General features: G+C 43.2%; 42 protein-coding genes and 1 pseudogene (1 of these 43 running past the window's edge). 5 read left to right on the plus strand and 38 right to left on the minus strand.

The annotated features are described in order from the left end of the window. Positions 1-291 carry the 5' portion of a nucleoside deaminase gene (locus tag TY03_RS17205; RefSeq protein WP_042372195.1) on the minus strand. Its footprint begins 177 nt before the window's first position, so the window shows 291 of its 468 coding nt (coding positions 1-291); it begins with the start codon at positions 289-291; the stop codon falls past the left edge of the window. A 111-nt stretch (positions 292-402) separates the two neighbouring features. Between TY03_RS17205 and TY03_RS17210 the strand changes: the two genes are divergently transcribed. Beyond that, positions 403-1,035, plus strand: a complete 633-nt coding sequence (locus tag TY03_RS17210) for an RNA polymerase sigma factor (protein WP_042372196.1) — start codon at positions 403-405, stop codon at positions 1,033-1,035. On the opposite strand, the gene TY03_RS17215 is transcribed toward TY03_RS17210, so the two are convergent. The 24 genes from TY03_RS17215 to TY03_RS21610 all read right to left on the minus strand — a co-directional run bounded on the left by TY03_RS17215 (position 980) and on the right by TY03_RS21610 (position 26,253). Beyond that, complete coding sequence (locus TY03_RS17215; protein ID WP_042372199.1) at positions 980-3,010, minus strand: glycoside hydrolase family 65 protein; 2,031 nt, start codon at positions 3,008-3,010, stop codon at positions 980-982. The two genes, TY03_RS17210 and TY03_RS17215, sit on opposite strands and share 56 nt — an antisense overlap. Before the next feature lie 5 nt (positions 3,011-3,015). Next, positions 3,016-4,701, minus strand: coding sequence for an alpha-amylase family glycosyl hydrolase (locus TY03_RS17220; protein ID WP_052332538.1), 1,686 nt, complete (start codon positions 4,699-4,701; stop codon positions 3,016-3,018). Positions 4,702-4,803: 102 nt separating this feature from the next. After that, positions 4,804-6,369 (minus strand): RagB/SusD family nutrient uptake outer membrane protein, encoded by a 1,566-nt coding sequence (locus TY03_RS17225; protein ID WP_042372201.1) that lies wholly within the window; start codon positions 6,367-6,369, stop codon positions 4,804-4,806. Positions 6,370-6,387: 18 nt separating this feature from the next. Further along, positions 6,388-9,699: a TonB-dependent receptor gene (locus TY03_RS17230; protein ID WP_230201998.1), complete on the minus strand. Its 3,312-nt coding sequence runs from the start codon at positions 9,697-9,699 to the stop codon at positions 6,388-6,390. Between the two features lie 117 nt (positions 9,700-9,816). Next, positions 9,817-10,890: a FecR family protein gene (locus TY03_RS17235; protein ID WP_042372203.1), complete on the minus strand. Its 1,074-nt coding sequence runs from the start codon at positions 10,888-10,890 to the stop codon at positions 9,817-9,819. Positions 10,891-11,046: 156 nt separating this feature from the next. Next, on the minus strand, positions 11,047-11,628 hold the full coding sequence (locus tag TY03_RS17240; protein ID WP_052332539.1) for a hypothetical protein: 582 nt from the start codon (positions 11,626-11,628) through the stop codon (positions 11,047-11,049). Between the two features lie 207 nt (positions 11,629-11,835). Then, complete coding sequence (locus TY03_RS17245) at positions 11,836-13,119, minus strand: IS1380 family transposase (protein ID WP_042366226.1); 1,284 nt, start codon at positions 13,117-13,119, stop codon at positions 11,836-11,838. Between the two features lie 77 nt (positions 13,120-13,196). Then, complete coding sequence (locus TY03_RS17250; RefSeq protein ID WP_148335701.1) at positions 13,197-13,523, minus strand: hypothetical protein; 327 nt, start codon at positions 13,521-13,523, stop codon at positions 13,197-13,199. Positions 13,524-13,540: 17 nt separating this feature from the next. Beyond that, positions 13,541-13,990 carry a DUF6108 family protein gene (locus TY03_RS17255; protein ID WP_042372207.1) on the minus strand — a complete coding sequence of 150 codons (450 nt, stop codon included), beginning with the start codon at positions 13,988-13,990 and terminating at the stop codon, positions 13,541-13,543. Between the two features lie 34 nt (positions 13,991-14,024). Then, the gene (locus tag TY03_RS17260) at positions 14,025-14,468 is read right to left on the minus strand and encodes a hypothetical protein (RefSeq protein WP_042372209.1); all 444 of its coding nucleotides are present in this window, start codon (positions 14,466-14,468) and stop codon (positions 14,025-14,027) included. Next, positions 14,465-14,983 carry an RNA polymerase sigma factor gene (locus TY03_RS17265; RefSeq protein ID WP_042372212.1) on the minus strand — a complete coding sequence of 173 codons (519 nt, stop codon included), beginning with the start codon at positions 14,981-14,983 and terminating at the stop codon, positions 14,465-14,467. The genes TY03_RS17260 and TY03_RS17265 overlap by 4 nt, the downstream gene beginning before the upstream one ends. Before the next feature lie 97 nt (positions 14,984-15,080). Then, a complete protein-coding gene (locus tag TY03_RS17270) occupies positions 15,081-16,067 on the minus strand; it encodes a Gfo/Idh/MocA family protein (protein ID WP_042372214.1) in 987 nt (328 codons plus the stop codon). Positions 16,068-16,140: 73 nt separating this feature from the next. Continuing rightward, positions 16,141-16,962, minus strand: coding sequence for a transporter substrate-binding domain-containing protein (locus tag TY03_RS17275; RefSeq protein ID WP_042372216.1), 822 nt, complete (start codon positions 16,960-16,962; stop codon positions 16,141-16,143). Positions 16,963-16,971: 9 nt separating this feature from the next. After that, complete coding sequence (locus tag TY03_RS17280) at positions 16,972-19,029, minus strand: putative porin (protein WP_042372218.1); 2,058 nt, start codon at positions 19,027-19,029, stop codon at positions 16,972-16,974. Positions 19,030-19,145: 116 nt separating this feature from the next. Further along, entirely contained in the window at positions 19,146-19,688 is a 543-nt protein-coding gene (locus TY03_RS17285; protein ID WP_042372220.1) for a 2-oxoacid:acceptor oxidoreductase family protein, read from the minus strand. Positions 19,689-19,708: 20 nt separating this feature from the next. Continuing rightward, the gene (locus TY03_RS17290) at positions 19,709-20,473 is read right to left on the minus strand and encodes a thiamine pyrophosphate-dependent enzyme (protein WP_042372222.1); all 765 of its coding nucleotides are present in this window, start codon (positions 20,471-20,473) and stop codon (positions 19,709-19,711) included. Between the two features lie 197 nt (positions 20,474-20,670). Next, complete coding sequence (locus TY03_RS17295; RefSeq protein ID WP_042372224.1) at positions 20,671-21,750, minus strand: 3-methyl-2-oxobutanoate dehydrogenase subunit VorB; 1,080 nt, start codon at positions 21,748-21,750, stop codon at positions 20,671-20,673. Between the two features lie 12 nt (positions 21,751-21,762). Further along, positions 21,763-21,990, minus strand: a complete 228-nt coding sequence (locus TY03_RS22065) for a 4Fe-4S dicluster domain-containing protein (RefSeq protein WP_074434203.1) — start codon at positions 21,988-21,990, stop codon at positions 21,763-21,765. A gap of 29 nt (positions 21,991-22,019) precedes the next feature. After that, a complete protein-coding gene (locus TY03_RS17300) occupies positions 22,020-22,295 on the minus strand; it encodes a tetratricopeptide repeat protein (RefSeq protein WP_042372226.1) in 276 nt (91 codons plus the stop codon). Positions 22,296-23,167: 872 nt separating this feature from the next. Next, positions 23,168-23,815: an ATP-binding cassette domain-containing protein gene (locus TY03_RS17305; protein WP_042372227.1), complete on the minus strand. Its 648-nt coding sequence runs from the start codon at positions 23,813-23,815 to the stop codon at positions 23,168-23,170. A 560-nt stretch (positions 23,816-24,375) separates the two neighbouring features. Further along, on the minus strand, positions 24,376-24,777 hold the full coding sequence (locus TY03_RS17310) for a bacteriocin fulvocin C-related protein (RefSeq protein ID WP_042372229.1): 402 nt from the start codon (positions 24,775-24,777) through the stop codon (positions 24,376-24,378). Beyond that, the gene (locus tag TY03_RS22720; RefSeq protein WP_187374010.1) at positions 24,711-24,926 is read right to left on the minus strand and encodes a hypothetical protein; all 216 of its coding nucleotides are present in this window, start codon (positions 24,924-24,926) and stop codon (positions 24,711-24,713) included. The genes TY03_RS17310 and TY03_RS22720 overlap by 67 nt, the downstream gene beginning before the upstream one ends. 21 nt (positions 24,927-24,947) lie before the next feature. Continuing rightward, positions 24,948-25,283, minus strand: a complete 336-nt coding sequence (locus tag TY03_RS17315; protein ID WP_052332540.1) for a DUF1573 domain-containing protein — start codon at positions 25,281-25,283, stop codon at positions 24,948-24,950. 520 nt (positions 25,284-25,803) lie between these two features. Next, positions 25,804-26,253 carry a transposase gene (locus tag TY03_RS21610; protein ID WP_230201999.1) on the minus strand — a complete coding sequence of 150 codons (450 nt, stop codon included), beginning with the start codon at positions 26,251-26,253 and terminating at the stop codon, positions 25,804-25,806. Positions 26,254-26,599: 346 nt separating this feature from the next. Between TY03_RS21610 and TY03_RS17325 the strand changes: the two genes are divergently transcribed. Continuing rightward, positions 26,600-27,466, plus strand: a complete 867-nt coding sequence (locus tag TY03_RS17325) for a hypothetical protein (protein WP_148335704.1) — start codon at positions 26,600-26,602, stop codon at positions 27,464-27,466. A 55-nt stretch (positions 27,467-27,521) separates the two neighbouring features. Beyond that, entirely contained in the window at positions 27,522-28,130 is a 609-nt protein-coding gene (locus TY03_RS17330; RefSeq protein WP_042372233.1) for a type 1 glutamine amidotransferase family protein, read from the plus strand. Positions 28,131-28,202: 72 nt separating this feature from the next. Here the strand turns inward: TY03_RS17330 and TY03_RS17335 are convergent, their stop codons facing one another. Next, positions 28,203-28,652 carry a cupin domain-containing protein gene (locus TY03_RS17335; RefSeq protein ID WP_042372234.1) on the minus strand — a complete coding sequence of 150 codons (450 nt, stop codon included), beginning with the start codon at positions 28,650-28,652 and terminating at the stop codon, positions 28,203-28,205. A gap of 146 nt (positions 28,653-28,798) precedes the next feature. Here TY03_RS17335 and TY03_RS17340 point away from each other — a divergent pair, with 146 nt between their 5' ends. Then, positions 28,799-29,125 carry a winged helix-turn-helix transcriptional regulator gene (locus TY03_RS17340; RefSeq protein WP_042372235.1) on the plus strand — a complete coding sequence of 109 codons (327 nt, stop codon included), beginning with the start codon at positions 28,799-28,801 and terminating at the stop codon, positions 29,123-29,125. Between the two features lie 35 nt (positions 29,126-29,160). Here the strand turns inward: TY03_RS17340 and TY03_RS17345 are convergent, their stop codons facing one another. The 9 genes from TY03_RS17345 to TY03_RS17385 form a co-directional block, all read right to left on the minus strand. Beyond that, on the minus strand, positions 29,161-30,048 hold the full coding sequence (locus tag TY03_RS17345; protein ID WP_042372236.1) for an LVIVD repeat-containing protein: 888 nt from the start codon (positions 30,046-30,048) through the stop codon (positions 29,161-29,163). A 74-nt stretch (positions 30,049-30,122) separates the two neighbouring features. Beyond that, positions 30,123-30,992: an AraC family transcriptional regulator gene (locus tag TY03_RS21615; protein ID WP_052332542.1), complete on the minus strand. Its 870-nt coding sequence runs from the start codon at positions 30,990-30,992 to the stop codon at positions 30,123-30,125. A 39-nt stretch (positions 30,993-31,031) separates the two neighbouring features. Continuing rightward, positions 31,032-31,571 (minus strand): beta-class carbonic anhydrase, encoded by a 540-nt coding sequence (locus tag TY03_RS17355; RefSeq protein ID WP_042372238.1) that lies wholly within the window; start codon positions 31,569-31,571, stop codon positions 31,032-31,034. Between the two features lie 78 nt (positions 31,572-31,649). After that, a complete protein-coding gene (locus TY03_RS17360; RefSeq protein WP_042372316.1) occupies positions 31,650-31,925 on the minus strand; it encodes a putative quinol monooxygenase in 276 nt (91 codons plus the stop codon). Between the two features lie 605 nt (positions 31,926-32,530). Then, complete coding sequence (gene rpiB, locus TY03_RS17365) at positions 32,531-32,965, minus strand: ribose 5-phosphate isomerase B (protein WP_042372239.1); 435 nt, start codon at positions 32,963-32,965, stop codon at positions 32,531-32,533. A gap of 2 nt (positions 32,966-32,967) precedes the next feature. Beyond that, a complete protein-coding gene (locus TY03_RS17370) occupies positions 32,968-34,977 on the minus strand; it encodes a transketolase family protein (protein ID WP_042372240.1) in 2,010 nt (669 codons plus the stop codon). Between the two features lie 147 nt (positions 34,978-35,124). Then, positions 35,125-36,279, minus strand: coding sequence for a galactokinase (gene galK, locus TY03_RS17375; RefSeq protein WP_042372241.1), 1,155 nt, complete (start codon positions 36,277-36,279; stop codon positions 35,125-35,127). Positions 36,280-36,307: 28 nt separating this feature from the next. Further along, positions 36,308-37,606 (minus strand): MFS transporter, encoded by a 1,299-nt coding sequence (locus tag TY03_RS17380; RefSeq protein WP_042372243.1) that lies wholly within the window; start codon positions 37,604-37,606, stop codon positions 36,308-36,310. A gap of 40 nt (positions 37,607-37,646) precedes the next feature. Then, on the minus strand, positions 37,647-38,744 hold the full coding sequence (locus TY03_RS17385; RefSeq protein WP_042372245.1) for an aldose epimerase family protein: 1,098 nt from the start codon (positions 38,742-38,744) through the stop codon (positions 37,647-37,649). A 259-nt stretch (positions 38,745-39,003) separates the two neighbouring features. Here TY03_RS17385 and TY03_RS17390 point away from each other — a divergent pair, with 259 nt between their 5' ends. Further along, complete coding sequence (locus TY03_RS17390; RefSeq protein ID WP_042372247.1) at positions 39,004-39,975, plus strand: type I phosphomannose isomerase catalytic subunit; 972 nt, start codon at positions 39,004-39,006, stop codon at positions 39,973-39,975. Between the two features lie 69 nt (positions 39,976-40,044). On the opposite strand, the gene TY03_RS17395 is transcribed toward TY03_RS17390, so the two are convergent. The 3 genes and pseudogenes from TY03_RS17395 to TY03_RS17405 form a co-directional block, all read right to left on the minus strand. Next, positions 40,045-40,299 carry a hypothetical protein gene (locus TY03_RS17395; protein ID WP_042372249.1) on the minus strand — a complete coding sequence of 85 codons (255 nt, stop codon included), beginning with the start codon at positions 40,297-40,299 and terminating at the stop codon, positions 40,045-40,047. Positions 40,300-40,302: 3 nt separating this feature from the next. Next, positions 40,303-40,665, minus strand: coding sequence for a phage holin family protein (locus TY03_RS17400; protein WP_042372251.1), 363 nt, complete (start codon positions 40,663-40,665; stop codon positions 40,303-40,305). Between the two features lie 29 nt (positions 40,666-40,694). Further along, a pseudogene (locus TY03_RS17405) lies at positions 40,695-40,899 on the minus strand (YtxH domain-containing protein); the annotation flags it as partial.

Below are 40,899 nucleotides of genomic sequence, written 5' to 3' on the forward strand. Positions count from 1 at the left end.
CATTTTGTCCAAACGTGCCCAATAGATGGCGCCTAGGCACATGGGGCAGGGTTCGCACGAAGTATATATTTCGTAACCACTCAGGTCGAATGTTCCCAATTGCGAAGTCGCAGCACGGATGGCACTCACCTCGGCATGAGCCGTAGGGTCGCACAATGCAGTTACACGATTCACACCTGTAGCAATAATCTCCCCGTCTTTGGCTATCACAGCTCCAAAGGGGCCTCCGCCATTGGCTACGTTCTCTTTGGAAAGCTCAATGGCTTTCCGCATCAATTCTTCCTTAGTCATTTTTATATTTGTTTTTTATTCCGATGACAAAGATAATCATTCGTTGATATTCGGGCAACCAACTAACGTTTAAAATGCTTATCTTTGAGCACGAATGAAAGGTAAGCATTGATGAAGAAAGCAAAAGTATACGATACGGAGAAAGAGCTTTGGCTGGCATTTCGGGAAGGAGATCGAAATGCTTTCGCCCAATTGTTCGAATCTTATTCGGATGCGATGTATGCTTACGGAAGAAAAATAACTGCCGATACCGAATTGGTTAAAGATACGATTCAGGATGTATTTGTGAAACTGTATCATAACCGCAGAAATTTGGGTGAAACTCAATCGCTGAAAGGCTATCTGCTTGTAGCGTTGAAGCGTACGTTGATAAATCATTTTAATGCTTCGTCGCCCGTTCTACTCTCCATGGACGAGATGAACGCAGGAGCGTATGCAGATAACCGGCCATTTGAAATAGAACTTTCGGTTCAGGCTGTTTGCGAAAGCGAAGAGATTGATGCTGAAGAAGAAAACCGCCGGAAGTTGGCTGCTGTTTTGCAAGAACTAACCCCTCGTCAACGCGAAGCCATCTACCTTTATTATATACAAGAAATCCCGCTGATTGAAATTCCCGATATGTTGGGAATGAATTATCAATCAACGAGAAATCTATTGCATCGTGCTATGTCAAAGCTACGTCAGTGTATTACTTCTTCTTCACTGAGTATGTCTGCTTTTTTACTCCAATACCTTTCAACGTAAGGCTTTGCCAATGAGGCGGAAGGATTCCTTGCTGCTGCACAACTCCCTTTTCTGTGAGGTGCAATCCTCCAAATCCCATCATTACGGCTTGTAACACACCACCTGCTCCGGTAGCAAAATACGGATTGGTTCCTCCTTTGGTTTCGGCGATAACACGGAAGGGCGGATTGAGGTTGGGCAGATAAGCGTCTTGAAAGAAGTGCCATGCTTTATCTGCATTGCCTAAACGAGCGTATAGCAAGGAGAATATAGCTTGTGTCATGGCCGGTGTATCTTTCTCGGGCACTTTCACTTCATAATAGGCCAGATCCTTAGCTACCTGTTTAGGGTGAGTGATGAGACCAAGCGGATAGGCAAGCAGGTTAACGTCGGCTTGCTTAATGGTTTCGCCATTGTAGCTGCTGTGTTCGCGGGTTGTTCCGTCGGAGAACTGATGAATAACCAAAGAGGATGCCACCTTCTCCCAACGTTCATCTACAGGATAGTTCAATAGGCGAGCGGCTTGCGCTGCCGCCAGAAGGTTGATCTTTGCCACTCCGTTGGTGAAAGCGTCATCGTCTACATTCTCAGCCCATTCGTCGGCTGCAACTACATTGCGGATGTGACTTCTGCCAATGCTATCTGTTTCGATGCGGCTCAACCAGAACTCGGCAGTCGCTTCTATCAAGGGATAGCCTTCTTGTTGCAACCAGGTACGGTCTTGCGTCATACAGAAGTAGTTCCATGCAGCCAGTGCAACGCAACCTGATATGTGGTGTTCGAAGGTTCCTGCCAATGCCCATACAGGTGTCTCTTCGAAACCGCTGTCGGCACTTTCCCATGGAAACATGGCACCTCGGAAACCATGCTCGAAGGCATTCTTACGGGCTGCCTCCAGTCTGTCAATTCGATAACGAATAAGCGACTGCGCCAATTGAGGTTGTAGCATCAGCAAGGCGGGAAATATCCATGTATCTGCATCCCAGAAGATATGTCCGTTGTATCCCAGCCCCGATAGACCCATCGGAGAGATGGAAAGAGCCGATCCTTCGCGTACGAAGGAGTAGAGATGATAGATCATGCTATGTATGTCTTGCTGTGCCTGGGCGTCTCCTTCTATCTGGATATCGCTTTGCCATAACTCGTCCCACTGTTTGGTATGATTGGCAATGAGGCGATCGTATCCTTCGAGGCTGGCAAATACGGTAAGGCGTTCGGCTTCGTTCATCGGATCGGGGTGATGGGCTGAGGTCAGTGTAGAGCCCACAATACAAAAGCGGTACGTTTCTCCTTTCTTCAATTCGCGGTTGAACCGCATCGCATGGCTATTATTATTGGGTGTAGTATGAATGACTCGTGGCTCGTTGCCTGCTTTCTCGGGAAACAGAAAAGCCGAAGAAGCACAGATACGAAGTTTGCCTGTAGGGCTTTCGGCTTGAGTGGATAATAGCTTGATGGCAGCGTGGCGACGGTTTATTTCGTTGTAATACATCTGTCCGTCTCGAAAGGCATCGGGGGTTTCCAGTTGGTTGGCAGCCGACAGGTTGATGTCGGTGTGCGGTGTAACCTCAATGACTAGCAGTGCACAGTAGGGGAGCTGACGCAGAGCCAGATAGGAATAGCTAACCGATGCCTTCTCTGCAAAATCGAAGCGAGAGGTATGCATGGCACGCTTCATGTCGAGCGTCTGGGTAAAGTTGGAGATATTCTCTTTGTTTATACTTTTGCCATCGATATACAGTGTCGTGTTAAGCATGTTAAAACCATTGAGGAAGTTACTGACCCGTCCTCGTCCGTACTTGTCGTAGCTGCCTGCCAGTATTATGTTATTAGTTCGTAGCGGATCGGCCGAAGAGACGATGCCGAGCATACCGTTGGCTACGGTTACTCCATAATACTGTTCGGGGTTAATGTTTGTGGCATTTATTTGCCAGGCATCCTGTGCCTGCATGGTGGCAGACAAGGCAATGAGTAGAAGAATGAAATACTGTTTCATGATATTTATTGTAGTTGATAAATTCCAATGGATAGAGGCGGTGTGTTGAGATGCAGTTTTCCGCGTTTGTAACTGATACGCTGCTGGTCGCCCTGAGTGAGAATCGGAGTGAGGCGACCGATAGGCTGCCGACATTCTCGTTGCGTAGTGATGGTTCGTCCGGAGGGATTGATACAGATCAATAGACGTTGGCCATTGCCTGATTGCCGTTCGTAAACAAGTGGATAGTGGTTTGTACCCGTTTGCATGAAGGTGATTCCGCCCCGACAAGCAAGGGCAGGGTATTCGCGTCGCAAAGCAAGTAGGCGACGTACGTAATTGAGTTGCGAATCCGGATCATTGGCTTGTTGAGCTACGTTGGGGCGATTGCAAGCCGAATCGATCGGTAGGTAGTATTGATCGGGATTGGCTGTGGAAAACCCTGCACCGGGAGTAGCGTCCCATTGCATGGGGGTGCGGCTACCTGCTCGATTTCCTTTGGGGAGTAAGCTGCCTTCTTTATTCGGTAGTCCGTCAATGAAGCGCATGCCGATTTCATCTCCATAGTAAATGCATGGTACGCCCGGCTGAGTGAGGAAGAAGGTAAGGGCTGTGCGTACTTCGGCTTCACTATCACGCCTGCCGCAACGAATACGTTGAAAGTCATGGTTTCCTGTTGGGATACAGAGATGACCGTCGTTGCCTGCCACTTTCAAACAGTCGTCCAGGTTGGCGATGTACAGGTTCGGATTGCCTACTCCGCGGAGGTCGAAATAGCAGGTGTCACGACGATACGTTCCGGTTTCGTTGAATACCAGCTCACCATACCCTGTACGTCCGAAGTGAATGATAAAGTCCATCATAAAACCGACTTTCAAGGCTTTCTGCGGATTACTCCATTCGGCTAGCAGGATACCATCGGGATAGAGGCTTTGGAAGTGTGTACGCAATTCGTGCCAAAGAGCGGTTGTTCCTTGTAGATCGGGATCATTTTTAACGAGCGAACCGGCCATGTCGACACGAAAGCCGTCGCAACCCATCTGCATCCAGTAATCCATGATATGCTTTAGTTCGGTTCGGGTAGCGGTTGGACCGGGAGCGTCTATCGGTTGTTCCCAAGGACAGGCAGGATCGGGTTGACCGTATCCGTAGTTAAGAGCCGGCTGACAGTCGAAGTAGTTTTTTCGGTAGCTTCCGTTACGTTCGAAGTGTCCGGTTATGAATTTGGGAGGACAAATCGTTGAATCATTTGTCCAGATATAGCGATCGGTGTATGGGTTTTGTTCTTTCTGTTGTGAATAGCGAAACCATGGTGATTGGTCGGACGAATGTCCGGCAACGAGATCGAGCACGACGCGCATCTGGCGTTTATGAGCTTCGTCGAAGAGACGACGCAGGTCGTCGTTGTTACCATAGCGGGGAGCAACCCGGTAGAAATCGATAACATCATATCCGGCATCCATAAAAGCGGAGTGAAAACAAGGATTCAGCCACAAGGTGTTACAGCCTAGTGATTGGATATAGTCCAGACGCTCAATGATGCCTTGGATATCACCGATACCATCACCGTTGGTATCTTGATAACTTTGCGGATAAATTTGATAGAATACAGCTTCCTCGATCCACTTAGGTAAGTGAAAGGTTGGGCTTTGAGCACGGGCGTTACCGGCAGTGAGTAGCAGAAGGAGGATGTATGTGAATAGTTGTTTCATGAAGTGTTATCAATTATGATGTATGCAAAAGTAATTTCATCTTTCAATGAACGCGTCGGAGTAGCTACGTTCTTTGTGCTACTCCGACGTTTCATTGGTACGTTAATCGTATCTTGAATCGTTTTGTTTTAAATCCGGATTTGCTTCAAGCGCACTGATAGGAATAGGCAGCAGGATGCGATATGGCTCCGAAGCCGGCTTCTCATAACGGGCAGCACAATATCGATTGAAGCGTACCATGTCGTTACGTCGTGATGGACCGTCCCAGTAAAACTCGTATCCACGCTCATTGAAAATCTTCTCCAACGTGAGTTCATTTAAGGCATAAGGCTTTACACCTCGCTTGTTTCGTATGGTGTTGATGTCTGCCAATGCGCCCGGTGCATCGCTATTGCGCAATTTTGCTTCGGCGCGCATCAGGTAAACGTCGGTGAGGCGATAGTATTGAAAATCATTTTCACTTTTGTTTCCATAGGTCGAGTTCACATCGGGAGCGTATTTTATTACGCGTGCTCCTTGTGCTTCGGTCGAGTTTTGTACACTGAACTCGGGTGTATAAATGAGGTCTTTCCCGGTACGGTCTTTTAGTTTGGCTCCTTTGATATCGTATTGTTGCCCTACAAGTATACCAACATTGATTCCGGTCTCCTTCTTCACTATATCACTTTGATAGCGTGGGTCGGTAGTATCCCATGTATTTAGAAAATCGGGGGTGGTGCAACAGCCATTCCACATACCGGTAAACTTTCCAAACTTCTGATTGTAATGCAAGGTGATATTTATCCAGTCAATGCCATTCAGTCCTGCTCCCATATTATATATAATGGGAAGGATTGTTTCGGTTTCGTTGGAATACTTCTCATTGAAGGCCTGATATAGTTCCCAGAAGTTATCGGCCAGTTTGTATTTGCCCGAGTTAATAATGGTGTTGCAAAGTTCAATTGTCTCCGCCCACTTACCCTTACCGTCAGTAAAGGCCGGAGCAGTTCCGGTATAAACCTGATTATTAAGATACAGCTTGGCCAGTAACATTTGTGCGGCAGCCTTGGTGACGCGACCGTAGGGAACTAATCCTTTGTCTTTGAGCAAAGGAATAATGGCTGTCAATTCCTTTTCAATACGGTCGATGGCTTGTTGGCGGGTCAAGATTTGCGGTTTCACCGAATAATCGGTTTCGGTATATTCACGCATGGGGAAGCTTCCGAAGCAATCCATCAGGTGATACATACAAAGAGCACGGATAAAGAGAGCTTCGTTCATATAGCCTGCTACTTCTTCCGTTTGATCGAGTTTTGACAGGTATTGTAGTGCCGTATTACATTTGGTAATACCGATCATGAAACTGTTCCATGTGTTTTTGATATAGGTGTTTTTACTATCGTACTCGTGAGTAAATAGGGTGCGGTAACTGGCATTGTTCCAATCGGTTCCACGTGTTGGAAAAACCATTTCGTCGGTTACACTTTCGAGTACCAGCCACACACCGCTTCGACTTTGTAGGTCTCGCAGATAAGCGTATGCCGGAGCGATCAGCATCTGTGCATTCTTGCTGTCGGATACCATGTCCGATCCGCTTTGTTCATTCAATATCTGCTCCTTGAGGTCAGTGCATCCTGCTGCCAGAAAACTTGCCAGGATGGTATATGCTATGATTGTTATCTTTTTCATTGTCTATTGTATTAGGTGTTAAAAGTCGACAGAAACTCCGAAACTGAAGCTGCGTGCCATGGGGTAGCTGGTCCAGCCAATGCCCAACGAAGGTACTCCGTTATTGATGCGTCCGGCGTTCACTTCGGGATCGTATCCGCTGTATCCGGTGATAACGAACAGGTTATTTCCCGTCAGTGTCAGGCGCAGATTGCTAATCCATTTTTTGCTCTTCAATGGTACTGTATAACCCAATGTAGCACTGCTTAGGCGTAGGTATGATCCGTCTTCAATGTAGCGGCTTGAGTAGTCCAGTACATTATCCATTGCTTCGGGCAGATGGGTTGCACTTTCTGTGGTATTGAATCCTTTCGAGAAAAGAGTCATATTGTCGAGCACGTTGGCAAGGTTGTTATAAACGTCATTGCCTACTACACTGTTGAAGAACAAGCCCAAGTCGAACTGTTTCCAAGTGAGATTTGTATTGAAGTTAAGCGAGAAGTCGGGTTGTGCATTTCCGATACATTTCTCTACTTTCTTGCCATTTTCATCCACTTCGTATATGCTCTTTCCGGCTTCATCAAATCCTAAGAAGTTATATCCCCAGAATGTACCGATGGGATATCCGCTTTTGATGACTTGCGAGGTAAATCCGTCGATACCGGGTCCGCTCGGTTTACCGGTAGTAATGGAGGTCATGGGCAGATTCTTCACTTCGTTTTTTATAGCCGAGAAGTTGGCTCCTAAGCTCCAAGTCCAGTCTTTATTGTCAATAATCACTCCGTTTAAACCGATCTCAATACCTTTGTTTACAATCTTCATGTCGGGCACATTGGTCCATACCATGCTGGTAGGTGCGGGAGAGATGGCATATACCTCTAGCAAAACATCGCGGGTTACCTTCGAAAACAGGTCGACAGTACCACTCAATCGGTTGTTGAAGAAGGCAAAGTCAAGACCCAGATCGACTTGTTCTGTGCGCTCCCATTTCAGATCTGGATTTGGAGTACGTGTCAGCGTAATTCCTTGTACCACATTGCTGCCTCCGTCAAGGATGGCACTTCCGCCATTGGTTCCCAACATAATTTGCGAAATCTTATTCGGAATCTCCTGATTACCGGTGATACCCCAGCTAAGGCGTAATTTCAGGTTATCGAATACATTGAGCTTTTTGATAAAGGCTTCCTCGCTCATGCGCCATGCTAACGCGGCAGAGGGAAAGTAACCATATTTATTGTTGTCGCCGAACTTGGTCGAACCATCGGCACGGAAATTGGCAGTCAGTAAGTATTTGTCCATCAGGTTATAATTGATGCGACCAAAGAAAGATTGAAGCTCGTTGACGGTGATGTTCGAGTTTCCCTCAATTTGCTTGTATTTACCCAGTGCCAGATCATAAATATAATCAATATTATCTACATCGAATCCATTTTCGGAGATACCATACCGATAGTTGCGGAACTTCTGAAAGGAGTGTCCTGCCAATAAGTTGAAATGATGATTTTTCTTAATATTGAAATTGTATGTCAGATAGTTCTCAATAAGAAAACTGCTAGCTTCTACGTTATTGATATCTACTGTACCCTTATCGCTCAGGTAGATGAGCTTCTGATCTTGAGTTACTTTACGAGTGGCTTTCATTTCATCGAAAGCTACATTCATTTTATATTTCAGTTCTTTCCATATTTCAAGCGTACCGGTAAGGTTTGCCAATACACGGTCGGTCTGTGTTTTGTCATCGGTTAGCTTAATCATGGCTACCGGATTGCGTACATCTTTGCTCTTTTGAAAGTAACTGCCGTCTTCGTTGTATACAGGGTAGGTGGGGTTTACCTTCAATGCCGATAATAGAACATCACCTTCAAAACCACCTGACTCTCCAATAGGTACCCGTTGATCATTGGTGCGTGTAGCCGTAAGGCTTGCCTCGATTTGCAAACGGTTATTGAATGCTTTCTGACTTACGTAGAAGCGTCCGGTGTATTTCTCCATTCCGGTGCGATCTACAATACCCTGTTGGTTCTGATAACCGATAGAGGCACGGTAGCTACCGTTCTTAAAGCCTCCTCCGATGGATAGATTATGATTGTGCGACATGGCCGTGCGGAATATTTCATCCTGCCAATTGGTGTCTGCACCACCGTCTTCGATGGTCACTCCTTTCTCCTTCGCAAATTCGCGGTAGCGTGCAGCACTTAACATGGGGTACTGTTTAGGAAGATCCGATATACTTCCGTAGGCAGAATAAGACACTTTACTCTGTCCTTCGATTCCCTTTTTGGTTGTAACCATGATCACTCCATTGGCTCCACGTGCACCATAGATAGCTGTGGCCGAGGCATCTTTCAATACATCAATCGACTCGATATCATCGGGGTTTAGAAAGTTCAGTGGATTTTTAGAACCATTGCCACCTACACCTGCTACGTTGGCTCCCGATGGTTGTTGATCGCTCGAAACATCCAGAGGTACACCATCTACTACGTAGAGTGGGTCTTGTCCCGAGCGGATTGAGTTTGAACCACGCACACGAATGGTTACACCACCACCCGGTTCGCCACCGTTGTTTGTGATATTAACTCCCGATACCCGGCCTTGGATAAGCTGTGTGGGCGAAGTTACCAGTCCTTTATTAAAGTCTTTTGACTTGACAGCGGCAACCGATCCGGTCAGATCGCTTTTCTTCATGGTGCCATAACCTACCACTACGACTTCGTTCAGCAATTCGGCGTCACTGGCCATTTGTACTTTCATCTGCGAACCGGCTTTTTGCTCCATACGCTTGTAGCCTACGTAAGAGAATACGATTGTTTTTCCCTCGTCGGTGCGTAGCGTGTATTTACCATCCATGTCTGTAATGGTTCCATTGGATGTACCTTTGGCTTGTACACTAACCCCGATTAGGGGTTCGCCGGTTTCATCGATGACTACACCTGTGGCGGTAATCGATTTGGCCTGATTTTGTTGGCTCTCCGTTTTGGCTATAATCAAAATTTGACGGTCAGAAATCTCATAGGCAAGAGTTGTGTTTTTGAGTAACTGCCCCATGATTTCATTGATAGATGAAGAGGTAATGTTCAGCGTTACCCGTTTATCTAAATTAACGGTTGCACTGTTGTATACAAAAACAAATTTGCTTTGTTTCTCAATAAGAGTCAATACATCGTGAATGGGCTGATTGGACACTTTAATCGTAATGTCGCCATTTGCAGCAATTGAGATCGGTGATTGTTGCTCGGCATGTGCCTGTGGTGCAGCAGCAATGAGAAAAAATAAAATATAACTTGTCAATGCAAGTTTGTTCCACAAATAATTAGTATACTTGCAAAAGTGATGCTGTTTATTCATCATTAATAGATTTTGGTTTATAGTTTTTGTTATCAAAGTCTGTTGGCTGGGGGATAGTGCGAATATCTCCCGGCTTTTTTTATGATCGGTGCTTGTTTTACTTTTTTCTTTTCATAGGCATTATTTTGTTTTTTGATTACTGATTATGCTGATTCTTCTCTCTTCTTTTTTGATGTCGATGGGAGCAATTTTGGTTAAGTTTTCAAGAATCTCATTCAAGGAAACACTCATATCCAGCTTACCATTGATTCTAATTTCATTTAAGTCATTCCAGTTATAGTTGAGAACAACATTGTGGCGCTCTTCGATTTGTTTCAACACATTGCTGAGTGTCTCGTTTTCTATCGATAATACATCTTCTTTCCAACCGATAAACGACGCTGTATTTACATCGCTCTGCAACGTATGGCTGAGGGTCTGTTTATTGTAGGCATATTTCTGATTAGGTAACATAAAAACAGATTCGCCTTCGTTGGGTTGTATTTTTACCCGCCCCGATACAAGAACGACAGATTGTTCTTTATCGCCCGGATAGGCTGATATTAGAAATTCGGTACCTAGCACGCATACTTCCATGGTTTTTGTCAAGGTGCTGAAAGGACGACTTTTGTCGTGTGCTATCTGCATATAAGCTTCTCCTTCTAGACTTACCTTTCTTTGTTTTCCTTCAAATTTCAATGGAAAGATAAGCTTTGATTGTGCCTTTAATATAATGGTAGAGTGATCGGCCAGAACGACTTGTGTTCGTTGGCCGGCAGGTACAGCTACTTGCAGAAAAGTCTCCTTTTGTTGTGGGGCTGAAAGCTTGAATGAAGTTCCCGGTGTGCGTATCTCTATTTGATTAGTGGCAGCAAGGCAGTGTATTTCGGCTTGCTCGCCCAATTCTATTTCTTGGTCTTCAATGTATAGTCGAACGGTACTGAGTGTATCGACATTGACAATAGCCGACAGGCGTTCATAAGGGTTATTGGTAAAGGGTGCATATACTAATGTACCTACCGTAATGATTAATAATAGAATGGATGCTGCCGCATACCATATCGTACGGCGAGATCGTATTTGATGTGTTGTTCTTCGGTCAATGTTTGCCCACATAGCCTGCTTCTCTTGTGATGTAAGTGTAGGCTCATCTCTTTGGATGAACTTTTGCAGTTGCTCGCGGTCAAAACCAGAGGGTATGTTGTTTTCGTTCATTGTTATAGAATTAAAATCGTCTTTCTATAAGCAATACAACGAACTGTGCTGTTTGTACTCACGTACTGAGTACTTTTTTAGGAATAATTTTTATTTATACAAATAAAGCCGATCATTTATCCGACGATCAGCTTTATTTATATCAACAATTATGGTTTACCAATACCAGCAAACACCGAATGAAAATGGATATAACTCGGGGCCTTTGTTTTTCTCAAAAAGCCCATAGGTGGCATATCGCATATATACTCCGATATCGCTATATCCTCCTTGTACCAATAGATTGAGGCCTACCGGGCGTACGTTCAATCCCTTATCAATAGTCTCTTTATGTCCGTCGTATTTTACTTTTGAGTGGATGCCATGACGTATTTCTGCTTCCAGACCTGCCGATAGGAATATAGGACCACGGCCGTTGATGCGCTTTTGCCATTCGAGAGCAACCGGTACACGGAAGTAGAAATAGCGTAAGCGACTTTGGTTGTAATAAACACCGTCGGGGGCAGGATAATTGTTGGTCACTCCATCTATTTCGCGGAAGGCCGTATTATTGTCAAGCCTGAAAGAGATATAACCCCAACCTAGTCCGCCGCTAATGCCCCACTGTTTATTACGACTCAATGTAGCATCTACTTCAAACAAGGTAAATCCTATTTCCCATGATTTCAATGCGTTCAGGTCAACCGAATTGGGTGTATTGTAATTAGCGAAGCCATCATATAGTTGGGTATACCCCATGTATATACCCGCATTATGAGGTTCAAAACGATAATTACCTCAAATCCGCAGCTAATTTATAACTGATTCAAATAGCGATTTAATTCACCTAATAGTTCCTACTCGTAGCTTTTCCCCCTGCTTTTCTCCTTGATTTCAGGTTATAGGGCATAGCTTCCCCTTTCCCCAGTTAGCTGAAGGCATAAGTAATCCCACGAAAAGTTGTTTTTACGGACTCCAAAGCAACTTGTATGGTTTGTCGGAATAAATATTGAGTACCCATTGTCTGCCTGTCTTTACCCATTTCGCAGGAACTGTAATGAATCGAAAGATAAATCGTTTGACTCGGCTTACCGGTTCAATATCTTCAAACACGGCTGCAACCTTCTCAATAAGGTAAGCATAAAAGTTTTTAGCCATGGCTGTAAGTAGCAGGAATACTGTATTCTCTTTGAGGAATGAACAGGGAAGATGACTCCACCCGAAATCGTTATTCATCATGTCGAATGTTCTTTCACAGGCTCCACGAGCATTGTAGAAGAGTACAATGTCTTTTTCAGAACTTTCATGGTCATTGGTTAAGATGCACCGATAGGTGTATTCACCATCAAATAGGTCCAATTGGTTGTCCTTACGCTTTTGCCTTTGAATAACAAGTCGGTAGTTTTCTTCTTGCAAAAAGGAAGTAAAAGGTATGGAGGTCACTTCATAATTCTCGAAGTTGATTTCTTCTTTTTTCCAATCTGTGATTTTCGTCATTTCTTCATACAGAGACTGACATTTGCCGGCTCGTATGTAGAACTTGTTGCAGTAGCCATGTGTCATACGGATAATCTCTTCCGAATAAGAACCACAGTCCATCCGGCAACGGTCTATGAATATTCCCCTATCGGCCAAACGACGAAAAGTCCGTTGGAGCGTATCCGCTTGACGAAAACGGACATTTGCGTTTGCGGCCCGATTTTCCACACCAACAATGTTACCACCAATAGTTGCCGTGCCGGGGAAATAACCACGTTTTTTCTTGTAAGAATACTGAGTGTCATACTTTTCTGTGGGAATAAACTGGTGGTCGAAGTCCAAGTTATAAAGCGTGTTTGGCTTGAGTTGTTCTGTTTGAAGGAGCATATCGAGCATCAAACTATTAAGCTGTTCCGCCTTATTGAAAGCATAGCTTGCTCCTTTTTGGGAAGTATAGTGGATATCCAATTCTGCGAGTTCTTTTATGCCTCTCAATAAAGTATCCGGACTGGGGATTTCAGTATCCGGGCGTAATTCAAGATGTTTGCCAAGGTGTTTGCCGATATCTTCGATGTGGTCACCGCCGCAATAGTAGATCCAAAATAGGCTCGAAATAATTTCGCTATATTGGTAACCGGCGTAGGAAGAACGTAATCCTAAAGATTTATCGATCACGGAATTCAGTCCTAAACGAGAAAATTCATCCATTGCGTAAAATATACCCCCAAAAGGAGTGATATTATCTGATTTTATGGCTATTTTTGTTGTCATATGCACAAGTACCTTTATGGTTTGTTTGGTAGCACTAATTTAGGTGAATCTTGTGACATAACCAAACCTTGAGGATGTTATTCATCCTCAAGTGTTTGGATTCTCTGAAAATAATATGACTGCGGATTTAAGGAATTACTACGTTTCTTGGTAAAAGGAACGGTGAGTGAAATTCGTCGTTCGGTGCTCTGCCCATCCATATAAACGCCTTCGAATATCTGGTCGTTTTCAATCGTATCGCCACGCGATGATTCTTCGAAGAGTTTCACTTTTACTTTTCCATCGCGCTCTTTGATAACAATTTTCCGGCCATTGAGCAACAAGGTAGTATCTTGGCGGGCATTTTCTTGTGCATACCCTGTTAGGCTCACCAGTATGCCTAACAGTACAATCAGTTGTTTCATATTCATTATTTTATGGATTAATTCTTTTTCATAAACAACATGGTTACCAGATCGTCGGCTTCCAGTTCGCCTTCAATGTAGATCAGTGTGGCACCTCCTTTTTTGCTTGTTTTGAAGAGGATGAAGCGGTTCACATCTTCCTTGATTTGCGGTAGCTGATAGTAACCCGACTGTATTTGTCCGCCCTCGACTACCTCTTTCACCTTCTTTGCCTTCTTTTTATCGGCTTCAAGGCTGCGTAGTAAGGTGGGCATCGCTTCTTCGGCATCTTTGAACACAAGGCTTTTGTATAATTCCATTTGGTAGGTGTCGAGCATTTCATTAGATAGTTCGACCATGGTCACTCCTTTCTGCTTTCCATACTTTTGAAAGACGGAGGCTATTTGCAGTCCTTGCTGTGCTTGTGCAACTGTGGTAAATAGTGCAAATAGCAGGAGGGTTAGGGTAGTGCGAATGACTTTATTCATAGGTTTTCTTCTATTGGTAAATTTCTGTTTTGGCTTATTCGAATAAGGTGGCAAAGACCTCTTCTTCGTTGAGGCTAACCTCTTCGAAAGCGGCTGTTGCCTGTTGATGTATCAGCTTTGCATCGGTATATTGCTTCCCGTCGATGATTACATAGCTGTCCGGCTTTTCATGAAACGGATAGCCGATGCCGGCAATACCAAGTAGCAGTAGCAATCCGGCAGCAATTCCACCCAAGCTATAGAGTAGGATACGGCGTGGATGAAGTATTCGGTTATTATCAACCGAAGTGTGTGCCGTAGGTACTGCACCCTTTTTCTTATCCGTTTTATTTTCTTCTGCCAGAAAAGCAAACATCGGTCGATACATCTCCAATTGTTCGGGTACGATGCCGCTTGTGAAGAACTGACGCAACTCGCGTTCTTCTTCGCAGGTTGTTTCACCTTCGAAATACTTGGTCAGTAATGTTTCTATATTCATGCTTCGTTCCTCCTTTTTCGTTCTATAGCTTGCAAATACAGCTCTCTTACCCGTTTTCGTGCTCTCGATAAATTGCTACGGATAGACTCTGCACTGCATCCGGTTATTTCGGCTATCTCTTCAGTTTCGTACTCCTGTACATCTTTCATCTGGATGATGGTGCGTTGAAGAGTTGGCAACGAATCGATAATCTCTCTCATCAATCGAAATTCATCTTTTTCTTCGAGTAGGCGATCGGGTGTAGAAGCCGTGGAAGGGGCTTGCACCCATTCAAGTGATACGGCATCCGGTTTTTTACTTCGCCACATGTCCATGCAGTGATGATGAGTCATGGTCATGGCAAAAGCCTCAATACTGCGGTACTCTTCCAGTTTTTCACGCATATTCCATAGCTTCAGCATCACCTCCTGTATCGCATCTTCTGCGTCATCGGGGGTATCAGTCAGCCTCTTCGCATAGTTCAGTAACTTACTGCGTAGTGGAATTACGGTTAATTTGAATTGTTTGAGTTCCATTGATATGAAGAAGACGAAAGCACAACGTAAAACGTGACATCCGAAAATAAAAAAAGTGATGAATTTGTTCGTATTCATCACTCATCATCTGTGGGGATTATAATTTCTCCAGAATCTTATCCATCACCCAGTTTGTCAGGGTGGCACTTTCGCCGTCACAGGTGCAAACCGACTTGCCCAATAAATGATCGACCACAGCCTGGATCAACGGTTGCTGTACATGATCGGGGTTTTCGATATAGAACTCTTCACGTCCTTTTTCGGTATGTAAAGCAATGGGGTCGAAGGAGAATACCGAGAAACAAATCATGCCTTTATCGCCGATAATTTCGATGCGATCTTCTTTGGCCGATTCGTGTCCGACAAAGCACCACGAACCACTACCCACCAATCCGCTATCGAATTGGAAACAGGCACTAAGGGTATCTTCCGTTGCATACAGTCCGCCACGGTTGCTCTTGAAACCACTGGCTTTGAGAATGCAGCCAAACAGATCTTGCAACAAGTCGATTTGGTGTGGAGCCAAGTCATAGAAATATCCACCTCCTGCTATATCGGGTTGTACACGCCACGGCAAGTTCTCGCGGTTGTAGTCCAGATCGCGCGGAGGTTGTGCAAAACGAATTTGTATATTAATGACGTTGCCCACATAACCCTCTTCTACCAACTCTTTGACCTTATTAAAATAAGGCAGGTAGCGACGATAGTATGCAACGAAGCATGGCACTCCCGTTTCGCGAGAGATACGGTTGATACGTGTACACTCTTCGTAAGTAACCGCCATGGGCTTTTCAATATATACCGGCTTACCTGCTTTCATCGCCATGATAGCGTAGGTTGCATGCGAGGAAGGGGGAGTTGCAATGTAGATAGCGTTAATCTCCGGATCATCAATTAACTCCTGAGCATCGTCATACCATTTCTTGATGCCCCTTTCCTGTGCATAAGCTTTCGCTTTGGCAAGGTCGCGACTCATCACTGCCACTACTTCGGAATGTTCTACTTTTCGGAATGCGGGGCCGCTTTTATACTTGGTTACTTCGCCGCAACCGATAAAGCCCCATTTAATAATCTTCTCGCTCATACCTTCTTAATTTATTGGAAATGCAAATATACTCTTTTTTTAGGTAAGAATCCAGCGAAAGCGGTCGAACGGGTTATTTCTTTCTGTAGTATTTCTTATAGATCTGTTGGTACTGATCTTTTTTCCGAAAATCTTTCAGCCAACTATTCAGGCTATCGAGCAATGCCGGCGATTGTTTACTTACCGCCCATGAGTAGAATTGTGTAAAGCTGATGGCGGTATTGATGTCTAACTGGGGCATCGAATCGATGGATGCACGGGCAATGCTTTCGTCACATACGGCATAGTCAATATCGCCATGGGCAACCATTGCCATCAATTGCTCGGTTCCGTACTTCTCGACTTCCTGAATATAGATCGTATCGCCAATCTCGTTGCTCAGGTTGTGAATACGCAAGATGGAAGGAGAACCTTTTACTACATGTAGAGTACGTCCAGCCAGATCGAGTTGGCTTTTGATATAGAGTGAGTCGCCTTCTACTTTCTTTCGCTGTATCAGCACTTGTTTGCTGAGTATGATGGGAGAGGTGAGGAGTAGCGAGTCTTTCAGTTCGCTGGTGGCTAAAAGATCGCTGGCGATAACGTCATACGTGCCGTTGCTTAATCCTTTCAGGCGTTGGTCGAAACTCATAACGGGATACAAATTGGCTTTCAGTCCTTTGTCGTGTGCAAAGGCCTCTATCAGTTCGTAATGGAACCCCGAAATAGTGTCGCCATCTACATAAAAACTGATCGAATTATACTCCGTAGCCACGTTGATAGTACCTTCTTTTTTTATCTCTGCATAGTCTCGCGGATGTCCTGTTGGCTGCTCCTGATCATTAGATCGAAAAAGTAGTATGGCAACAATAATCACTACCGAGATAGTGAGGTAAAGATACTTAAATCGTTTCATAAAACAGCATTAATCATAAAAGTTCCAGGAGATACCAATCTTGAACAGACGCGGATTGATTGGGTAATGAGGTGCAAGGAAGTAGTTTGACTTGCCCGAACCTTGATTTACGTGATACATCATCGCGAAGATGCGTGTACGTTTAAGGTGCAGGTTGGCATACACGTTTACGATAGGATAACCGCCTATTTCCACTTGGTCGCTTTCGGGCTGCAAATAGAATTGTTGAATAGCAGGCAGATAGGCCGGTGCATAATATTTAGTAAAATAACGTACGTCTGCACCCAGTTGTACCGTTAGTACTTTAGCCAATTTGGTTTGCAGGTACAGATTATGATAGAGTGAAAATTCGGGCAGTGGCAGTACTCCCATATTGCTTGACTTTTGCCAGCTCACTTCGTTGTCAAGGTGAAAAATACCTAAGTGAAAATTCTGCTCCAAAATAGCCGACAGTACTTGAATATTGCCTCCATGTTGTTGTGGCAAGGCTTGTTGGTTGAAGTACGTATAGTTTTTAATATTCTCTACCCCCGCTCTGAGCTTGGTTTGCCAGCGGTCGATATTGATTTCGCCTTCTAAGCGTGTGCGGAATTCTTTATCCATATTGTCATTGTCCCAATAAAAATGCTTGGAGTGGTAATGACGCATATAGAATGAAGGCAATGTATTGGTTACCGAGGCGCGTGCAATGAAACTCACCGTATCTTTCCAGAGACGGAAGTTCAAATCCATATTTCCATTGGCACGAAACTGACCGATGGCTTTACCAAGTAAACCGACTTCGCCCGTTGCCTGATAGTGAAGAACGTTACCTTGACGCTTGGATAGTTCGGCTCCCACAAATACCTCGTTTTCGGTATACTGGTCTACACTGGTAGAGTCCTTATCCATCAGGTAGTAGTTACTTAATTTGTACGAGGCGTAGGCGGTTAGTCCGGCTTTGGCGTACTTATTGAATCCCTCGAGCAGGGCAATGCCCAATGTGTTCTTGATACTAAAAGCGGTAGTAGAGTCGTTGATGGCCGATGTGCCCGGTTTGATGTATGTATTTTGATAATAGTTATCTACTTTATCGAGTGAGGTAAAGCGGTGGCGTGTTCGTTCCAGTTTCATGGTATGAATGAAACTGGTTACAGGTACAAACTCCTTCTTTGCCGGTGTGCTGTCGTTTTTGGCTTTTTCTATTTCGCGTTGAAAACCCAGTTTATATCGCTGTGCCAGAAATACATAGAAGTCTTTGTTGTTGTTGGCGCTTTGGCTCAGTACGGTTGGAATGTTTTGCGACTCATAGGTTTTTCCACCACTTGCCATTGCCTGAGGGTCGGTGATGTAACGGTCGTCACTGACACCTCCGTTTTCGTTCATCTTCATGTTGTTGTTGCTATAAAGCAAACTTGCTTCGTAGCGATCGCCAATGTAACTACCAAAAAGAGCCGCATTAAAGAAAGAGGTATTCTGGCTATTGTAATATCCCCGCCCATACAGGTAATCGATATTGAAGCCGAAAGCCAGTTGTTTGTTTACATTGACCGAGAAGTAGGACTTGAATCGTTCTTCGCCATTTATCTTGCTACCTGCTTTGTAATAGGTCAGGTTGGTATAAGGCACGTTACTATTTGTGAAGTTAAATTCGTCGGGGCGTACAAAGAAGCTCGAAAAGGGTTCCATAAAGATGGTTGGTTCGGAATCCCGTCGGTCGAAGAAAATGCGCGAAAGGCGTGGAGAACCTAAGTTGCCCAGATAATTGTAGTGTCCTTTGATACCCTCTACCAAGTTCGTGTTTTGGAAGAATTTATAGGTTGTATCGGCCGGAATGCGGTTGATGTTGCCGAGGTTTTCGCTCAAATGCCACATATAGAGTGTGGGCGGAAGGCTTTGCACTTCTACATTGGAGCTGTCGGGGTTTTGTGGACGCATGGCGGGATCGACCTGATTGCCATATTGGTCTACAATATTGCCATACTGATCCTTGCGATCACCGTAAGGATTGTTGGGAGTGACCTGTGCTTGCGTAGCTAGCTGGCCTACAATGAAAAGCAGTATATATGTAAGTAGAATTCGTCTCATAATTGAGCACAAAGATACAATAAATAAGCGAAGAGCGAAGAGCGAAGGGTGAAAAGTTACGATGCAGCCCTCTGCGTTAAAAACTCTTCACTCTTTGCTTTTCGCTCTTCACTCTTTTAAACTTCTTTAATCAGCTCCATTCCCTTTTTGATAGCCGCTTCATTCATCGGTATCAGGTGGTGGTGGCGTTCGGGAAGTGTTTTCTTCAATCCTTTCAATACACTTTCGAGTGATACGACGGGGCGAAGCTTCAACAAGCCTCCCAGTACAATCATGTTAAAAGCTTTGGCGTTGTTCATTTCATTGGCAGCATCCATGGCATCGATACGATATACTTTGATATCCTTTCGTGTGGGTGGGTGAATGATACCGTATCCGTCGTAAATCAGGATACCACCGGGTTTTACACGGCTTTCGAACTTCTCCAGGGAAGGTTGATTGAGGATGATAGCCGCATCGTATTTGCTCAAGATAGGCGAGGAGATACGCTCATCGCTTACAATTACTGTTACGTTGGCTGTTCCACCCCGTTGCTCGGGTCCATAGGCCGGCATCCAGGTTACTTCTTTGCCTTCCATCAGTCCGGAATAAGCCAAAATCTTTCCCATAGACAGTACACCCTGTCCACCGAATCCTGCTATAATAATTTCTTCTTTCATTTTCCTGTTGACTTTTAGCGTTATTCTTTATCTTTCATATCGCCCAACGGATAGTATGGGAACATGTGTTCTTCCATCCATTTATTAGACTGGTCGGGAGTCATTTTCCAACCCGAGCTACAGGTCGATACGATCTCTACCAGGTTCGAGCCTTTGCCCGCCATTGAGTTCTCGAATGCTTTCCGAATAGCCTTCTTTGCTTTGCGGATAGCAGGAACGGTATGTACCGCCTGGCGGGTTACATAAGCCGTACCTTCCAATTGGGCAGCAATTTCGGTAATCTTCAATGGGTAGCCGTGAAGACTTGCATCGCGGCCGTATGGGCTGGTCGATGTTTTCATGCCCATCAGTGTAGTAGGAGCCATTTGACCTCCGGTCATACCGTAGATGGCGTTGTTTACAAAGATGATGGTAATGTTTTCGCCACGGTTCAGTGCATGGATTGTTTCGGCTGTACCGATACAAGCCAAGTCACCATCGCCTTGATAGGTAAATACCATCCGGTCGGGCCATAAGCGTTTGATGGCACTGGCCAGAGCAGGAGCACGTCCGTGAGCTGCTTCCTGCCAGTCTATATCCAGATAGTTATAGATGAATACGGCACATCCAACCGGAGAGATTCCGATTGTCTTCTCTTCCATGCCCATCTCTTCGATTACTTCGGCAACGAGTTTGTGAACCACTCCGTGGCTACAACCCGGGCAGTAGTGCATCGGATTATCGTTCATCAATGTCGGTTTCTTCTGAACCAGATTTCCTGACTTGATTATTTTTTCTTTCGTCATAGCTTCTTCTCCTTATCTGTTGGTGAATCGTATAAAAAACTCCATTAGCTTGACAAAGATTGCCCCGCCACATATGTAGATAAATACTTTAAAGTCATCGACCGCAAAGTAAACAATGATAGCAGCCAGTGCCAGTATCATGAATAGTACATTGAGAATGTTTCTTATTTTATCGGGATTCATCGTCTAATCGTAAATCAAATTAATAATGTTTTCAGCGCAGTCACTACTTCATCGGGATCGGGTACGATACCTCCCAGACGTCCGAAGTGTTCTACCTTTACCCGTCCATTTACAGCCAGACGTACGTCTTCTACCATCTGTCCGGCATTCAGTTCGAGCGAGAGCATACCTTTTACCTTGCCTGCATATTCGGCGATAATTTTCGTTGGGAAAGGCCATAAGGTAATGGGGCGAAGCATACCTACTTTGATACCCTCTTCGCGGGCGTGTTCCATGGCTTTCTGTCCGATACGTGCCATCGATCCGAAGGCAATAATCAGATAGTCGGCATCTTCGCAGTCAATCTCTTCGTAGCGAACTTCGTTCTCTTCGATTACTTTGTACTTAGCCTGAAAGCGGAGGTTGTTCTTCTCCATCGCATCGGGCTGTAGTTCGAGCGAAGTGATGATATTGGGTTTGCGATCTTTGGTTTTTCCGGTAGTAGCCCAAGGACATTGTTCAATGACCTCTGCGTCGGTGCGGCGAGGCTGCATGGGAGGAAGCACTACTTTTTCCATCATCTGACCGATAACACCGTCGGCAAGGATAATGGCCGGATTGCGGTATTTGAATGCCAGATCGAATCCTAAGCCAACGAAATCGGCCATCTCTTGTACCGAGGCGGGAGCGAGTGCAATGAGTCTATAGTCGCCATGTCCACCACCCTTTACTGTCTGGAAGTAGTCTGCCTGACTGGGTTGAATGGTTCCCAAACCCGGGCCACCACGCATTACATTGACAATAACACAAGGAAGTTCGGCACCTGCCAGGTAGGAGATACCCTCTTGTTTGAGGCTAACGCCGGGGCTCGAAGAGGATGTTATTACTTTCTTGCCACATCCTGCACCGCCATAAACCATATTGATTGCCGCTACTTCACTCTCTGCTTGAAGTACAACCATTCCGGTTGTCTCCCAAGGTTTCAGTTCGGCCAGTGTTTCCAGCACTTCCGACTGAGGGGTAATCGGGTATCCGAAGTATCCGTCGGCTCCGCAGCGTATAGCCGCATGAGCGATGGCTTCGTTTCCTTTCATTAATACAACTTCTTCTGCCATATTCTTTCTTTATTAGTCACATTTAACTTTAAATACTGAGATACATCCGTCGGGACAAACAATTGCGCAGGAACTACATCCGTTGCATGTGTCTTCGAGAGCTTGATAAGCATAATTGTACCCTTTTATATTTACCTCTTTTGCGAGGGAAATCACGTTGAGAGGACAGGCTACTGCGCATAGGTTGCATCCTTTGCAGCGTTCGGTGTCGACAACGATAGCTCCTTTTATTTTTGCCATAATCTCTATTTGTTAATTACGTAGTTTATTTATTGGTTGAACATATCTTTATTGTAGAAATTCATGATGTCCATCATCATTTTGCGGGCTTGCGCAGCCGGGCTTTGAGGGTTTAGTTCAATGGCTTCCTGATAGTTATTGAGGGCTTGGTGCCAGTTGCCTAGTTTTCGATAAGCGTTTCCCCGCAAGTAATAGGCTTCGTCTTTGGGGGCGGAGTCGGTTAGGATGAGTTGATCCAAAGCTAGGATCGCCTCGTCTACTTTTCCCTGATTGATGAGCTCTTTAATCGTATTTAATTGTTTCATCAGTTCTGAGTTTCCGGGTTAATTGAGCTACAAAGATAATCTTTATTTGGATAATCAACCTAAGTAAAGAGAAAAAAACTTCCTTCTCTTTCCGGCATATGTTTTCATTTAACAAATTCTTTGAGATCTTGTTCTATAATGGGTGATTCTATTCTCTTAATCATTTATTACTTCGAATTGGAAAAGTCACAGGGATAGATAACAAATACACTCCCATCATTCTTTTTGGATGAGATTAGGAATACTTCAAACTTTTTATTTTTATTATGCGCAAATGTGAGTATCGTTATTGTAATTAAACTAACTATTCCTGCATGCGATTGTGACATAATAACAGCAATATATATGATTCCCAAAGCTATGCGAGAAATCTGACAAATATATTTCTTTTTTAGAAATACATAATTGGAAAGCCAGTGTTAATCCCATAACACTCATCCATAATAGTGAAAAATCCATTCTGGAAGTATTTGATTATCAGTTAATAGTGTAGAGTTGAGCATTGTGGATATTGCACATAATACTGCAAAGTAAATATATAAAAGATATGAAAATCTCATTTTTCGAATTGATGTAGGCATAATATTTTGTTTGTAATTGACTTTAAAAACCTCGGTCTTTAAAGTTGGTAAAGGGGATTTGATATTTTGCAAAACGAAATTCCTTTTTTGCGAAAATTAGGCAAGTCGTATAGATGTTTATACCACTAATATTTTCAAGAAAGCCAATCTCTGTGTCAGCTTTAAATAAAACGCTATCTCTCCCTATAAAAAATAGATATAACAAGAGAGAAACAACCTAAAGCAGATTATGGCTGGTTACATTTCATGACTTTTATTTCTCTAATTTCGGAAATATCAATTAGCATTTAATTATCGAAAATAGATACCTCTTAATTTTTCCATGTCAGTTATTGGCCTCAAGTATCCTTCATTAAGCAGCATATATCTATTGGCTATTTTCTCTGCCGCTTGATAGTTATGATCAGAAAAAATAATACCCTTATTTAATCTATTTAATTTGATATATGCGCTTACTTGTTCTACCATGATAGGTGATAATCCGATAAACGGCTCATCTAAAATAACAAAAGGAGATTTACTCTCCAGAAGCAGTAATATTTCTATATATCTTAATTCGCCATTTGATAAATCTCTGATTCTACTCTTATACTTCTTTTGAATAGTTTCATCCATTAACCAATGAAAAGAATTTCCACAAACCAATCTGATCAGGTCTTCAACAATCAATTCCTTGGGTAAAAAATTCATTTGTGGAAGGTATACTATTTGTCCGGTTTTATATGCTTTCCCTGTTATTACTTTATCGTTAATTCGTAAAAAGAGGCGATCCGCTTTCATTGTTCCGTATAAAATATTGAATAGAGTTGATTTACCAGAGCCATTTCTTCCCCAAATGGCAATAATATCTCCAGACATACATTTCAAATATATATCAGATAAAATAATTCTTTCATTAAAAGACTTTAAAATACTATCTGCTTCTAAATAAAAATCCATATTGTTAAGATATAAAATAAGATACTAAGTAACAACGATACGATGAAAGATATAAAATAGAGTTCTATTATACTACAAGATCCATTGTAGTAAAAATAAAATTCATTTTTCCTCATTGTCATCTTATATATTATATCTGCTATCAATCCTAACGTAGGGAATGTATAAACGAGTACGTTAAGTGCATTTAGAAGACTCCAGTTTCCAATATTGCTAATGATGACAATCAAAAGTGTTACCGGTACACTTTGTTTTAAGCTGTTTCTGTAAAAAATGTAATAATAAATTGCTTTCTTCGATAAAATCCGCATCTCTGATGTGTTTTTTTTATGATAATTTCATTATTTCAATCCATGCTTTTTCGTTTATTATCCAGATTAATTATGCTGAATTTTGCCACTATGAAGCATTACAAAGAGTATCTTATGTGGATATTTCTTCTTTAGTTTTATCTTTTACAATTCTTTATTATTTGTAGCATTATATCCATAACAAGTCCGTCCAATTAAGTAAATAAAAATAGATTAGAGCTTTGCATAATCGTTTCAGGGAAAGAGAATTTATAATTGTTTTGTTATAAAACCATGATCTTCAGACCTTGTCTTGACCGTATCGTTTACATTAAGCTCAACATTACCTTCCTTGTCAGTTAATCGATTTCCTGTTGCTGCAATTCCTCTAATTAACTTCATATCCCACTTTAAATCATTTATAGCCTCTTCTTGCCACTTGTATGCAAACAATTCTAGCTTCTCCTCTTCTTCTGTCTTTTGTTTTTCAAAGTCATAGCAGTCAGGGTTGTTCTCAATATATTGGAGAAGTTTTTTTATATGCATAGTTTCTTTTGCATTCCAATTAAGGCTTAACACTTCATGAAGCTTTTCGACCCAAAGATCTATTCGTTGGTCAGGAGTAAAAACTCTAAATATTGCTCTTTTAGGCTCTCGTCCGAAGCTCTCCATTCGGCTCTACTCATCGTTCTGATATCTGACAAATTAGCCTTGACCCACTCATTGGTGTTCATATCGCAACTATATACAGACTCATCTTTTTGGCAAGAAGAAACCATTACTAACACAACTACATACAATAAATAAAATAAGTTTTTCATATTCGTCTATTATTAATGCTATTACTCTAATTTTCCTTTAATTTTTAGCAAAACAACACTTTCATCAGAATTTGATTCGACAAAAAGACTTTTCGAAAAAAAACCATTCTGATTTTTTGTATCAAAATTCACTTTTACAATTCCTTTTTCACCTAGTTGTATCGGCTTTTTAGACCAGTCTGCTGTAGTGCATTCGCAAGAAGCTTTTACTTTATAAATCACTAATGGGCTATTTCCATTGTTAGAAAAAATAAAATTAATAACCACTGTAGAGTTATTTTTCTTTGCAATCATTCCCAAATCAATTGTCTTTTTGGAGAAAACTAACTTTGCTTGCCCTTTAGCTAAACAGGGCAAACAACATAATAGTAAGAAAAAATACGTACTTTCATTTTATATTCATTTGAAGATTAACTTATTTCTATTACTTTATTCTTTGTCCTATAGAAAGTGTTCGATTTTTTTTTGTTTATGTCTCTTATAAAATATTTATATTGTAATAATAGACTAAAGATAGGGAACTTTTGTAATAAAAGAAATAATTCTTAATTATACAATAGTAGACGCGGATATTTTCGTTTTATTTAAGTTTTTCATGAATATAATATGAATTTATTCTATGAGATTCTTTTGTTTTTTGGGGTCAGTCCGAAAACCCAGTGGATTTATTACTCATTATGCACACAACATTGATAATCTATAGAGAAAGAACTGTATATCTGCGACTCCTCTGAACTGACTTCAAAACGCTTTTACCTTCGCATTGAATGATTCTGCTCCGGCATTTGTTTGTCTATTCGTAAAGAAGTTTAACATTGTGTTCTAATGATTTGTAAATGTGTCAAGACTGTTTGAAATGCGTTTTAGGCAAGTTTACTTACTTTATCACGAACCATTTGGCTAAGTTTAGCCTGGCAGCATATTTGTGACTTTTTGCATTGTAGATGTCAGTGAGTTCCATAGCCAATTGATAGGCTTGTTTAAACTCCGGATAGAATTCAAATATTATATCCGCCCTCCACCTTTCCGAGGTTGTCCATTTGGACTCATGTCTGGTCAGTATAAATTTGGCACGAGTTAACAATTGCTTGCGTGTATCACTGTTTACGTACCGGAGAGGGACATATGGTATCCCTTCTTTCCGGCATCGTTTGATTGCTGCATTTTCCAAATCACGAACCATCCAGCGTAGAGTAATACGCAATTCGTCCAATGCGTCATAATACAGCTTTTGTACATGAAAACGGTCATTGGTAATTCTTGCCTTGGGGAAAACAGTACAAACTATCAGCATCATAGAAGATGACAAGTCAAGTGTTATTTCCACCACAGCCTTTCGCTTGGAGATGCAAATCTTCTCAAGTACAGCTATCTTCTCTTTGATTAATTTTAATGATTATCCGCATAGCATTTGTTGAATATTTTACGTTATGTTGGGAAGCTGACACTATATTAAGTCGATATACCCAGGTAAACTTTATTTAAGTGAAAGATCAATTTTCTTTCTCTAAAAAGGTGTAATGTATCGAACAATTCATTAAGTTTGCGGAAAGGCTTCGAATTATTTATTTTGTAAGTAGCCATTACGTTTTTGCTTTAGTACATACTAATATTTAAATAAAATGAATGAACATGAAATAAATAGTCAGCTAATCACCGAAAAATATAGACTGATGAAACATTTAATCTATGCCATACTGGCTCTCTTGCTATTAGCCTCTTGCTCCAAAGATAGTGAATGGATTGACAGTGACTATGACGAAGCGGAAGAACCCAAAGAAGAGATGCCTGTGCAGGAAATTTTTCGGTTCAAGTTGTCTGCAAAGAAAACAGTACTGAATATTTTCGATCTTGCCGAATTATCGATACTCGACTCTAAAGGTGTTTCTTTTATTTTTCGATTGCACGAGTTGGCAAGTAGTTATGACTCCATAGTATGGCAGGTAAAAGGTTTGGATGGTCGGTTGCGGATATTCAACAACCGAAACGGGAGCGGTATATCGGAGACAACGTTAACATCGAATTGGGGGCATTGCTTTTATTTGCCTGGTAACCATGAGGCTTATCTACATGGTTATAAAGGGAACAAAATGATCTATGGCGATACCTTACGCATGGAAGTGACCGATACAAAATCTTTTCTAGGGCGCAATTGGAGCGATACGAATGATTTAGGTGAAAATATCGGTCATAATAATGCACTGAACGAACACTTCTCATTGGCTACATTGGCCAATGTTTATGACGGTACGCCCGCCATCAATTTGCGTTTAATAAATAGCGGGAATTTAGATCAAATTGCCTTTACTCGTAAGAGTAAAAAGGAACTTTATGCCTATATGGTGCAACTCTATGGGAAGCCTATTTATGAAAAAGACTCTCCTGATTTAGTAGCCCAATACAGTACCTTTGCGGTTCGTTCGCCAAAGGCTGTTCCACTTGCCTATTGGGCTACGGGCAAAGCTAAGATCATTTTATTAAGAGAAGAAGATCCTGAGTGGAGGGACTTGATATGCTACATACATACAGAGCCTGTTTAGCCCGGGAAACGGACTGACACGTTGCTGAAATAAAACAAGTAAAAACAAAATGATAATGAAAAAAGAAATTCTTTTCGTATTACTCAATAACTTTGCTGATTGGGAGGGGGCTTACATTGCTCCCAACCTGAATGCTGGAGTTGAACCCGGAAGCGAAAGCCTCTATACTGTAAAAACAGTGTCGGCAACGAAAGCTCCGGTAAGATCGATAGGTGGATTCAGCGTATTGCCCGACTATGCCATCGGCGATATACCGACTGATTATGCCGGATTGGTGCTGATCGGTGGCATGGATTGGTTTACTCCGGAGGCCGAACTTTTTGTTCCGTTGGTAAAAGAGGCTATCGAACACAATAAGTTGGTTGCGGGTATTTGCAATGCGTCTGTTTTTCTTGGTATGCACGGGTTTCTCAATGAGGTGAACCATACCAGCAATGGATTGGAATACATCAGAAACTATGCCGGAACGAACTATAAGGGGGAGCCTTACTACCGGAACGAAGCAGCAGTGAGAGATGGAAATATCGTAACTGCCAATGGCTTTGCCACGCTGGAGTTTAGTCGCGAAATTCTCTTTGCTTTGAGGGCTGACAGTCCCGCAAAGATAGAAAGAGGCTATCGAATGAATAAAACAGGAATCTGGGAAGACCCCATATCCGAATGATACGTTTGCTCTTCTCAGGAACTTACCTGAGAAGAGCAAAATAGATTAGGGAGCGAGACTTTGAAAAGGCTCTTACCACGTAACTTTTCCGTTTAGTATCTCGCCATCTTTGGCATCGCTTTCGTTAAACGTATGTGCTTTGTATTGAATACAAATCATGACCAACGGTTCGTTGCCTGTATTGCGCACAGCGCGTTCGCCATTGGGAGCTACTCTAACCGTGTCTCCTTCGGATACTGTAAATATCTCTCCATCGACTTGAAACTCTCCATGACCGCTCACGAAAACATAAAGTTCCTCGTGCGTCTTGTGCGTATGTAGGAATCCCGTTTCGGTGCCTGGGGCGAATGATTGAAACGATATTTCCGCACCCGTTGCCTGCAAAGCTCCGCCTATAAAAACTTTGCCCGGTATCTCAATGCCGGGACCCAATACCAAAGTATGCTCACTTAGTTCGCCCATCTTCCCAACTGATACGGTGGTGTAATTTGTTCCTTCCGAAATCTTTTCTGCTGTTTTCATTTTGAATACTTATTTGGTTATTAAAAGAATGTTAGTTACTTTTGTAGAGGCAAAGATAAATAGAGAGTTTTGACTTTGCAAGACGGCACTTTTTAGTAAGATGCTTACCAAGAAGTAACTAATATTGATAATCAGCAGGTAAACGAATGAAAAAAATAGAAACATTTTGTCCCGTACGGGATATACTATCGCAGTTTGGTGATAAATGGTCGGTTTTAGTGCTTATCTTATTGGAAGAGAGACAAGTTTTGCGATTCAGCGAGTTGGCCAAAGCCATTCCCGATGTATCGCAAAAAATGCTGACCGTCACGCTGCGTTCATTGGAAAGCTACCATTTGGTAGCGCGCAAGGTCTATCCGGAAGTACCTCCACGTGTCGAATATTCTCTCACAGAGTTGGGGCAGTCGCTACTTCGGCCTATGCATTCATTGATCGATTGGGCGCTCGATCACAAAGACGAATGTTTGAAGTAGCGTTTCTGAAATAGTAAAAACGTTCGACAGAGTGTTTACTGTAAAGCAATAACTACCACTTCGCTCGATGGGAGGTTGGGGATGTACAGCATATCTTTCAGGATGGTAATGTCTGCCGGGCCACTGAGCTCGACTCCTTTAACTTCCATTAGCTTTACCTCTTTTGTGGCTAAATCTACCGACCCTATCTCTCCGTTTATCCAACTGCTGAAGTAGAGTTTGTTTTTATAGTGAGCCAGTCCGTCGTATTGACCTTGACGGGTGATGAACTTCTCTACTACCGGCGATGTTATATCCGCAATCGTATAGATTACATTGTCAGCAGTGGTTTTCCCGTCGGCCGGATAAGATGCAATATACAGTTGATTACCGATAAGTACCAAGCCGTTTGCTCCGGGCACCGAAGCGTATTCGCTCAACATACTGGCGTTGAGTGCATCGGGGGTTGACAGATCTAATTTAAAAATCTTGCCGGTATTCGTTACTGATACATAGGCCGAGCTTCCGGATATCACAATGTCGTTTACAAACAAGTTGCCCTCGGGCATCACAATTGTTTGTGGAGAAGCTGCTTTGTCTTTCAGGTTGTAAACCACTATTTTGCCCACATCGGCTATATAGAGGTGGTTGTTGGCTATCGCCATTCCTTTGGGAGCACTCAGGTGTCCGTCGGTAGCAATAAATGTTTCTGTGCTATTTCCATTGATCTGCATCACATACCCCATGCCTTGGGTGTTAAGCGGGTTTAATTCGGTGGTGCCGAAATTGGTTACCAATACCGAAGAGCCGTACGCAAGGCTTCCTTCGCAAAATTTCATTCCTTTCGAGAGTATGGTAGCTTCCTTGCTTGGAGCCTCTTTTTCTTTGGCGCATCCTGCTATCGCTACGGATGCGAGCAGCATAAAAATAATTCTTTTGTTCATACTTGTTTTCGGTTTTAATGATGTTACAAAGGTAGGTGGATGCAAGATACCTCACCTTACAATAAAGGTCATTGCTATCTCTTTTTGGCTCTAAAATCGTTGGCAGGTTTTCCGTATTTAGCCTTGAACCGTCGCGAAAAATGGGTGTAGTTCTCGAATCCGCACTCGTAGGCTATGTCGGTGATGGGGGTTGGAGTATTTTTTATCAGTAATAGCGCTTTCTCCAATCGCTTTTCATTGATCCACTGCATGGGCGAGGCGTGGAACTCTTTCTGAAATTCTCTCTTGAAAGTAGAAGTGCTCATGTGGCATCGATGTGCCAATGAGGCTATCGAAACTTTATCGTATAGATTTTCGTGGATAATAGAAACTAGGTTTTTACTTTCCGTAGCCTGTATCTGATGGAGAAAAAGGAGGGTTTGGCTGCGGGTGTTGGCGTCAGACAGCATGGTGAATATCAGCTCCTTGATTTTTAGGTCGAGCAGTTCTTTGGCAAAGCTATGACTACCGCTCCAGTCTATTTCGGTAAGATAAGTAAAGAGAGCCGATAGCTTGGTGGTGGCTGTCAGAATTTGTACGTTGCTCGACGACTTGTCGGTACGCGGCAGGGCTGCCGATTCAAATAGGTTGTGGAGTATATCGGCAATGTGGCGGTAATTGAAAAACAGCATGATGCTTTTGAACTCTCCGTTCTGAGGCAGGTATTCGGACATGGCATACTTGCCTTGGGGAAGCATGAACAGCTCTCCGGCAGCGACGGAAAAGGTTGTTCCGTCAATGGATATTTCCTTGTTGCCTTTGACAATGTACACGATTGCATTTTCCGTCATCAGTACTTCATTGTTGGAGGTTGTACTGGCGGAGGTATATTCAACGAAATGAAACCTACGCTTTTTGATGGCATACGAACAGACGTTATTTAGTTTTTGAGGAACAGTAATCATGATACAAAACTAATAAATAAATATCTGAAAATCGATGAGCTACACCACGTGCAATTCGCCTGTAACCGAGTCGATGATGAATCCTTGCACATTGACATCTTCCGGTATGAGCGGATGGTTTCGTACCAAATCGACTGTTTGGCGGATGGCGGTGTTGGTATTGCTGAACCCCCCGATCCACTTATTGAAGTCGATTCCGCAGTACTCCAACATATTGAGTTGTTCGCGCGAGATGCCCCGTTCGGTCATGTGCTTCATCACCAGTTTGCTGTCGAGGTTGAGCGTGCCGCAATCGGTATGTCCGATAATCATCACCTCTTTCACCTCCAGTTCATAAATGCCTATAATCAAGCTGCGCATGGCACTGCCAAAAGGGTGGGAGATAACTCCACCTGCATTCTTAATAATCTTCATATCTCCGTTCTTTAGACCCAAAGCAGCAGGTATGAGTTCGATGAGCCGGGTGTCCATACACGAAACAATGGCGATCTTCTTGTCGGGATACTTGTTGGTAATGTACTTTTCGTACTTCTGTTCCTTTACGAACTTTTTGTTGAATTCCAGAATCTCGTCTATCATGATATTCAATGATATGAAGGTTGTGTAAAAATAGACTGCCCATTCGCTTCAAAGGAATGGGCAGTGCTGTGAATGGTTTTAGAAGATGAACTTTTCAATTTTGAGTTTACCCAATTCCTGCATTTTAGGAACCAAGGCTACAAAATGTGGTGCTTTCTCGTGAGCAGTCAATGATGCTTCATCCGTCCATGTTTCGCAAATCATCAACACATCGGGGCGAGTGGCACTTTCAAAAATATCGTAAGCAATGCATCCTTCGTCTTTCAGTGAGGAGGCAACTAAGTCTTTTGCTGTCTGAAGCAACGCCATACGGTTGTTTTCGCTTACCTGGATAAAAACATTTATTCTAATCATATTCATTTATTGTTTTAGTACACTGCAAATTTAGAAGATAATTCCAAATAACAAAAGGCGATGGCGTTTAATTTTTGCTTTTTAATTGAATTGTAATGGATTGAAACCAGGAGTATGGGCATAAAAAAAGCCCATCTTCCCAGACGAGCAATCTTTGTTAACCTTAAATCTAATACTATGAAAAACACAGTGCAAATGTACGGATTTTCCGGGAACCTCCAAATTAATGGACCAAATAAGTGTGTTTTATAACATGCTTTAATAGTTGAAATAAACTTGTTAACTATTTGCGTAATAGAAATAGAATGTTAAAGCTTTCTTAACTGTTAAAGGCTTCTTATCGCATCCGCTTCAAGAGTACGTACTTTTGGTAGGTAAGAGTACGTTTTTAACTGAGTATGGAATAGTATATTAACACGTTGTTAAGTACGTACTCTTGTTTGCCGGGTTATAAACAGGCTTTTTTGATACGTAAAGAAGTGATTGGGTGAAACTTTCTGTTATGTATAATTAATTGAAATACAATGATATGCGGGTGTATGGATAAAAAGAAAGAGGATAAACCCAACCGGGTTTATCCTCTTTCTTTTTATGTAAATTCGGGCTTATTTCACCGGAATCTTATCAATACGATTTTGGTGGCGTCCACCTTCAAATTGCGTTTCGAAGAACTCCGTCAGAATCATTTCTGCTTCGGCAGTGCTGATAAAGCGTCCCGGCATCACAAGCACATTGGCATCGTTGTGTTGACGAGCCAGATGGGCGATGTCTGCCGTCCAACAAAGAGCGGCGCGTATGCCTTGGTGCTTGTTCAGGGTCATGTTAATTCCGTTTCCGCTACCGCAAATGGCAATGCCGGGATAGCATTCGCCAGCCTCAACGGCTTCTGCAAGCGGATGAGCGAAATCGGGATAATCAACACTTGCTTCCGAAAAAGTTCCGAAGTCTTTATACTCCCAACCTTTTGCCTGTAACCATCCGCGAACGAACTCTTTCAGTTCGAATCCGGCGTGGTCGGCACAAATACCTATTGTTTTCATGATTATAACATTGCTTTTACCTGGTTGTACACGTTTTCGGCAGTAAAGCCCAGTTTCTCGTCGAGCACGGTATAAGGTGCAGAGAAGCCGAACGATTCGAGACCGAATACTTTTCCATTAACACCGGCCAACCCTTGAAGGTTCACGGGCAAACCGGCTGTTAAACCGAATACCTTGGCACCGGTAGGCAGAATAGATTCTTGATACTCTTTGCTTTGGCTGCGGAACAAACCTTCGGATGGAGCCGAAACAATGCTTACCTTCACGCCGTCTTTGCGAAGCAGGGCAGCGCCGTCTACCAATGTAGCTACTTCCGAACCGGAAGCTACCAGAATGATATCAGCATCCGTTTCCGAACCGGCTACGATGTAAGCTCCTTTGGTGGCTTGTGCATAGTCGTTGCCTGCAGGCAGGCTGGTCACGTTTTGACGAGAGAAGATCAATCCGGTAGGAGTGGTTGTGTTCTCCATAGCCAGTTTCCAAGCCCATGTTGTCTCTTCGGCATCGGCAGGACGAAGCACCAACATCGAGTTGTGTCCTTTGTGATTCTTCAGTTTCTCCATCAGGCGGATTTGTGCTTCTTGCTCAACAGGTTCGTGCGTAGGTCCGTCTTCGCCTACACGGAAGGCATCGTGTGTCCAGATAAACTTCACGGGTTGTTCCATCAAGGCAGCCATACGGATAGCAGGTTTCATATAGTCTGAGAACACGAAGAAGGTGGCGCAAGCTGCAATCACACCGCCGTGAAGTGACATACCGATGCAAACGCAGGCCATGGTCAGTTCCGATACACCGGCTTGTAGGAAGGCACCGCTGAAATCGCCACGCTTGAATGCGTGTGTCTTGTTCAGGAAACCGTCTGTTTTGTCTGAGTTTGAAAGGTCGGCAGAAGAGACGATCATGTTCTCTACCTGTGTGGCCAATGCACCCAGTACGGTAGCCGATGCGGCACGGGTAGCGACGTTTGCCTTCTGTGCGATAGCCTCCCAGTTTACTACGGGAGCTTTGCCGGCAAAGAACGTTTCCATCTTTGCTGCCAATTCGGGGTTTGCCTGTGCCCATGTAGCTTTAGCAGCATATCGTTTGGCAACGATGCCTTCGAGCTCCTGAGCGCGACGAGCATAAAGCTCTGCCACTTCGGGGAAGATAACGAACGGGTTGTTCAGGTCGCCACCCAGATTGAGGATGGTATTTTTATAAGCGTCTCCACCAAGGGGAGCACCGTGTGTAGCGCAGTTAGCTTCGTAGCTGCTGTGGTCTGCCTTACGTGCGCCTTTGCCCATAACGGTTTTACCGATAATCAGGGTGGGGCGGGCTGCTTCTGCTTTGGCTTCTTTCAATGCAGCGCGGATAGCATCGGGGTCGTTACCGTCGATTTCGATTACGTTCCAATCCCAAGCTTTGTACTTCATGGCTACGTCTTCCGAAGTCACCTCTTTGGTTTCGGTAGAGAGTTGGATATCGTTCGAATCGTAGAACATAATCAGGTTGTCGAGTCCGAGGGTTCCGGCAATACGGCCTGCACCTTGCGAAATCTCTTCCTGAATACCACCGTCCGAAATATAGGCGTAAATGGTTTGACTCATCACCTCGCCAAAACGAGCTTTGAGGAATTTAGCAGCGATAGCAGCACCTACGGCAAAGGTATGTCCTTGTCCCAACGGACCCGAAGTATTCTCCACACCCCGCATGATGTCTACCTCCGGATGTCCCGGTGTGGGGCTACCCCATTGACGGAACTGTGCAAGCTCGCCCAAGGTGTATTTGCCCGCCATAGCCAGTACCGAATAAAGCATGGGCGACATATGACCGGGATCGAGGAAGAAGCGGTCGCGACCCTCCCAACGAGGGTTTTTAGGATCGTATACTAAGAACTCAGAGAAGAGTACGTTGACGAAGTCTGCGCCTCCCATGGCACCTCCCGGATGTCCCGAGTTGGCTTTTTCGACCATAGAAGCGGCCAGGATACGGATGTTGTCCGCTGCCCGATTCATTAATTTGCTATCGTTCATATAGGTGTAAAATTAGTTTTTAGTGATGCAAAGATAGTGCTTTGTATGCAATACACAAGAATGAAAGCGCTTCTTTTTACTAACTAAAAGAGGATGCTCTCCTTGCGGGAAGCATCCTCTTAGCTTTTATAAACGATAAATCAGTCTTTATACCAATCTACGCGAGCCATCACTAATGACAACATCGTATACTTTCGGGCTTCTGCCGAACTTGGCAGTGAAATCTGCTTGTGCTTTTGCAATGAAAGCATCGTACAACTCATCCTTCACCAGGTTGATGGTACAGCCACCAAAGCCGCCGCCCATTACACGCGAACCTGTTACACCACACTCTTTGGCAACGTCATTCAAGAAGTCGAGTTCTTCACAGCTTACTTCGTATAACTTGCTCATACCGTGGTGTGTTTCATACATCTTCTGACCTACTGTTTCGTAATCGCCTCTTTCGAGTGCATCACAAACATCTAGTACACGTTGTATTTCGCCAATAACATATTCCGAACGCATATAATCTTCTTCGCTGATTTCAGCTTTCACGGCGTTCAACATATCCATCGTACAATCACGTAGGAACTCTACTTGCGGATGATTCTTCTGGATAGCTGCCACAGCTGCCTCGCAACTCTGACGACGTTTGTTGTATGCCGATGAGGCTAATTCGTGTTTCACTACCGAATCAAGCAATACCAACCGGTAACCTTCTGGTTTGAAGGGGAAGTATTGATACTCCAACGAACGGCAATCCAAACGAATCAGGCTACCTGCTTTACCGAAAACAGAAGCAAATTGATCCATGATACCGCAGTTTACACCGCAATAGTTGTGTTCTGTTGATTGACCCACTTTGGCCAGTTCGAACTTATCAATTTTACCTTCGCCAAACAGTTCGTTCAATGCAAAAGCATAGGTGCTTTCGAGTGCTGCCGACGAAGACATACCTGCGCCCAATGGCACATCACCCGAGAAAGCTGTGTCGAATCCTTTGACAGCTACACCGCGTTTAATCATCTCGCGGCAAACACCGAAGATGTATCTTGCCCAACTGGCTTTTGGTGCATCTTCTTCGTTCAAACCAAACTCTACATAGTCTTTCAGATCGATTGAATAAGCGCGTACCTTGTCGGTGTCATTGGGTTTAATCTCGGCCACCATTCCTTTGTCGATAGCTCCCGGAAAAACGAAACCCCCATTATAATCTGTGTGTTCGCCAATAAGGTTGATACGACCCGGAGAGGCGTATACAAATCCTGTAGCACCGTCAAAGTGTTTTGCAAAACGGCTTCTTACGTGTTCTATATCCATGATAATTATATTTAATTAGGTTGTTAATTTATTCGACTGGGATGTCTTTGTTTACATTCTTTGAGCCGATTACCGCATAGAAGAAGATGTAAGCAGCACAGAACAATACCACAGAATAGCTAATGAGATAGCTGCCTGTAACACCGGCTACCCATGCTTGGGTGGCTACCATTACTGCACAACCGAAAACCATTGTCATAAAGGCTCCCGAAGCAATAGATGTGTACTTGCCCAGACCTTCTACGGCGAGGTTAAAGATACCACCCCACATTACTGATGTGCAAAGTCCTACCAATAAGAATGAGAAGATACCCATTGGTACTTCTACCCAGATCATGTTCAGGCTGGCCCAGTCAATACCGGGAACGCTTACCATCATATCTGTCGGAGCGAACATACCAAATGCTACAAGTATAAAACTAGCTATCGATACGGCAGTAATCATGGTGCGGCTGGAGATTTTGTCGGCAATAGCTCCTCCGACAAAACGGCCTACGAGCATGAGCAACCAGTAAACGGCAACGATCTGTCCTACCACCGTAGCATCCATACCCAGTCCCGGAGTGGCAGCATCGGGAGAAGTTGTCAAGTATAGCAGGATGTAAGTTGGCGTACCTACTTCAATACCCATATACAAGAAAATCGCCAAAATACCGAGGTTAAAATGACGGAAAGAGAATGCGCTGTATTTGTCTTTTGAACTGCTTTTAACGACAGATGGCTGGACAGGTTCTTCGATCTTCGAGAAAAGAATAACTAAGAAGCCGATGATGAAAATTGCTAAAGCGATAAATAATGCAGGAGTGACATCAGCAATTCGAGCTTTGGCAGCATCGCCGATTAATGCACCCATGATGATGTAAACGGCAACGGCTGCACTACTGTTAAATACGCCTCCGATCTGGATTAGTTGATTACCTTTGTTACCACCACCGCCTAAGCTGTTAAGCATTGGGTTAACAACCGTGTTAAGCATACACATACAGAAACCTGAAATAAAAGCACCGACTAAATAAACGCCGAAGCTTTGTATGTCGTTCCATCCACTCATCCACTGCACGAGGATACCTACGATGCCGACCAATAAGGCCAGTAGTGCTGTTTTCTTATAACCGAACTTTTTGATAAGCATTCCTGAAGGAATACCCATTACCAAATAGGCAATAAAGTTACCGTAGTTACCTACTTGCGCCAGAATATCTGATGCACCGAATTGATTTTTCACGATAATTGCCATAGGAGAACAGAGATTGGTTACAAAAGCAATCATAGCGAAGAGAGCAATCATTATGATAATTGCACCCCATTGTTTTTTTTGTTGGCTCATTGATAATTTTTCTAGTGTTTATTAATTTTGAATTTTTGATTTATTCTTTGATACCGAACTGATAAATGGTTACCTGTTGGTATTCGTCTCCCGGAAGGAGTGTTGCCGAAGGGAAATGCGCTTTGTTGGGTGTGTCGGGGAAGCATTGTGCTTCGAAGCAAAGTGCACTGCGGGCAGGGAATGTAGTACCGTGTGCGCCTTGGAAACCACCTAACCAGTTGCCGGTGTATAGTTGTACGCCTGCTTCGGTAGTGTACACTTCCATGGTGCGTCCGCTTTTAGGATCGGTGCAGGTAGCAGCCAGATCCAATGCTCCCATCTCTGTTTTCTTCAGAACGTAGCAATGGTCGTATCCGGCACCAAAAACCAATTGTTCGAACGGCTCATCAATGCGTTCGCCAATAGCATGTGGCGTACGGAAATCCATCGGAGTACCGTCTACCTTGGCTATTTCGCCTGTAGGAATAGATACGTTATCCATGGGTGTATAAAAGTCTGCTTGTATCGTAACGATGTGATCGTTGATCGTAGGAGTGGGGTTGGCAACGCCTGCCAGATTGAAGAAAGCATGGTTTGTCAGATTGACAATGGTCTCTCTGTCGGTCGATGCGCGGTATTCAATGACCAATGCATTCTCTTCCTCTTCGAGACGGTAGGTCATCTCTACGTCTAAGTTTCCCGGAAAGCCTTCTTCGCCGTCGGCCGATACGTAGTGAAACTGTACGGTAGTGTCGTCTATCTGTGTGGCATCCCATACACGGGCATGAAAGCCGGTGGGACCTCCGTGCAAGGAGTTGGGGCCATTATTGATTGTTAATTGATGCTCTTGGCCATAAAGGGTGAATTTTCCTTTGGCAATGCGGTTGCCGTAACGTCCGATGATGGTATTGAGAAAAGGCTCCGGGCTGTTAACTACTTCTTTGATGCTACCATGTCCGAGAACAACGTTAGCGTACTTTCCGTCTTTGTCCGGAACCATGATCGATAGAATGGCGCAACCGTAGTTTGTAACGGCAACTTCCATTCCTTTCTGGTTTTTAAGGATATACAAATCTGTTTTCTTATTGTTTATATCCATTTGAAAATCTTTTCGATCTAACCCCGAAAGATTTCCTTCAATAGGGAATGTGTTATTCATGTTTGATATTATTAAAATTCTTGCAAATAAAGGAAAATTCTTCCGTTCCCCCAATTATTCATGGTAAATATAATTGTGTATTTAGGAAAGTTTAGTGTTTCAGTTGACCTCTACCCATGGCTGAATTGAAGAAAATTGGCCGGCGATTTTAATATAAAACGAGTTATTCTGGGTATTATTTGATATTTTTTGTAAGTTTGTCCCCGAGATTGTTAAATACGAAGATTTTTGAATCTAAATTTATAATAGAAAAACAAAAATGTATCCTTTAAAATTCGAACCTATCTTGAAGCAGACGCTTTGGGGAGGCGACAAAATTGTTCCGTTTAAGCATCTGAATGATCGTACAACGGGTGTAGGTGAAAGTTGGGAGTTATCCGGTGTAGAAGATAACGAGTCTGTAGTGGCTAATGGTTCCGATAAGGGATTGACACTCACTGAAGTGGTGAAAAAATACCGGGAAGAGTTAGTAGGCGAAGAGAATTATGCTCGCTTTGGAAATAAGTTTCCTCTGCTGATTAAATTTATTGATGCCAAACAGGACTTATCGATTCAGGTACATCCCGGTGATGAATTGGCAAAGAAGCGTCATAACTCGATGGGTAAAACCGAAATGTGGTATGTGGTGGATGCCGATAAAGGTGCCAAGCTGCGTTCCGGGTTTTCGGAGCAAATAACACCTAAAGAGTATAAAGAACGGGTATATAATAATACAATTACCGATGTATTGCAAGAGTATGAGATACATCCGGGTGATGTATTCTTTCTGCCTGCAGGTCGTATCCATAGTATTGGTGCAGGTGCTTTCATTGCCGAAATTCAGCAAACCTCGGATGTAACTTATCGTATTTATGATTTTAATCGTAAAGACGATCAAGGTAAAACCCGCGAATTGCATACGGATTTGGCACGCGAAGCTATCAATTACGAGGTGCTGGATGATTACCGCACGAAGTATGAAGCGGTACAGGACGAACCGGTAGAACTAGTAGCTTGTCCTTACTTTACCACCTCTATTTATGATATGACCGAAGAAATATCATGCGATTATTCCGAGCTTGATTCATTTGTTATCCTGATCTGTATAGAAGGCTCTTGTAAGCTGACAGACAATGAAGGGAATGAAATTCAGTTATCGGCAGGCGAAACGGTGCTGCTTCCTGCTACCACGCAGGATGTAACGCTGTCCCCCGAAAGTGCAGGTGTGAAAATACTGGAAACTTACGTGTAAATATATTGCGATAAAGACCTAAAAAAGCGGGGCTATGTAATCCATACATAGCCCCGCTTTTTTAGGTCTTTATCGCTTAATGAGCTTACGGAATTTTCTTATTATTTTTAGGCCTAGCATTACCCCGTCGAATATAGCCATTCCGGTACTGAAGGTTCTCATGATGGCATTGCCACCCGAAGCAACGGGCGCAAGCGGAGCAAGCAAGTCTCGGGCAGTATTTGTCATTTGCTGCTTCTGCTTTCGGATGTCACGCAGTACCTCCTCTTTGCGTAGAGCAATTTCTTCGAGCGTTATTTTAGATGATGTAGGTTGAGAATTCATGGCTTATTTCTTTTTGCTGTTTAGAAAAAGACCCGCAAGGAAGTTTACAATGGGGTTGATAATAAGCTGTCTGCGGAATAGATAAACAATTGCGATCAATACGATATTAATAGCTGCAATGATAGCAAAACTTACCATTAACCCTCCTACGATGGGTTCGAGAACGTAGGCGAAGGCAAGCAGTAAATAAAACAAAGTCATCATGGTTAGCGAGATCAGTATTAAAACCATGAGTAGTGTAGAGATCAGTATCGTTAGCTTCTCCGTTAGCTCCAGCTTGGTGTATTCTTTTTGAAGCTCAAGATACTTCTTGAATTCCAGAAAAAGTTGCTGCAAGTTATTTATGCTTTTATCGTCTGCAAACATGGTGACCTTGTTTTATTTTGTCTCTCAATTTATCCCTGAGTTTCTCCTTTTATTTCGGCAGCAATGTCATCGACCAAGCTTTCCATCTCGTTACGATTCAATTTGATACCTTCTTGCGAAGAATTTCAGCAATTTTATGACGGGTGTCTTCTCCTTTTTCGGGAGCAAACAAAAGTCCAAGTGCTGCGCCTACGGCTGCACCACCTAGAAATGCGGCTAGTACATTAACTCCTT

This window comes from Bacteroides neonati (genome assembly GCF_000499785.1).
GTDB classification, from domain to species: Bacteria; Bacteroidota; Bacteroidia; order Bacteroidales; family Bacteroidaceae; genus Bacteroides; species Bacteroides neonati.

Bases quoted from the DNA above. Each gene is read 5' to 3' on its own strand.
- TY03_RS17210 (WP_042372196.1), top strand. From the start codon at position 403: ATGAAGAAAGCAAAAGTATACGATACGGAGAAAGAGCTTTGGCTGGCA.
- TY03_RS17215 (WP_042372199.1), bottom strand. From the start codon at position 3,010: ATGAAACAGTATTTCATTCTTCTACTCATTGCCTTGTCTGCCACCATG.
- TY03_RS17220 (WP_052332538.1), bottom strand. From the start codon at position 4,701: ATGAAACAACTATTCACATACATCCTCCTTCTGCTACTCACTGCCGGT.
- TY03_RS17225 (WP_042372201.1), bottom strand. From the start codon at position 6,369: ATGAAAAAGATAACAATCATAGCATATACCATCCTGGCAAGTTTTCTG.
- TY03_RS17230 (WP_230201998.1), bottom strand. From the start codon at position 9,699: ATGATGAATAAACAGCATCACTTTTGCAAGTATACTAATTATTTGTGG.
- TY03_RS17235 (WP_042372203.1), bottom strand. From the start codon at position 10,890: ATGAACGAAAACAACATACCCTCTGGTTTTGACCGCGAGCAACTGCAA.
- TY03_RS17240 (WP_052332539.1), bottom strand. From the start codon at position 11,628: ATGGGGTATACCCAACTATATGATGGCTTCGCTAATTACAATACACCC.
- TY03_RS17245 (WP_042366226.1), bottom strand. From the start codon at position 13,119: ATGACAACAAAAATAGCCATAAAATCAGATAATATCACTCCTTTTGGG.
- TY03_RS17250 (WP_148335701.1), bottom strand. From the start codon at position 13,523: ATGAAACAACTGATTGTACTGTTAGGCATACTGGTGAGCCTAACAGGG.
- TY03_RS17255 (WP_042372207.1), bottom strand. From the start codon at position 13,990: ATGAATAAAGTCATTCGCACTACCCTAACCCTCCTGCTATTTGCACTA.
- TY03_RS17260 (WP_042372209.1), bottom strand. From the start codon at position 14,468: ATGAATATAGAAACATTACTGACCAAGTATTTCGAAGGTGAAACAACC.
- TY03_RS17265 (WP_042372212.1), bottom strand. From the start codon at position 14,983: ATGGAACTCAAACAATTCAAATTAACCGTAATTCCACTACGCAGTAAG.
- TY03_RS17270 (WP_042372214.1), bottom strand. From the start codon at position 16,067: ATGAGCGAGAAGATTATTAAATGGGGCTTTATCGGTTGCGGCGAAGTA.
- TY03_RS17275 (WP_042372216.1), bottom strand. From the start codon at position 16,962: ATGAAACGATTTAAGTATCTTTACCTCACTATCTCGGTAGTGATTATT.
- TY03_RS17280 (WP_042372218.1), bottom strand. From the start codon at position 19,029: ATGAGACGAATTCTACTTACATATATACTGCTTTTCATTGTAGGCCAG.
- TY03_RS17285 (WP_042372220.1), bottom strand. From the start codon at position 19,688: ATGAAAGAAGAAATTATTATAGCAGGATTCGGTGGACAGGGTGTACTG.
- TY03_RS17290 (WP_042372222.1), bottom strand. From the start codon at position 20,473: ATGACGAAAGAAAAAATAATCAAGTCAGGAAATCTGGTTCAGAAGAAA.
- TY03_RS17295 (WP_042372224.1), bottom strand. From the start codon at position 21,750: ATGGCAGAAGAAGTTGTATTAATGAAAGGAAACGAAGCCATCGCTCAT.
- TY03_RS22065 (WP_074434203.1), bottom strand. From the start codon at position 21,990: ATGGCAAAAATAAAAGGAGCTATCGTTGTCGACACCGAACGCTGCAAA.
- TY03_RS17300 (WP_042372226.1), bottom strand. From the start codon at position 22,295: ATGAAACAATTAAATACGATTAAAGAGCTCATCAATCAGGGAAAAGTA.
- TY03_RS17305 (WP_042372227.1), bottom strand. From the start codon at position 23,815: ATGGATTTTTATTTAGAAGCAGATAGTATTTTAAAGTCTTTTAATGAA.
- TY03_RS17310 (WP_042372229.1), bottom strand. From the start codon at position 24,777: ATGGAGAGCTTCGGACGAGAGCCTAAAAGAGCAATATTTAGAGTTTTT.
- TY03_RS22720 (WP_187374010.1), bottom strand. From the start codon at position 24,926: ATGAAAAACTTATTTTATTTATTGTATGTAGTTGTGTTAGTAATGGTT.
- TY03_RS17325 (WP_148335704.1), top strand. From the start codon at position 26,600: ATGAAACATTTAATCTATGCCATACTGGCTCTCTTGCTATTAGCCTCT.
- TY03_RS17330 (WP_042372233.1), top strand. From the start codon at position 27,522: ATGAAAAAAGAAATTCTTTTCGTATTACTCAATAACTTTGCTGATTGG.
- TY03_RS17335 (WP_042372234.1), bottom strand. From the start codon at position 28,652: ATGAAAACAGCAGAAAAGATTTCGGAAGGAACAAATTACACCACCGTA.
- TY03_RS17340 (WP_042372235.1), top strand. From the start codon at position 28,799: ATGAAAAAAATAGAAACATTTTGTCCCGTACGGGATATACTATCGCAG.
- TY03_RS17345 (WP_042372236.1), bottom strand. From the start codon at position 30,048: ATGAACAAAAGAATTATTTTTATGCTGCTCGCATCCGTAGCGATAGCA.
- TY03_RS21615 (WP_052332542.1), bottom strand. From the start codon at position 30,992: ATGATTACTGTTCCTCAAAAACTAAATAACGTCTGTTCGTATGCCATC.
- TY03_RS17355 (WP_042372238.1), bottom strand. From the start codon at position 31,571: ATGATAGACGAGATTCTGGAATTCAACAAAAAGTTCGTAAAGGAACAG.
- TY03_RS17360 (WP_042372316.1), bottom strand. From the start codon at position 31,925: ATGATTAGAATAAATGTTTTTATCCAGGTAAGCGAAAACAACCGTATG.
- rpiB (WP_042372239.1), bottom strand. From the start codon at position 32,965: ATGAAAACAATAGGTATTTGTGCCGACCACGCCGGATTCGAACTGAAA.
- TY03_RS17370 (WP_042372240.1), bottom strand. From the start codon at position 34,977: ATGAACGATAGCAAATTAATGAATCGGGCAGCGGACAACATCCGTATC.
- galK (WP_042372241.1), bottom strand. From the start codon at position 36,279: ATGGATATAGAACACGTAAGAAGCCGTTTTGCAAAACACTTTGACGGT.
- TY03_RS17380 (WP_042372243.1), bottom strand. From the start codon at position 37,606: ATGAGCCAACAAAAAAAACAATGGGGTGCAATTATCATAATGATTGCT.
- TY03_RS17385 (WP_042372245.1), bottom strand. From the start codon at position 38,744: ATGAATAACACATTCCCTATTGAAGGAAATCTTTCGGGGTTAGATCGA.
- TY03_RS17390 (WP_042372247.1), top strand. From the start codon at position 39,004: ATGTATCCTTTAAAATTCGAACCTATCTTGAAGCAGACGCTTTGGGGA.
- TY03_RS17395 (WP_042372249.1), bottom strand. From the start codon at position 40,299: ATGAATTCTCAACCTACATCATCTAAAATAACGCTCGAAGAAATTGCT.
- TY03_RS17400 (WP_042372251.1), bottom strand. From the start codon at position 40,665: ATGTTTGCAGACGATAAAAGCATAAATAACTTGCAGCAACTTTTTCTG.